64 protein-coding genes (2 of these 64 running past the window's edge) are annotated in these 55134 nt (G+C 61.4%); 22 read left to right on the forward strand and 42 right to left on the reverse strand.

Features of this window, described 5'->3' with window-relative positions:
* Positions 1-84, forward strand: the 3' end of a protein-coding gene (locus tag ACR0EF_RS16260; protein ID WP_170367540.1) for an alpha/beta hydrolase. It extends 744 nt beyond the left edge of the window; the window shows 84 of its 828 coding nt (coding positions 745-828); its start codon lies off the left edge, out of view; it ends in the stop codon at positions 82-84.
* A gap of 51 nt (positions 85-135) precedes the next feature.
* On the opposite strand, the gene infB is transcribed toward ACR0EF_RS16260, so the two are convergent.
* The 6 genes from infB to pip form a co-directional block, all read right to left on the reverse strand.
* Positions 136-2619: a translation initiation factor IF-2 gene (infB, locus tag ACR0EF_RS16265; protein WP_170372434.1), complete on the reverse strand. Its 2484-nt coding sequence runs from the start codon at positions 2617-2619 to the stop codon at positions 136-138.
* Between the two features lie 8 nt (positions 2620-2627).
* Positions 2628-3251: an RNA-binding protein gene (locus ACR0EF_RS16270; protein ID WP_170343128.1), complete on the reverse strand. Its 624-nt coding sequence runs from the start codon at positions 3249-3251 to the stop codon at positions 2628-2630.
* Positions 3252-3273: 22 nt separating this feature from the next.
* Positions 3274-4893: a transcription termination factor NusA gene (nusA, locus tag ACR0EF_RS16275; RefSeq protein WP_093963624.1), complete on the reverse strand. Its 1620-nt coding sequence runs from the start codon at positions 4891-4893 to the stop codon at positions 3274-3276.
* Positions 4893-5483 carry a ribosome maturation factor RimP gene (rimP, locus tag ACR0EF_RS16280; protein ID WP_170343129.1) on the reverse strand — a complete coding sequence of 197 codons (591 nt, stop codon included), beginning with the start codon at positions 5481-5483 and terminating at the stop codon, positions 4893-4895. Before rimP ends, nusA begins: the two co-directional genes overlap by 1 nt.
* Before the next feature lie 182 nt (positions 5484-5665).
* Positions 5666-6487, reverse strand: coding sequence for an ABC transporter substrate-binding protein (locus ACR0EF_RS16285; RefSeq protein ID WP_170373227.1), 822 nt, complete (start codon positions 6485-6487; stop codon positions 5666-5668).
* Complete coding sequence (gene pip / locus ACR0EF_RS16290) at positions 6484-7461, reverse strand: prolyl aminopeptidase (protein ID WP_170373228.1); 978 nt, start codon at positions 7459-7461, stop codon at positions 6484-6486. The genes ACR0EF_RS16285 and pip overlap by 4 nt, the downstream gene beginning before the upstream one ends.
* Positions 7462-7509: 48 nt before the next feature.
* Here pip and ubiG point away from each other — a divergent pair, with 48 nt between their 5' ends.
* Complete coding sequence (gene ubiG / locus ACR0EF_RS16295; RefSeq protein WP_170343132.1) at positions 7510-8256, forward strand: bifunctional 2-polyprenyl-6-hydroxyphenol methylase/3-demethylubiquinol 3-O-methyltransferase UbiG; 747 nt, start codon at positions 7510-7512, stop codon at positions 8254-8256.
* Between the two features lie 3 nt (positions 8257-8259).
* Here the strand turns inward: ubiG and ACR0EF_RS16300 are convergent, their stop codons facing one another.
* Genes ACR0EF_RS16300 through ACR0EF_RS16315 form a run of 4 tightly spaced genes read right to left on the reverse strand, consistent with a single transcriptional unit; the run spans position 8260 to position 10544 of the window.
* Positions 8260-8700 carry a MarR family winged helix-turn-helix transcriptional regulator gene (locus ACR0EF_RS16300; RefSeq protein WP_170343133.1) on the reverse strand — a complete coding sequence of 147 codons (441 nt, stop codon included), beginning with the start codon at positions 8698-8700 and terminating at the stop codon, positions 8260-8262.
* Positions 8701-8714: 14 nt separating this feature from the next.
* Positions 8715-9545, reverse strand: coding sequence for a carbon-nitrogen hydrolase family protein (locus ACR0EF_RS16305; RefSeq protein ID WP_170367537.1), 831 nt, complete (start codon positions 9543-9545; stop codon positions 8715-8717).
* Complete coding sequence (grxC, locus tag ACR0EF_RS16310; RefSeq protein ID WP_170342430.1) at positions 9545-9802, reverse strand: glutaredoxin 3; 258 nt, start codon at positions 9800-9802, stop codon at positions 9545-9547. Before grxC ends, ACR0EF_RS16305 begins: the two co-directional genes overlap by 1 nt.
* A 37-nt stretch (positions 9803-9839) precedes the next feature.
* On the reverse strand, positions 9840-10544 hold the full coding sequence (locus ACR0EF_RS16315; protein WP_367646427.1) for a double zinc ribbon domain-containing protein: 705 nt from the start codon (positions 10542-10544) through the stop codon (positions 9840-9842).
* 40 nt (positions 10545-10584) lie between these two features.
* Between ACR0EF_RS16315 and ACR0EF_RS16320 the strand changes: the two genes are divergently transcribed.
* Together ACR0EF_RS16320 and hemH are read left to right on the forward strand one after the other, a co-directional pair.
* Positions 10585-11415 (forward strand): methyltransferase domain-containing protein, encoded by an 831-nt coding sequence (locus tag ACR0EF_RS16320; protein ID WP_170373230.1) that lies wholly within the window; start codon positions 10585-10587, stop codon positions 11413-11415.
* A 55-nt stretch (positions 11416-11470) separates the two neighbouring features.
* The gene (gene hemH / locus ACR0EF_RS16325) at positions 11471-12520 is read left to right on the forward strand and encodes a ferrochelatase (protein ID WP_170373231.1); all 1050 of its coding nucleotides are present in this window, start codon (positions 11471-11473) and stop codon (positions 12518-12520) included.
* A 74-nt stretch (positions 12521-12594) separates the two neighbouring features.
* On the opposite strand, the gene ACR0EF_RS16330 is transcribed toward hemH, so the two are convergent.
* Both ACR0EF_RS16330 and ACR0EF_RS16335 read right to left on the reverse strand, forming a co-directional pair.
* Entirely contained in the window at positions 12595-12777 is a 183-nt protein-coding gene (locus tag ACR0EF_RS16330; protein ID WP_005979327.1) for a hypothetical protein, read from the reverse strand.
* 138 nt (positions 12778-12915) lie between these two features.
* Positions 12916-13515 (reverse strand): L,D-transpeptidase, encoded by a 600-nt coding sequence (locus tag ACR0EF_RS16335; RefSeq protein ID WP_170373232.1) that lies wholly within the window; start codon positions 13513-13515, stop codon positions 12916-12918.
* Positions 13516-13684: 169 nt separating this feature from the next.
* Here ACR0EF_RS16335 and dalA point away from each other — a divergent pair, with 169 nt between their 5' ends.
* On the forward strand, positions 13685-14203 hold the full coding sequence (gene dalA / locus ACR0EF_RS16340; RefSeq protein ID WP_093963636.1) for a divisome-associated lipoprotein DalA: 519 nt from the start codon (positions 13685-13687) through the stop codon (positions 14201-14203).
* Between the two features lie 60 nt (positions 14204-14263).
* On the opposite strand, the gene ptsN is transcribed toward dalA, so the two are convergent.
* The 7 genes from ptsN to ACR0EF_RS16375 all read right to left on the reverse strand — a co-directional run bounded on the left by ptsN (position 14264) and on the right by ACR0EF_RS16375 (position 19045).
* Entirely contained in the window at positions 14264-14728 is a 465-nt protein-coding gene (ptsN, locus tag ACR0EF_RS16345) for a PTS IIA-like nitrogen regulatory protein PtsN (RefSeq protein WP_170343139.1), read from the reverse strand.
* A 56-nt stretch (positions 14729-14784) separates the two neighbouring features.
* Positions 14785-15348 (reverse strand): ribosome hibernation-promoting factor, HPF/YfiA family, encoded by a 564-nt coding sequence (gene hpf, locus ACR0EF_RS16350; RefSeq protein WP_170342438.1) that lies wholly within the window; start codon positions 15346-15348, stop codon positions 14785-14787.
* A gap of 252 nt (positions 15349-15600) precedes the next feature.
* Positions 15601-16359, reverse strand: coding sequence for an LPS export ABC transporter ATP-binding protein (gene lptB / locus ACR0EF_RS16355; RefSeq protein ID WP_093963638.1), 759 nt, complete (start codon positions 16357-16359; stop codon positions 15601-15603).
* The gene (locus tag ACR0EF_RS16360; protein WP_367646424.1) at positions 16359-16799 is read right to left on the reverse strand and encodes an LptA/OstA family protein; all 441 of its coding nucleotides are present in this window, start codon (positions 16797-16799) and stop codon (positions 16359-16361) included. Before ACR0EF_RS16360 ends, lptB begins: the two co-directional genes overlap by 1 nt.
* A 54-nt stretch (positions 16800-16853) precedes the next feature.
* A complete protein-coding gene (lptC, locus tag ACR0EF_RS16365) occupies positions 16854-17453 on the reverse strand; it encodes an LPS export ABC transporter periplasmic protein LptC (RefSeq protein WP_093963640.1) in 600 nt (199 codons plus the stop codon).
* Between the two features lie 12 nt (positions 17454-17465).
* On the reverse strand, positions 17466-18434 hold the full coding sequence (locus tag ACR0EF_RS16370) for a KpsF/GutQ family sugar-phosphate isomerase (protein ID WP_170373234.1): 969 nt from the start codon (positions 18432-18434) through the stop codon (positions 17466-17468).
* Positions 18431-19045, reverse strand: coding sequence for a ribonuclease D (locus tag ACR0EF_RS16375; protein WP_170343143.1), 615 nt, complete (start codon positions 19043-19045; stop codon positions 18431-18433). Before ACR0EF_RS16375 ends, ACR0EF_RS16370 begins: the two co-directional genes overlap by 4 nt.
* Positions 19046-19176: 131 nt before the next feature.
* Between ACR0EF_RS16375 and ACR0EF_RS16380 the strand changes: the two genes are divergently transcribed.
* The 8 genes from ACR0EF_RS16380 to ACR0EF_RS16415 all read left to right on the forward strand — a co-directional run bounded on the left by ACR0EF_RS16380 (position 19177) and on the right by ACR0EF_RS16415 (position 26341).
* On the forward strand, positions 19177-19431 hold the full coding sequence (locus tag ACR0EF_RS16380) for a metal-sensing transcriptional repressor (protein WP_170373235.1): 255 nt from the start codon (positions 19177-19179) through the stop codon (positions 19429-19431).
* The gene (locus ACR0EF_RS16385) at positions 19431-20750 is read left to right on the forward strand and encodes an MFS transporter (protein WP_170372455.1); all 1320 of its coding nucleotides are present in this window, start codon (positions 19431-19433) and stop codon (positions 20748-20750) included. The genes ACR0EF_RS16380 and ACR0EF_RS16385 overlap by 1 nt, the downstream gene beginning before the upstream one ends.
* Positions 20751-20806: 56 nt before the next feature.
* Entirely contained in the window at positions 20807-21235 is a 429-nt protein-coding gene (locus ACR0EF_RS16390; RefSeq protein ID WP_093963783.1) for an Lrp/AsnC family transcriptional regulator, read from the forward strand.
* Between the two features lie 72 nt (positions 21236-21307).
* Entirely contained in the window at positions 21308-22012 is a 705-nt protein-coding gene (locus ACR0EF_RS16395; RefSeq protein WP_170372457.1) for a lytic transglycosylase domain-containing protein, read from the forward strand.
* Between the two features lie 63 nt (positions 22013-22075).
* On the forward strand, positions 22076-24103 hold the full coding sequence (gene flhA / locus ACR0EF_RS16400; protein ID WP_174825253.1) for a flagellar biosynthesis protein FlhA: 2028 nt from the start codon (positions 22076-22078) through the stop codon (positions 24101-24103).
* Positions 24100-24873 (forward strand): flagellar biosynthetic protein FliR, encoded by a 774-nt coding sequence (locus tag ACR0EF_RS16405; protein WP_170343148.1) that lies wholly within the window; start codon positions 24100-24102, stop codon positions 24871-24873. Before flhA ends, ACR0EF_RS16405 begins: the two co-directional genes overlap by 4 nt.
* Entirely contained in the window at positions 24870-25958 is a 1089-nt protein-coding gene (gene flhB, locus ACR0EF_RS16410; protein WP_170373236.1) for a flagellar type III secretion system protein FlhB, read from the forward strand. The genes ACR0EF_RS16405 and flhB overlap by 4 nt, the downstream gene beginning before the upstream one ends.
* A complete protein-coding gene (locus ACR0EF_RS16415) occupies positions 25955-26341 on the forward strand; it encodes a hypothetical protein (protein WP_174820334.1) in 387 nt (128 codons plus the stop codon). Before flhB ends, ACR0EF_RS16415 begins: the two co-directional genes overlap by 4 nt.
* A 28-nt stretch (positions 26342-26369) precedes the next feature.
* Here the strand turns inward: ACR0EF_RS16415 and ACR0EF_RS16420 are convergent, their stop codons facing one another.
* Genes ACR0EF_RS16420 through ACR0EF_RS16460 form a run of 9 tightly spaced genes read right to left on the reverse strand, consistent with a single transcriptional unit; the run spans position 26370 to position 30933 of the window.
* Complete coding sequence (locus tag ACR0EF_RS16420; RefSeq protein ID WP_170373237.1) at positions 26370-26888, reverse strand: flagellar basal body-associated FliL family protein; 519 nt, start codon at positions 26886-26888, stop codon at positions 26370-26372.
* A gap of 12 nt (positions 26889-26900) precedes the next feature.
* Positions 26901-27629, reverse strand: coding sequence for a flagellar basal body L-ring protein FlgH (flgH, locus tag ACR0EF_RS16425; RefSeq protein ID WP_170372463.1), 729 nt, complete (start codon positions 27627-27629; stop codon positions 26901-26903).
* 2 nt (positions 27630-27631) lie between these two features.
* Complete coding sequence (gene flgA / locus ACR0EF_RS16430) at positions 27632-28048, reverse strand: flagellar basal body P-ring formation chaperone FlgA (RefSeq protein WP_170372465.1); 417 nt, start codon at positions 28046-28048, stop codon at positions 27632-27634.
* Positions 28048-28833, reverse strand: a complete 786-nt coding sequence (gene flgG, locus ACR0EF_RS16435; RefSeq protein ID WP_170343153.1) for a flagellar basal-body rod protein FlgG — start codon at positions 28831-28833, stop codon at positions 28048-28050. The genes flgA and flgG overlap by 1 nt, the downstream gene beginning before the upstream one ends.
* 24 nt (positions 28834-28857) lie before the next feature.
* Positions 28858-29568: a flagellar hook-basal body complex protein gene (locus tag ACR0EF_RS16440; protein WP_170372469.1), complete on the reverse strand. Its 711-nt coding sequence runs from the start codon at positions 29566-29568 to the stop codon at positions 28858-28860.
* Complete coding sequence (locus ACR0EF_RS16445; RefSeq protein WP_170373238.1) at positions 29568-29840, reverse strand: flagellar biosynthetic protein FliQ; 273 nt, start codon at positions 29838-29840, stop codon at positions 29568-29570. Before ACR0EF_RS16445 ends, ACR0EF_RS16440 begins: the two co-directional genes overlap by 1 nt.
* 3 nt (positions 29841-29843) lie before the next feature.
* Entirely contained in the window at positions 29844-30134 is a 291-nt protein-coding gene (gene fliE / locus ACR0EF_RS16450; protein WP_170373239.1) for a flagellar hook-basal body complex protein FliE, read from the reverse strand.
* Positions 30135-30146: 12 nt separating this feature from the next.
* Positions 30147-30533, reverse strand: a complete 387-nt coding sequence (gene flgC, locus ACR0EF_RS16455) for a flagellar basal body rod protein FlgC (RefSeq protein ID WP_170373240.1) — start codon at positions 30531-30533, stop codon at positions 30147-30149.
* Positions 30534-30543: 10 nt separating this feature from the next.
* Positions 30544-30933, reverse strand: coding sequence for a FlgB family protein (locus ACR0EF_RS16460; protein WP_170373273.1), 390 nt, complete (start codon positions 30931-30933; stop codon positions 30544-30546).
* A gap of 87 nt (positions 30934-31020) precedes the next feature.
* Here ACR0EF_RS16460 and ACR0EF_RS16465 point away from each other — a divergent pair, with 87 nt between their 5' ends.
* From ACR0EF_RS16465 to ACR0EF_RS16490, 6 genes are all read left to right on the forward strand, one after another.
* The gene (locus ACR0EF_RS16465) at positions 31021-32358 is read left to right on the forward strand and encodes a FliI/YscN family ATPase (RefSeq protein ID WP_170373241.1); all 1338 of its coding nucleotides are present in this window, start codon (positions 31021-31023) and stop codon (positions 32356-32358) included.
* A gap of 93 nt (positions 32359-32451) precedes the next feature.
* Entirely contained in the window at positions 32452-33291 is an 840-nt protein-coding gene (locus tag ACR0EF_RS16470; protein WP_170359876.1) for a flagellar motor protein MotB, read from the forward strand.
* Positions 33292-33388: 97 nt separating this feature from the next.
* Positions 33389-34684: a flagellar hook protein FlgE gene (locus tag ACR0EF_RS16475; protein WP_170373242.1), complete on the forward strand. Its 1296-nt coding sequence runs from the start codon at positions 33389-33391 to the stop codon at positions 34682-34684.
* Positions 34685-34716: 32 nt separating this feature from the next.
* Complete coding sequence (gene flgK / locus ACR0EF_RS16480) at positions 34717-36162, forward strand: flagellar hook-associated protein FlgK (RefSeq protein ID WP_170373243.1); 1446 nt, start codon at positions 34717-34719, stop codon at positions 36160-36162.
* A gap of 2 nt (positions 36163-36164) precedes the next feature.
* Positions 36165-37172, forward strand: a complete 1008-nt coding sequence (locus ACR0EF_RS16485) for a flagellin (protein WP_170372481.1) — start codon at positions 36165-36167, stop codon at positions 37170-37172.
* Positions 37169-38263 (forward strand): flagellar basal body P-ring protein FlgI, encoded by a 1095-nt coding sequence (locus tag ACR0EF_RS16490; protein ID WP_093963660.1) that lies wholly within the window; start codon positions 37169-37171, stop codon positions 38261-38263. The genes ACR0EF_RS16485 and ACR0EF_RS16490 overlap by 4 nt, the downstream gene beginning before the upstream one ends.
* Before the next feature lie 50 nt (positions 38264-38313).
* On the opposite strand, the gene ACR0EF_RS16495 is transcribed toward ACR0EF_RS16490, so the two are convergent.
* From ACR0EF_RS16495 to ACR0EF_RS16525, 7 genes are all read right to left on the reverse strand, one after another.
* A complete protein-coding gene (locus tag ACR0EF_RS16495) occupies positions 38314-38958 on the reverse strand; it encodes a DUF1523 family protein (RefSeq protein ID WP_170372482.1) in 645 nt (214 codons plus the stop codon).
* Between the two features lie 10 nt (positions 38959-38968).
* Positions 38969-39235 (reverse strand): hypothetical protein, encoded by a 267-nt coding sequence (locus ACR0EF_RS16500; RefSeq protein WP_093963662.1) that lies wholly within the window; start codon positions 39233-39235, stop codon positions 38969-38971.
* A gap of 1 nt (position 39236) precedes the next feature.
* A complete protein-coding gene (locus tag ACR0EF_RS16505; protein WP_170372483.1) occupies positions 39237-40574 on the reverse strand; it encodes a DUF6638 family protein in 1338 nt (445 codons plus the stop codon).
* 55 nt (positions 40575-40629) lie between these two features.
* Positions 40630-40998, reverse strand: coding sequence for a hypothetical protein (locus ACR0EF_RS16510; RefSeq protein WP_170373244.1), 369 nt, complete (start codon positions 40996-40998; stop codon positions 40630-40632).
* A complete protein-coding gene (locus ACR0EF_RS16515; RefSeq protein WP_170373245.1) occupies positions 40995-42926 on the reverse strand; it encodes an AAA family ATPase in 1932 nt (643 codons plus the stop codon). Before ACR0EF_RS16515 ends, ACR0EF_RS16510 begins: the two co-directional genes overlap by 4 nt.
* Before the next feature lie 21 nt (positions 42927-42947).
* Complete coding sequence (locus tag ACR0EF_RS16520) at positions 42948-44066, reverse strand: hypothetical protein (protein ID WP_170343164.1); 1119 nt, start codon at positions 44064-44066, stop codon at positions 42948-42950.
* A 251-nt stretch (positions 44067-44317) separates the two neighbouring features.
* Positions 44318-45397, reverse strand: coding sequence for a coiled-coil domain-containing protein (locus ACR0EF_RS16525; RefSeq protein WP_170372487.1), 1080 nt, complete (start codon positions 45395-45397; stop codon positions 44318-44320).
* A 289-nt stretch (positions 45398-45686) separates the two neighbouring features.
* Here ACR0EF_RS16525 and ACR0EF_RS16530 point away from each other — a divergent pair, with 289 nt between their 5' ends.
* Positions 45687-47162 (forward strand): NAD-dependent succinate-semialdehyde dehydrogenase, encoded by a 1476-nt coding sequence (locus ACR0EF_RS16530; protein ID WP_170369948.1) that lies wholly within the window; start codon positions 45687-45689, stop codon positions 47160-47162.
* Positions 47163-47304: 142 nt separating this feature from the next.
* On the opposite strand, the gene ACR0EF_RS16535 is transcribed toward ACR0EF_RS16530, so the two are convergent.
* The 6 genes from ACR0EF_RS16535 to ACR0EF_RS16560 form a co-directional block, all read right to left on the reverse strand.
* Positions 47305-47772: an Hsp20 family protein gene (locus ACR0EF_RS16535; protein ID WP_170342492.1), complete on the reverse strand. Its 468-nt coding sequence runs from the start codon at positions 47770-47772 to the stop codon at positions 47305-47307.
* 124 nt (positions 47773-47896) lie between these two features.
* Positions 47897-48715: a trypsin-like serine peptidase gene (locus tag ACR0EF_RS16540; RefSeq protein ID WP_170373246.1), complete on the reverse strand. Its 819-nt coding sequence runs from the start codon at positions 48713-48715 to the stop codon at positions 47897-47899.
* On the reverse strand, positions 48712-49518 hold the full coding sequence (locus ACR0EF_RS16545) for a trypsin-like peptidase domain-containing protein (RefSeq protein ID WP_170373247.1): 807 nt from the start codon (positions 49516-49518) through the stop codon (positions 48712-48714). The genes ACR0EF_RS16540 and ACR0EF_RS16545 overlap by 4 nt, the downstream gene beginning before the upstream one ends.
* Before the next feature lie 104 nt (positions 49519-49622).
* Positions 49623-50945, reverse strand: coding sequence for a glycolate oxidase subunit GlcF (gene glcF / locus ACR0EF_RS16550; protein ID WP_170373248.1), 1323 nt, complete (start codon positions 50943-50945; stop codon positions 49623-49625).
* A 4-nt stretch (positions 50946-50949) separates the two neighbouring features.
* On the reverse strand, positions 50950-52050 hold the full coding sequence (gene glcE / locus ACR0EF_RS16555; protein ID WP_170373249.1) for a glycolate oxidase subunit GlcE: 1101 nt from the start codon (positions 52048-52050) through the stop codon (positions 50950-50952).
* 25 nt (positions 52051-52075) lie between these two features.
* Entirely contained in the window at positions 52076-53524 is a 1449-nt protein-coding gene (locus ACR0EF_RS16560) for an FAD-linked oxidase C-terminal domain-containing protein (RefSeq protein ID WP_170373250.1), read from the reverse strand.
* An 81-nt stretch (positions 53525-53605) separates the two neighbouring features.
* On the opposite strand from ACR0EF_RS16560, the gene ACR0EF_RS16565 reads away from it, so the two are divergent.
* On the forward strand, positions 53606-54316 hold the full coding sequence (locus ACR0EF_RS16565; protein ID WP_170372499.1) for a DUF599 domain-containing protein: 711 nt from the start codon (positions 53606-53608) through the stop codon (positions 54314-54316).
* A gap of 35 nt (positions 54317-54351) precedes the next feature.
* Positions 54352-54699 carry a hypothetical protein gene (locus ACR0EF_RS16570; protein WP_170372501.1) on the forward strand — a complete coding sequence of 116 codons (348 nt, stop codon included), beginning with the start codon at positions 54352-54354 and terminating at the stop codon, positions 54697-54699.
* A gap of 3 nt (positions 54700-54702) precedes the next feature.
* Here the strand turns inward: ACR0EF_RS16570 and ACR0EF_RS16575 are convergent, their stop codons facing one another.
* Positions 54703-55134, reverse strand: partial view of an NAD(P)H-dependent oxidoreductase gene (locus ACR0EF_RS16575; protein ID WP_170367509.1) — the 3' portion only. The gene runs 54 nt beyond the window's last position; the window shows 432 of its 486 coding nt (coding positions 55-486); its start codon lies beyond the right edge, outside the window — the gene reads right to left on this strand; it ends in the stop codon at positions 54703-54705.

Consider the following 55134-nt stretch of genomic DNA (forward strand, 5'->3'; position numbering starts at 1 on the left):
GCCGTCAGCTTTGACCTGCAGCCGGGCACGCACCATTTCGACATCATCCTCAAGGACGGGACGTTTCTGAACGACCACCCCTGAAAACGAAAACGGCGGCCCTGGGGACCGCCGTTTCTTTCAATTTCGACCGGATCAATCCAGCGTGCGGGTGACTTCCTCACGCTCGAAGATCTCGATCACGTCGCCCGGGCGGATATCGTCGTAATTCTCGAACGCCATACCGCATTCCTGACCCGACTGAACCTCGGCCACTTCGTCCTTGAAGCGTTTCAGCGTCTTCAGCGTGCCTTCGTGGATCACCACGTTGTCGCGCAGCAGGCGCACGCCGGCCGAACGGCGGGCAACGCCCTCGGTGACCAGACAGCCGGCAACCTTGCCGACGCCGGTGACCTTGAACACTTCCTTGATCTCGGCATAGCCGATGAACTTCTCGCGGATCTCGGCGCTCAGCAGGCCCGAAGCGGCGGCTTTGACGTCATCCACCAGGTCGTAGATCACCGAGTAGTAGCGGATCTCGACGCCCTTCTGGTTGGCGGTGTTGCGCGCCGATGCGTTGGCCCGCACGTTGAAGCCAAAGACCGGAGCCCCCGACGCTTCGGCCAGGCCGATATCGGTTTCGGTGATGGCGCCGACGCCCGAGTGCAGCACGCGCACGCGCACCTCGTCGTTGCCGATCTTCTCCATCGCCTGCACGATGGCCTCGGCCGAACCCTGCACGTCAGCTTTGACCAGAATGGGCAGCTCGGCCACGTTCTCGTCTTCTTTGGCCTTCTGCATCAGCTGTTCCAGCGTGGTCGCGGCACCGGCGGCGGCGCGCTTGTCCTTGGCAACCTGCGCGCGGTACTCGGCGATCTCGCGGGCCTGCGCCTCGGTCTCGGTCACGTTCAGAACGTCACCGGCCTCGGGCGTACCGTTGAGACCCAGCACCTCGACCGGAACCGAAGGCCCGGCTTCCTGGACGCGCTCGCCCTTGTCGTTGATCAGCGCGCGGACCTTGCCGTACTGCTCGCCCACGACGAAGATGTCGCCCTGGCGCAGCGTGCCCTTCTGGACCAGAACGGTCGCGACCGGGCCACGGCCCACGTCCAGCTGCGCCTCGATCACGGCGCCTTGTGCGGCGCGGTTCGGGTTGGCCTTCAGCTCCAGAATCTCGGCCTGCAGCGCGATGGCTTCCAGCAGATCGTCCAGACCCTGACCCGTGATGGCCGACACTTCGACATCCTGAACCTCGCCGGACATCTTTTCGACGATCACCTCGTGCTGCAGCAGGTCGGTGCGCACCTTGTCCGGGTTGGCCTCGGGCTTGTCGACCTTGTTGATCGCAACGATCATCGGAACACCGGCGGCCTTGGCGTGGTTGATTGCCTCGACCGTCTGCGGCATCACCGCGTCATCCGCCGCGACAACCAGCACCACGATGTCCGTTACCTGAGCCCCGCGCGAGCGCATCGAGGTAAAGGCCGCGTGGCCCGGCGTATCCAGGAAGGTCAGCGTAGTGCCGTCGTTGGTCTGCACCTGATAGGCGCCGATATGCTGGGTAATGCCACCGGCCTCGCCCGCAACGACTTTGGCGTCGCGGATCGCATCCAACAGCGAGGTCTTGCCGTGGTCGACGTGACCCATGATGGTAATGACCGGCGGACGGGGCTGCAGGTCTTCATCCTTGTCCTCGACATCCGAGATGACATCCTCAACATCCGCATCCGAAACCCGCACGACCTTGTGGCCGAATTCTTCGATGATCAGTTCGGCAGTGTCGGCGTCGATGGTCTGGTTCTGCGTGACCATCATACCCATGTTCATCAGCGACTTGACGACATCGGCGACGCGTTCGGCCATACGGTTGGCCAGTTCCGAGACGACGATCGCCTCGGGCAGTTGAACCTCGCGGATCACCTTTTCCCGTTCGACCGAACCGCCCATGGCTTTCTGCCGCGCACGCTCCTGCTTGCGCTTCATCGATGCCATCGAACGCTGCCGACCGCCTTCACCGCCCGAAAGCGCCTGATTCAGGGTCAGCTTGCCCGAACGGCGACCATCGTCACGGCCCTTGCCGCGTGTCTGACGCTGTTCGCGGTCCGCCTTGCGCGGCGTTTCCGCTGGCGCAGGCTTGCTGGCCGCGGGGGCCTTGGCCTTGTTGGGCGCCTCTTTCGCGGCCGCGGCTTCTGCTGCGGCGCGCTGAGCGGCTTCTTCAGCCTCTTTCTGCTTGCGCTCTTCTTCCTCGGCTTTCTGCCGGGCTTTCTCCTCGGCCTCGCGCTGTTCGCGCTCTTTGGCCTCCTGTTCGGCGCGGCGGCGTTCACGCTCTTCTGCGCGCGCCTTTTCCTCGGCCTCGCGGCGCTCGGCTTCCTCGGCCTCACGGGCCTTGGCCGCCTGCAACGCCTTCAGGCGCCGATTCATCTCGGCATCGGAAATCCCGGCCGGCCGGCGCGAAGGATCACCCGACGGCGCAGCGCCACCGCTGGGCTTGGACGCTCCCGGCTTGGGAACCACCACGCGCTTGCGTTTGGTTTCCACCACGACATTCTTGGTGCGTCCGTGGCTGAAACTCTGTTTCACATTCCCGGGGCGTGCCCCGCCACGAAGACCCAATGTCTTTTTGCCGTCACTATCGCTCATAAAGCTTCTTACCCTTCCGCGCGGCCCTTGCCGCCGTCATCCATATCGCGCAAGCCACGCAGGCGCTGCGCTTCCTCTACAACACGTTTGGCGAGTCCGCCAGAGGCGAGCGCCGCATGAATCACCGTTTGGCGCCCAAATGCCGCCCCAAGCTCGTCTGCGGTCAGCCAGCCAATGTATTTCCCGAAATGCGGCGTGCTCAGCTTGGACTTGCCGCGCCCGGAACCATCGACCGCCTGAATCAGAACCCAGGCCTCTTCGCGGTCAAGCCAGGACTTGACCTTTTCATACCCGGCGACCGCATCGCCGGACTTTCGCGCCAGGCTGATCAATTCGATCACGCGGCGCGACAATTGACGCTCCACCTCGTCCACAAGGTCCTGCGGTACAGTCACCTGCGCCTTGAACCCGCGTGCAAACAGCTTCTTGCCGACGGCCGTGTCCAGCGCCTTGCGATCCGCCGAGACATAAACGCCCCGACCCGGCAACTTGGACGCGACATCCGGGAAAACCTGCCCATCCGGGCCGGTTACAAAGCGGATCAGCCCGTACCGAGGCTGCACCTCGCCCGTGGCGATGCATTTCCGCTCTGGCCCTTCGGACCGTTCCTTATGGACGCCACCGCGACCCATGTGTGCCACCCGAGGCCTGGAATCAGGCCTCGGCCTCCTCGTCTGCTGCTTCGTCCTCGACGTCTGCCTCGGGCTGCTCCAGATCGGCGGGGTCGACCCAGCCCAGCATGACCCGGGCGGTCATCACCAGATCCTGTGCCTCTTCCAGCGTCACGCCAAAGGGTTCGAGAATACCGTCATCCTTGACCCGCTGGCCATCAACCGTGGTCCAGCCTCCGGCCAGTTCCCAGTCAGCGCAGGTTGCAAAGTCTTCCAGCGTCTTGACGCCGTCCTTGGCAAGCGCCTCAACCATTTGGGGTGTCAGACCCTCAAATTCAATAAGGCTGTCCTCGGCACCCAGGCTGCGGGCGCTGTCCAGCGCCGCCTTGGCCTGTGCCTCAAGGAATTCGCGCGCACGGGCCTGCAGCTCGTTTGCAGTGCCTTCATCGACGCCATCGATCACCAGCAGTTCGTCCAGCTCGACATAGGCCACTTCTTCCAGGTTGGTGAACCCTTCCGAGACCAGCAGCTGGGCAAAGAATTCGTCCAGGTCCAGGCTGTCCATGAACAGCTGCGTGCGGGCTTCGAACTCCTTCTGACGGCGCGCCGATTCTTCGGCCTCGGTCATGATGTCGATGTCCAGACCGGTCAGCTGGCTGGCCAGACGCACGTTCTGACCACGACGACCGATCGCCAGAGACAGCTGTTCCTCGGGCACGACGACTTCGATCTTGCCGGCTTCCTCGTCAAGAACCACCTTGGAAACCTCGGCGGGCTGCAGCGCGTTCACCAGGAAGGTCGGCTGGTCTTCGTTCCACGGGATGATGTCGATCTTTTCGCCCTGCAGCTCGTTCACGACGGCCTGCACGCGGCTGCCGCGCATACCAACGCAGGCGCCGACGGGATCGATCGAGTTGTCATACGAGATGACCGCGATCTTGGCACGCGAACCGGGATCACGGGCCACGGCCTTGACCTCGATGATGCCGTCATAGATTTCCGGCACTTCCATCTTGAACAGCTCGGCCATGAACTCGGGCGCCGTGCGCGACAGGAAGATCTGGTGACCACGCGTTTCGCGGCGCACTTCCTTGATGTAGGCGCGCACCCGGTCATTGGGGCGATAGCTTTCGCGACCGATCTTGTCGTTGCGGCGCAGAACAGCCTCGGCCCCACCCAGATCGACGATCACGTTGCCGAATTCCTCGCGCTTGACGGCGCCGTTGATGATGGTGCCGACACGATCCTTGAAGTCTTCGTACTGGCGGTCACGCTCGGCCTCACGAACCTTCTGCAGGATCACCTGCTTGGCCGACTGAGCCGCGATCCGGCCCATTTCCACCGGCGGGACCTCTTCCACGAATACATCACCGATCTCGGGCGATTCCATGTATTGCTTGGCCTGCTCGACGGTCATCTCGGCCTGATAGTTCTCAAGCTCGTCATCCGCGACCACGGTGCGGACCCGGGTAAAGGTCGCCTTGCCGGTCTTGCGGTCGATGGACACACGGATGTCCATTTCCGCGCCGTAGCGGCTCTTGGCGGCACGGGCGAGCGATTCCTCCATCGCTTCGACGACCAGACCGGGGTCGATCATCTTTTCGCGGGCCACGGCCTCGGCGGTCTGCAACAGCTCAAGCTGGTTTGCTGAGGTGATTGCCATCAGTTCGTCTCCTCTTCGGACCCTTCGGTCTCAATCTCGTCGAAAGCGTTTTCGTTCAGGGCGCCGGCATCCTTGCGCTGGCGCAACATTTCCTTGATCAGGTCATCAGTCAGGACCAGCTTGGCATCGCTCAGCCAGTCGAATTGCAGACCGATTGTCACGGTATCTTCGCCGTTGGGGATGTTGATCAGAACCTCATCCCCTTCGACACCGGCCAGTTCCCCTTTGAAGCGGCGGCGGCCGTCGATCAGTTCGGTGGTTTCCAGCTTGGCCTCGTAGCCCTCGAACATCTCGAAGTCCTTCAGCCGCGTCAGCGGGCGGTCGATGCCAGGGCTGGACACCTCGAGCGTATAGGCGTCGAGGATCGGGTCCTCGACGTCCAGCGTGGCGCTGACCGCGTTCGAGATCTCGGCGCAATCATCCACCTCGATGCCGCCATCGGGCTTGTCGGCCATGATCTGCAGCGTAGTCTGCTTGCCGCTCATCAGGCGGATGCGGACCAGCTCGTACCCCAGATCCTCGATCACCGGAGTGATGATCTCGGCCAGTCGTCGGTCGATCGCCGCCTTGGCTATCAGGTCGTTTGTCATATGGTGCACTACCCTTCAATCGGGCACAAAAAAACGGGCGCGCGGCCCGTCGAATTTTCCGGTGGAGCCTCGGACCAGAAGTCCGACACGCCGCTGTTGCAACTGCATATACGCAGGACGCCCCGAGTCTGCAACCCCTGCCGTCAACCAACGGACAATCCGCGTCAGTTTTCAGGTCGGTCTCAGGCCATCCACCAGCGTTCCGCGATGCGCCCATCGTCCAACGGCGCGCCCCGCCCGATCCGGCGTGGCAGACCCACGGTGCCGGAGATTGCCAGCGACATCTCTGATTCGTTGGGGAAGAACCGCACGCCACCCAGACCGCGCAGCCCTTGAGCCGCCGGCAGCACCGACACGTCCACATAGCGGTCACGCAGCGCCTCGGCCCGCACGGCCGGGTCGGGGATAACGATGATGTCGACCGCCTCCAGCCAGCCGGCCTGGCCATCCTTGTAGTGGCCCGCGACCCGGCGGCCGCGGAAATGGCGACCGTCTTCGGCCCGTTCGACCCGGTAGCACCCGGTGCCGTTCGCCTGCTGCAGCGGAGAAACGCTTTGCCCGTCGCGGGTAATGACGAACCGGGTATCGGCCAGCAGGAACGGCAGGCCGGGATTGGCCTCGGCCAGTTCGATCCGGATGCGGTCCGGCGCCAGCGCTTCGGCGCGCCCGACCTCGGACAGGACCGCCAGAACATCCCCGGCCGTCAGCGCCGCACCGTCGTGAAACACCGCATCGGCACGCAGGTCGAAGGTCCAGACCCGGGCTTCGGAATCGGTCTGCCAGGCGGTCGCCAGCTCGCCGCGCAGAGTGCCGTCCGGCGCGATCTCGGTCAGGGTGTCGAACACCGCACCCCGGGCCAGCCGGTCCAGGCTGTCGTCACGCGGTACGGCGATGCGCAGCACGCCGCCCGATTTCGGCGTATCCGCCAGCGAGGCCCCCGTCGCGGCCAGCAGGGCTGCGGCGGCACCCGAGGTGAACAGGGCACGGCGGTCGATGCGGGTCATGCCACCTCCTGCGCGGTTCGGTCCATGATGCGCACAAGTTCGGCACTGATCCCGGGCTCCGACAGGGCGTGACCGGCCTGCCGCACCATCTTCAGCTCGGCCTCGGGCCACTTCTCGGCCAGGTTCCAGGCCGCCTGCGGGGGGCAGATCATGTCGTACCGGCCTTGCACGATATGGCCAGGGATATGTGCGATCCGGTCCATCTGATCCAGAATCTGGCCGTCATATTCCAGAAACGCCTTGTTGATGAAATAGTGATTCTCGAGCCGCGCGAAGGTGCGCGCGTATTCGCCGGGGCTTTCACCGACGGCCCCGTTCGTGTGGATCGAGGCCAGCGCGTTTTCCCAGTGCGACCAGGCGCGGGCGTACAGGATTTCGGTCGCGCGATCGCCCGAAAACAGCCGCTTGTTGTAGGCGCCGATGGTGTCGGACAGTTCCGAGTCGCGCAGCAGCGAGGTGAAGCGCGCCCATTGTTCGGGCCAGAACTTGCCGGCCCCGCCGCCATAGAACCAGTCGAGTTCCGCCTGCGTTGCCAGAAACACGCCGCGCAGAACCAGGCGGGTCACCCGGTCGGGATGGGTTTGGGCATAGATCAGCGCCAGCGTGGCGCCCCAGCTGCCGCCGAACACGATCCAGTCGTCGATCTCGAACAGTTTCCGCAGGCGCTCGATATCGGCCACCAGATGCCACGTCGTGTTGTTCTCGACCGAGGCCGTGGGCCGCGACCGGCCGCAGCCGCGCTGGTCGAACAGAATCACCCGGTAGACCTCGGGGTCGAAATAGCGCCGCATGGCCGGGCTGCAGCCGCCGCCGGGGCCGCCATGCAGAACCACCACCGCAATCCCGTCGGGATTGCCGCATTGTTCCACATAGATGCGGTGCCCGTCGCCCATATCCACCACGCGCTGGTCGAACGGATCGACCGGCGGGTAAAGATATTGCACTGCGCGCTTTTGGTCCGGGTACTTGTCCATTATGGCCCTATATAGTCCTACAGCGTAAAAGAGCACACGGAGACAGGAATGCAAGCGCATCCGAACACGGTTGACCCGTCCGAGATCGCAAAATTCGAGGCCATGGCCGCCGAATGGTGGGACCCGCACGGGAAATTCAAACCTCTGCACATGCTCAATCCGTGCCGTCTGGACTATATCACACAGCAGATCGCGGGCGAATTTGACCGGGACCTGACGGCAGCGAAACCGTTCGCGGGCCTGCGCCTGCTGGATATCGGCTGCGGCGGCGGGTTGCTGAGCGAGCCGATGGCGCGGCTGGGCGCCGAGGTCGTGGGCGCCGACGCGGCCGAGCGCAACCTGCCCGTGGCCCGCATCCATGCCGAGCAATCCGGCCTGCAGATCGACTATCGCCACACCACCGCCGAGGCGATGGCCGACGCGGGCGAGCAGTTCGACGTGGTTCTGAACATGGAGGTGGTCGAGCATGTGGCCGATCCGCTGGCCTATCTGACAGCCACGCAACAGCTGTTGAAACCCGGCGGGCTGGAAATCTGTTCCACCATCAACCGCAACCCGAAATCCTATGCGATGGCGATTTTCGGGGCCGAGGTCGTGATGCGATGGCTGCCGCGCGGCACGCATGAATGGTCCAAATTCATCACCCCGGACGAGCTGTTCGACCTGCTGCGCCAAGCCGGTCTGGACCCGGTGGACCGCAAGGGATTCGTCTTCAACCCGATCACCTGGAGCTGGTCGATCTCGGACCGGGATCTGAGCGTGAACTATGTCACCGCCAGCGTGAAGCCGGGCTGAGGTCTATTCCTCTTCCAGCTTCATGCGCAGGTCGCGCAGAACCGGCAGGGTCGTGCGCACACGCTCAAGGCCCAGCTCGCCCACGACCCGGTTGATCAGAGGCGCGATGGCCGAGATCGCCTGATCCCGCGCCCGGCGGCCGGCCGGGCTGATCGCCACCATCTTGCGGCGGGCATCGTCCCAATCGGGGCGGATGTGGATGTATCCGGCCCATTCCAGCTTGGCCAAGGTGTTGGTCATCGCCCCACGGGTCACATGGAATGTGCTGGCCAGTTGGGCAGGCGTCCGCTCGCCTCCCACGAACACCAGGTGGTTCAGCACCGAGAAATGCGAGATCTCCATGCCCTTGGGCAGCACCCGGCTCAGCCGGTTCCGCAGCAATTGGTCCGCGGTCAGGATCTCGCTGAACAGCGCGACCGCAAGGGCGTTGGTTTCGTCAGTCATTACCCGGTTCTGGATCAGGGCCCGTCGAACGGGCGAACATGTGTCAAGGACGGCACGCGCCGCCGTGCCTCTGTAACAGACCTATCATCCAGATCAAAAAAGTGAATGCCGGTCTGAGTGCCTGCGTCGATCAGCACCTCGCCCCAGGGCGACACGACCATGCTGTGCCCGTGGGTATGGCGCGTCTTGCCGCGGGTCTTGGGGTGTTCCCCGGTCTGCGCGGGGGCAATGACCCAACAGCCGGTCTCGATGGCGCGGGCGCGCAGAAGCGGCTCCCAATGGGCCGCGCCGGTCACCGGAGAGAACGCAGCCGGAACCGTCAGGATCGTGGCCCCGCCCTGTGCCAGCGCGGCGTGCAGATGCGGGAACCGGATGTCATAGCAGATGGTCATGCCGACCTTGCCGAAGGCGGTCTCGGCAATCACCGCCCGCGACCCGGGCCGATAGCTGGCCGATTCGCGAAAAGTCTCGGTCTCGGTGACCTGCACGTCGAACATGTGGATCTTGTCATAGCGCGCGACGATCCCGCCCTGCGGGTCGATCATGTAAGACCGGTTGGCGAACCGCCCGTCGGCGTCATGAGTCTTCAGCCCCAACGATCCGATCAGCAGCCACACGCCCAATTCCGCCGCCTGTTCGCGCAGGCCCGCCAGTGTGATGTCGTCTTCCTCGTGCTGCAGCACCTCGCGTTGGCGCGTTCCGCTGGTCGAAACGCAGTTGGTGACCTCGGGCGTCAGGATGAACGTCGCGCCCTTGCCCGCGGCCTCGTCCATCATGGCGCGCACCATGTCCAAGTTCGCGGCCGGGTCGTCCGACGAGGTGATCTGCAGCAGGGCGGTTCTCATCAGGCGGCCAACAGCGGGTCCAGCTTGCCGGCCTGTTCGAGTTCGTACAGATCGTCGCAGCCACCGACATGGGTGTCGCCGATGAAGATCTGAGGCACCGTGCGCCGCCCGCCCGCCCGCTGGATCATCTCGGGCTTGCGTTTGGGGTTCATCAAAACGTCGATTTCCTCGAAGGCGACGCCTTTCTGATTCAGCAGCCGTTTGGCCGCGTGGCAAAAGCCGCACAGCGGCGAGGTATATATGACAACCGGTTTCATGGTCCGTTCCCTTGGATTTCGCGCAATCTAGGGAGAATTAGGCATCCTTGGCAACGCGCGCCAGTACCAACACGGAAATATCATCCGCCCCGGCCGCCCGGCAGGCGCGGGCGCAGGCCGCCAGGGTTGCACCCGATGTCATCACGTCATCGACCAGCAGCACGTGGCGCCCCGTCAGGCGGTCCGCCCGGCGCGGATGCATGGTGATCGCATCGCGCAGCGTATGCGCACGCTCGGCCGCCGTTTTGCCTTCCAGCGGTGGGGTACGCCGCTTGCGTATCAACAGATCCGGACAGACCGGCAGGCCCGCCTCCTTTCCCAGTTGGAGCGACAAAAGAGCGGACTGGTTGTATCGGCGCTTCAGCAGCCGCGACCAATGCAGCGGCACCGGGGCGATCACCGTATCCGGTCGAAACAGGGTGCGACCGGCCTGCGCCATCCAACGCGCCGCAGGTTTTGCCAGTTCGGAACGATCCCCGTGCTTCAGGGCCAGAACCAGTGACCGCGCCCGTCCCTGATACAGCAATGCCGCGCGCCCCTCGGCCCACGGTTGTGGGCGGCGCAAACAATCGTCGCAGTCGATTCGGTGACCATCATCGCTGCCAGGCACCGGCGCACCGCAACTGTGGCAGACCGTCCCGCCGATGAACGGCGTCTCGCGCCAGCACGGCCCGCACAGGCCGAAATCCGAGGCCGCCATCTCGCCGCAGCCGATGCAGCGTGGCGGATACACGACCTCGATCGCGGTTTGAATCCGCTGCCATATGCGATAATTGCGGCTTATGGATTTGCCAGCACCCAATGCACCCTCGCTGTTCGATCGCAAAGCGCTTGCGGCACACCGCGCGCGGATCAGCGACGAAGCCCTTTTTCTGCACCACGCCGCCATGGACGAGGTGCAGGATCGCCTTTCCATGGTTAACAAATCCTTTACTGCGCCAGCGATCGTAGCCCCCTACCCCGAGATTTGGGCGCCGGTCCTGCCGGGCGCCCGGGTCGTGGCCGATGCCGACGTGCTGGACCTCAAACCCGCTGCGCATGATCTGGTGGTCCATGCGATGGCCCTGCATTGGGCCAACGATCCGGTGGGACAGCTGATCCAATGTGCCCGCGCGCTGCAGCCCGACGGGTTGTTGTTGGTGGTGTGTCTGGGCGGTGAAACGCTATACGAATTGCGGGCCGCGCTGGGTCAGGCCGAGGTCGAGGTGACCGGCGGTCTCAGCCCCCGTGTCGCGCCGATGGCCGAGTTGCGAGATCTTGGCGCGCTGCTGCAGCGTGCGGGTTTTGCATTGCCTGTTGCGGACAAAGTGCCCCTGACGGCGACGTATCGCGACCTGTGGCACCTGATGCGGGACCTGCGCGCGATGGGTGAAACCAACGCCATGACCCAGCGGTTGAAACACCCGTCGCGCCGCGCGGTCTTTTCCCGGGCCCAAGAGATTTACGCCGTGCATTTCACATCTCCCGAAGGCCGGCTGAGTGCCACGTTCGAGCTGATCTGCCTGACGGGCTGGGCGCCGGATGCCAGCCAGCCCAAGCCGTTGCGCCCTGGCTCGGCCCAGATGAGACTGGCCGACGCCCTTGGCACGAAAGAAGGCAAACTGTCCGATTGACCCGCTGACCGAACCGATTATTTCAGCCTCTAAACCAGAATTCAGGAAGCTCACCATGTTCGATGCCAACCGCCCGGAACACGCTCCGGCAGACCACCCAAAAGTGAAGATGGGCCGCGTCGGCGTTCTTCTGGCCAATCTCGGCACCCCGGACGACTACAGCTATTGGCCGATGCGCCGCTATCTGAACGAGTTCCTGTCCGACCGGCGGGTGATCGACTATCCGGCCTGGAAATGGCAGCCGATCCTGCAGGCCATCATCCTGACCAAACGTCCCTTCAGCTCGGGCGCTGCGTACAAGTCGATCTGGAACCACGACAAGGGCGAAAGCCCGCTGATGACCATCACCAAGGACCAGACCGCCAAGATGCGTGCGGCGATGCAGGACCGGTATGGCGACAAGGTCATGGTGGATTTCTGCATGCGCTACGGAAACCCCTCGACCAAGTCGAAGGTTCGCCAGATGGTGGCCGAAGGCTGCGACCGCATCCTGTTCTTCCCGCTCTATCCGCAATATGCGGGCGCTACGACCGCCACCGCGAACGACCAGTTCTTTCGCGCACTGATGGACGAGGCCTGGCAGCCCGCCAGCCGCACGGTGCCGGCCTATTTCGACGAGCCCGCCTATATCGACGCCCTGGCGCAGTCGGTCGAGACGGCCTATGCCGCGATGGAGACCAAGCCGGAAGTTTTGGTGTGCTCCTATCACGGCATGCCGGAACGCTATCTGATGCAGGGTGATCCGTACCACTGCCAGTGCGCCAAGACGTCACGCCTGCTGAAAGAACGGCTGGGCTGGGCGGATGATCAACTGGTGACCACCTTCCAGTCACGATTCGGGCCCGAGGAATGGCTTAAGCCCTACACCGTCGACCACGTCGCGGAATTGGCCCGACAAGGCAAAAAGAACATCGCCGTCATCGCCCCGGCATTTTCGTCGGACTGCATTGAAACGCTGGAAGAGATCAATGAAGAGATCCGCGAAAGCTTTGAGCACGCCGGCGGCGAAAGCTTTACCTACATTCCCTGCCTCAACGACGAGGACGCGCATATCGCGGCCTTGGGCAAGGTTGTCGAGGACAACCTTAAAGGCTGGCTGGACTGAACCGGCCCGGAAACAAGCACGAAAAAAGGCGGTGGAAATCCACCGCCTTTCTTTTTTGTCGTAGTCCGTTGGACTTAGCCTGCGGCAACAGCTGCGGCAACAACGACCAGCAGGATCAGCGGCAGGATGATGCCCTGCGACGAGCCCTGGGTTTCTTCGACGACAACAGGTGCCTCAACAACCGGCTCTTCCAGGTTGCCAGCATATGCGGTCGAAGCAGCAGCGGTCAGTGCAGCAGCGAGTACAAGTTTCTTCATATTAACCTCCAGAGTTTGCGCGATCCCAATTGCGGAACCACACACCTAAGACTTACCTCGTGGTTTTTTCTAATCAGCAAAGCAGAACGAATGCAATTGCAACTTGCAGTGCAAGCGGGTTGGCGCGCGAAAATGTCGTCAAATTAGCAACACTTGCGTCCCGACCTTCGCCATGGCGTACAGCTCTGCGATGTTCTCGTTGAACAACCCGATGCACCCGTTCGACGACCGGCGGCCAATTTTCCGCGTATCGTGGGTTCCGTGGATCCGGTAATACTTCCAGCTGAGATACAAAGCGTGCGTTCCCAGCGGGTTATCGGGCCCCGGAGGGATGTAATCCGGCCATTCCGGGTTTCTTTTCTTCATCGACGGCGTCGGCGACCAGCTGGGCCCCTCGACCTTGCGGATGACACTCGTGCGACCGCGGCGGGTCAGTTCTTCGGTCAGCGGAACCGAGGACGGGTAAAGCTTGTAGACAGTCTGATCTTCCGACCAATAGTGCAAAGCGCGGGAATTGGTGTCGACCAGAATCGCCCCGTTCCGGGTGTTCGAGAAGTAGGGCTGCCACTGCTGCGCCTTGAACCCCGACACGTTGCGGCGAACGGCCGGTTCAGGCTCGGGTGCAGGGCGCAATGGGTCGCCCGGGATGTATTGGGCGATCGCCGGGCTGGCGAGCAAAGACGATGCGCCTGCGAGGAATCCGCGGCGGGACGAAGAGAAAACGCGTTTCTTGACCATGGTGACAGGTCCTCTGCGAAAGATGTGCAAGAATCCGCTCTATGTTATTGCCAGAATGCTTCAGTCGCAAATCAAACCGGCAGAATCATGCGGGTTCGTGCATTTGAGCCTTTGCTCATGGGCCGCTGGCAGGGTATTGCCAATTGGAAACAAGCAAACCGGACTCATCATGACGCGCATTTTTTCCCTGCTCTTGATTTGCCTTGTCGCGCTGGCGGCATGTACCGACGTGAGCGGCACTTCAACCCTTGGTGCGGATGGGCGCCCGCTGCCCAAAGCCTACAAGATCCGGGGCAATCCCGAAAAACTGCAGTTCCGCATGCTTGATTCCGTAAACGCCCTGCGGCAGGCGTCGGGACTGCAGTCGGTGCAGTTGAACGCGCAGTTGAACGCAGCGGCGGCGACGCACGCCAAGGACATGTCGCGGCAGAACCGGCCCTGGCATTTCGGCTCGGACGGATCTTCGCCGCTCGACCGGGTGGCCCGTGCCGGTTATGCGGGGCGTTTCCTGGGTGAAGCGATTTCCGAGACCTACGAGACCGAAACCGAAACCCTGGCCGCGTGGATGCAGGAACCGGGTCCGCGATCGGTGATCATGGACCCGCAAGCAACCCAGATGGGGTTTGCATGGCACCAGGAAAACGGCGGGAAGATCTGGTGGACGCTCGAGATGGGAACCGGCGGTTAAGCATGGCCCCAGACGAAAAAAGCCCCCGAAAACCGGGGGCTTTTTTCTTTCTAACAGGTCTCAGGCAGCTTGCATGGACTGGGCTGTGGTCAGGATCGCATACAGCTTGACCGGATCCGGGTTGGCCCGAAGCTTCGAGCAGACCGCGCCGTCGCGCAGCGTGCGCGATACCAGCGCCAAGGCCTTGAGGTGCTCGACACCGGCGTCTTCCGGGGCGAACAGCGCAAAGGCCAGATCCACGGGCTGACGGTCGACCGATCCGAAGTCGATGGGCTTTTCCAGCATGACGAACACGCCGGCAACCGAATCGATCTCGGACAAACGGGCGTGTGGCAGGGCAACACCATGGCCAACGCCGGTCGGCCCAAGGCTTTCCCGCTCCAGCAGGCAGTCTACGATGGTCTGCGGATCAAGTCCGAGTGCGCCCGCGGCGACGTCACCGATTTCCTGAAACAACCGTTTTTTGCTGGACGCTGCAGATAGCACGCGCACCGCTTCGGGCTTCAGTATGCTCGACAAATCCATGTTTTGCTCCACGGCGACGCCCCCAAAATCCGGGGGCCCCGCCCAATTCTTGCCTGTTACGGATCGATCCAGCCGATATTGCCGTCATCCCGGCGATACACGACGTTCAATCCGTCCTTGTTTTCATTCCTGAACACCAGCACCGGGGCGCCGGCCAATTCCATTTGCATGACAGCTTCGCCGACACTCAACGATGGGATCTTGGTTTCCATCTCAGCCACGATGATGGGCTGCAATGAGTCGGGTTCGTCGGCCACGTCCGATTCGTTCGAGGCGAGGATATAAGATGACGCTCCGAAGAGTTCAACCGGCTGAGCCCGTTCACGATGGTGGTCCTTGAGGCGACGCTTGTAGCGACGCAGCTGTTTCTCCATCTTTTCGCAGCACGCCTCGAATGCTGCATAGATTTCGGTTGCATGTGCCTTGGCCTGGGCTGTCAGGCCCGTGGACATATGTATGGTGGTTTCGCACACATACTCATGCGCTGAACGGGAAAAGACGACGTTGGCATCCGTCGGTCGCTGAGCATATTTGCTCACGACCTCGCCCAATGCGTCCTGCACGTGTGTCTGCAAGGCTGCACCAATGTCGATCTGTTTGCCGCTGATTTGGTAACGCATGTGATCTCCTTCACAATTCACACCCATTATGACGTCACGTCAGGTGACATGCTTGTTTTTATCGGGTGGGGGGTAGAGACATGTTTCGCGGTTGTCCTCGGTAGGGCCCTTCGGAGAAGGGAGATCGAGATCCAGTCTGGAACCGCGAAAATGCCATGTCCCAATTGAGCCAAGAGGCGGCAGAAGAGTCAATCAAAACAGGAGTGTATATACGCGAATTCTGTCATGCGCCTGGCGCAATGAAAGCTAAGCCTATGAAATCTTGAAGTTTTCACCCAGATACACGCGGCGGACATTTTCGTTTTCCACCACCTCGTCGGGCGATCCGGACATCAGCACCTGCCCGTCGTGCAGGATGTAGGCGCGGTCCACAATTTCCAGCGTTTCCCGCACGTTGTGGTCGGTGATCAGTACGCCGATTCCACGCTTCTTCAGATCCGCCACCAGATGCCGGATATCGCCCACGCTGATCGGGTCGACGCCGGCAAATGGCTCGTCCAGCAGCAGGTACTTGGGGTCGGCGGCCAGACAGCGGGCTATCTCGACGCGACGGCGCTCACCGCCCGACAATGCAAGGGCAGGCGCCCGCCGCAAATGCTCGATCGAAAAGTCCGAGAGCAGCTCTTCCAGACGTTCCTTGCGGCGGTGCACATGCTTCACCGCAATGTCGAGCACGGCCGAGATATTGTCCTCGACACTCAAGCCGCGAAAGATCGACATTTCCTGCGGCAGATACCCGATGCCCATGCGCGCCCGGCGATACATCGGCAGCGTGGTCACATTCTGACCGTCCAACGTGACCGTTCCGGCCTCGGGGAACACCAGCCCGGCAACGGAATAGAACGTCGTCGTCTTGCCCGAGCCGTTCGGCCCTAGCAACGCCACGACCTCGGACCGGTCCAGCGTCATCGACACGTCCCGGATCACGGTCTTTTTGCGATAGGATTTGCGCAGTTTCTGAATCTTCAGACCCTGAGACCCTTCGGCAACGGACAGTTGCGGGCCCGCCATCAATTTCCGCCCTGCTGAAGGATCGTCTTGACCCGCCCCGACATGGTCGCGGTTCCGCTTGTCAGGTTCGCAATCATCTGGTCGCCGCTGATCGTGCTGGGCCCCTGCATCAGCAGAACGTTGCCCTTCATCACGATCACACCCGAGTCGATGGTGTATTCCGCCCAGTCCCCTTCGGCGGCATCCGGCGGGCTGACAAGCACGACGTTTTCCGAGGCCTCCATGCGTTCGATCCCCGACCGATCCTGGTTGTAGATCACCAGCACACGACCGGCGGACAGGCGCATTTCGCCCTGCACGACAATGACGTTGCCAAGAAACTCGGCCGAACCGTCCTCTTGATTGACGTTCAGTGTCTCGGATGTCACTTCGACCGGCAGACTGGGATCGGCCTTCACCGACCCAAAGGCCACCTGCGCTTCCTGCGCGGACGCTGGCACCGAACCCACGGCCAAGGCGAAACAAACGAGGGCGAAACGAAAATCAAACACAGTCTATCTTTCGGCTTTTTTCGGCTCATATAACAGCTTAACGCCATCTGTAAAAAGAATATGGACCGGTCCACCCTCTTTTTCAGCGCCAAATGTCATCCGCCCGGCCGAGAAATTGCCGATTGGCCCCGTTCCCTGCACCTGACCTGGCGTATCGCCCCGGATCTCGTCCAAAGAAGTATTCAACAGGTCTGTTGTCACCCGGATACCGTCCGTGGTGGTGATCACCACGTCCCCCGTGAAGGTGGCCGTCGCCTTGTCCGGTCGGATCGACCCCGAGTTGGAATCCAGCGTGATCACCCCACCGTTCAACAGGCCGAACCGGCCACGGAATTCCGTTGCTCTTGGATCGCTGTCGGCAGTTCCCTGGCTGGCCCGTACCGCCTCGACCTGGACATCTTCGCCCTTGCGGGTGGTCCCGCGATAGTTCGGGCGGGTCACAAGCTGCCCCTCAAGCCGTTCGTCGATATCCTGCTGGGTGAACGGACCCGAGACGTTGGTTTCGATGCTGCGCGACAGCAGGAATACCGTGGACAGCAGCAGAATCGCCGCCAGCGGCAACAGAACCTTCAGGAACTGCACCATTCGGGAATAGCGGTCCACCTGCGCCTCCTGTCAGCCCAGCCCGACGCGCAGGCAATCGTGAATATGCAGAAGGCCCTGCGCCAATCCCGGCTGTTCGAGGTCGACCACGAACAACGAGGTGATCTTGCGCGCGTTCATGATCGCCACGGCTTCTTCGGCCAGAGAATCCGGTGCGATCGTGGTCGGATTGCGTGTCATGACCTGAGCGGCTGTATTGTCCAGCAGCCCCTCCATGTGGCGCCGCAGGTCGCCGTCGGTGATGATGCCGGCAAGCTTGCCATCCGCGTCCGTCACCCCGACCACGCCAAAGCCTTTCTGGCTGATCTCGATCAACGCGTCGCTCATGGGTGTATCGGCAGAGACAAGCGGCACCGCATCGCCACTGTGCATCAAATCGCGTACTGCGCTCAGCTGCGCGCCCAGTTTGCCGCCCGGATGGAAGGCGCGGAAATCTTCTGGCTTGAAGTCACGATATTTCATCAGTGCAATCGCCAGCGCATCACCCATGGCCAGTGTCAGCGTGGTCGAAATCGACGGCACCATCCCATAGCCGCAGGCCTCGCCCAGAGAGGGGATCAGCAAATGAACGTCCGCCTGTTTCATCAACGAGCTTTCGGGCTTGCTGGACAGGCCGATCAACGGAATGCCGAACCGCCGGGTAAAGGCCAGAAGATTGGCCAGTTCCGGCGCCTCGCCCGAATTGGAGATCGCCAGAACCACGTCTCCTTTCGACACCATCCCCAGGTCGCCGTGGCTGGCCTCGGCCGGATGAACGAAATAGGCCGGCGTGCCGGTGCTGGCCAGGGTTGCGGCGATCTTGTGGCCGATGTGTCCCGACTTGCCGATGCCGCTGATGATGATCCGCCCAGTGGCCTGCAGGATCAGCTGAACGGCTTCGGCAAATCGGTCGTCAAGGCTGTCGGCCAAAACATCTAACGCCCGGGCTTCGTCGGTGATTACCTGACGGGCAACCTTCAGAAAGGATTCATTGTCTGTCATGAGTGCGCAAAAATATCCGTTTCAGGCCATCCGGCCAGATCCAGTCTGGCACGCATCGGCAGGAAGTCAAAACAGGCCTGCGCCATCTCGGTGCGCCCTTCACGCGCCAGCCGCGCGTTCAAGGCATCACGCAGACGGTGCAGATACAGGACGTCGGAGGCCGCATAATCCAGTTGGGCCTCGGTCAGGGTCTCGGCACCCCAGTCGCTCATCTGTTGCTGTTTCGAGATATCGACGCCCAGCAACTCCTGACACAGGTTCTTGAGACCATGACGATCGGTATAGGTGCGCACAAGGCGGCTGGCGATCTTGGTGCAATACACCGGAGCGGCCAACGCCCCGAAGGCATGATACATCGCGGCAATGTCGAACCGCCCGAAATGAAACAGCTTCAGCACATCCGGGTTTTCCAGCATGGCACTCAGGTTCGGCGCCGAGGTTTGGCCCTTTTCGACCTGCACGATATGGCAATCGCCGTCACCCCCGGACATCTGAATCACGCACAGGCGATCCCGGTGCGGGTTGAGACCCATGGTCTCACAATCAATGGCCACGATCGGGCCCAGATCCAGCCCATCGGGCAGGTCGTTCTTGTACAGATGGTTCGCCACACGTGTTTCCTTCGTTCGGTATCGTCCCCGAAATAGGGTGTTTGGCCTGCAAACTCAACGCCATCCGGACCGATGCCGCGATTGATCTCCGGCAGGCTTGATGTATCCCCATGGGGGGATAGGGTTAATGCATGAACCCTCACAAGCATTCAACTCACCCGCAGATCATCGCGCGCCTGAAACGCGCACATGGGCATCTGGCCAAGGTCATCGCAATGCTGGACGACCAGGAGCCCTGTCCGGACATCGCTCAGCAGCTTTTCGCCGTGGAAAAGGCGATCACGAATGCCAAGCGGACACTGATCCATGATCATGTCGACCATTGCCTTGCTTCGGGCGACGCCGACTCGGTCTACGCCTTCAAGGCCATCACCAAGTACCTGTGATGCTGAGCGTTCTTCAAAACCGGGTCTATCGTCACCTGCTTGCTGCGCAAATCGTGGCCTTGACGGGCACCGGTCTTGCCACGGTGGCCCTGGGGCTTCTGGCCTACGATCTGGCCGGAAGCTCTGCGGCCCTGGTTCTGGGTACGGCACTGACGATAAAGATGGTTGCCTATGTTACGGTCGCACCGGTGGCGGCGGCCTTTGCGGAACGGCTGAACCGGCGAAAATTGCTTGTGACGCTGGACCTCGTCCGCGCCGCAGTGGCGCTGTGCCTGCCGTTCGTGACCGACATCTGGCAGGTCTACGTTCTGATCTTCGTTCTGCAATCTGCCTCAGCCGGGTTCACCCCGGCGTTCCAAGCCACGATACCAGACGTTCTGACCGACCAACAGGACTATACCAAGGCGCTGTCGCTGTCGCGCCTGGCCTATGATCTGGAAAGTCTGGTGAGCCCGATGCTGGCTGCGTTCCTTCTGATCTTCGTCAGCTTCGATAGCCTGTTTCTGGGAACAAGCCTCGGCTTTGCCGCCTCGGCCTTGTTGGTCATGTCGGTTGCCCTTCCCTCACCCACGCCCGTCCGGCCGCGCGGGATCTTCGACCGCACAACCCGCGGTCTGCGGATCTATCTGGCCACACCACGCCTTCGGGGGTTGCTGGCTTTGAGTTGGAGCGCCGCAGCGCTCAGCGCGATGGTCCTGGTCAATACCGTCGTCATCGTGCGTGCAAGCCTGGGGCTGTCCGATAGTGCCGTGGCCATCGCGCTGGCCGGATTCGGCAGCGGGTCAATGCTGGCGGCATTTGCCTTGCCGGCGGTTTTGCGGCGGTTCGAGGACCGCAAAGTGATGCTGGCGGGTGCCACAATTGCCACCGCTTCCATGGCGGTTGCTGCAATCCTGTCTGCAGCTGTACCCATGAGCCTTGCCGGGCTGTCCGCAATCTGGGCACTGGTCGGCTTCGGATACTCGGCAACCCTGACCCCGTCGGGGCGCCTGCTGACCCGGTCGGCCCACGCCGAAGACCGCCCGGCCGTCTTCGCCGCCCAATTCACCCTGTCGCATGCCTGCTGGTTGGTTCTCTACCCGCTGGCCGGATGGGTCATGACAGCGTTCGGTGCGACAGTGGCCATGGCTTTGTTGACCGTTCTGTCACTGTGCGGTCTGGTCGGAGCTCTGTTGGCATGGCCTCGCGCCGAGCCGGGCGCGGTCATCCACCAGCATCCGGACCTGCCGGTCGACCATCCGCACCTGTCCGGATCGGCAGAGCACGCCCACCCGATCATCATCGACGACCTTCACCCCCGATACCCGCATCAGCCTTGAGCGCAGGCGCCAAACTGGCATACACCCGAACCATCCCTTCGGAACACGGAGCATCGATGGACCAGCTTGATCGCCGCATCATTGCCGCGCTGCAACACAACGCGCGCGCCTCGACCACCCATATCGCGGCAACGCTCGGGGTGGCCCGGACTACGGTGCATGAACGTATCAGCCGGATGGAGAGAAACGGTGTGATCGCCGGATATTCGGTGATCCTGCGCCAGGCCGAGGACACGCCCAAGGTCCAGGTCGTTGTCCTGCTGGAGGTACAGCAGAAAGAAACCGCCCGCATTATCAAGCGGCTGGAAGCCTATCCAGAGGTCAAGCTGTGCCTGTCGATCAATGGAGAATTCGATCTGTTGCTGTCCGCCGAAGCGCCGCGGATCGAGGATCTGGACATTCTGGTTGATGAGCTAGCGGCGATCCCGGGAGTGCTGCGGACCAACACCAGCGTTGTGTTCGGCCGCCGCATCGATCGGGGCTGAGGTCCCGATAACCCTCTGTAAACCCAAAACTGGCTAGCTTGGCCCGGACACAAGAATCCCCGGACCGGCAGAATGCCAGAGCTCAAGTTTTTCATCTCGATCGCCGTTTGGCTAACCGCCGCCGCGCCTGCCGCCCTGGCATGGTCGGATGGCCACGCGACTGATGTCTGCGACCGGGCCGCGCGCCGGGCGGCTATGGCCGAAGGTGTGCCGCAGGATATTCTGTTGGCCGTCACTCGAACCGAGACCGGGCGCAGCATGAGGGGCCGCCTGACACCCTGGCCCTGGACCGTCAATGTCGAGGGCAAAGGGTACTGGTTCGCCACCGAGACCGAGGCCAAGGCCTTTGTCTTCGACGTGTTCAAAGCGGGTGCGCGCAGTTTTGATATTGGCTGTTTCCAGATCAACTACCGCTGGCATGGCAAAGCCTTCCGGTCCATAGACGCTATGTTTGATCCGGATCTGAACGCTGCCTACGCGGCGCAGTTCCTGAAGTCGCTTTTTACTGAACAGGGTTCGTGGGGGCATGCGGTTGGCGCCTATCACTCGCGTACGCCCGGCCTTGCACAGGCGTATACGGACCGATTTGAAACCATCCTCGCCAATCTCGACGGCGTGCGGCTGGCGCAACCGGGACCCCCGGGCCGCGATCCTTTTTCCCGGGCGGCCGCGCCTTTGATCCCGCCCGGTCGTGGCCGAACCGGGACGGGCCGCTTGGGCTCATTGGTTCCCTCCTCCGCCGCTGCTGCTGCGTTCATCGCGTTCGATCAGGAGTGACGCGTGCCAAAGCTTGACGCCCGATCCCTGTTTTCACCCACCGTTCTACTGGCGTTGGCCTTGATGACGGTGATCGTCATGATGATCCTGCCAATGCCATCCTGGGTGCTGGACATTGGCCTTGCGGCCTCGTTCGCGCTGGCCATCCTGATTTTCACCCTGACCCTGTTCATCGAGCGACCGTTGGATTTCTCGTCCTTTCCAACGATCCTGCTGGCTTCGCTGATGCTGCGCCTGTCGCTCAACGTGTCGTCGACAAAGCTGATCATCGGGCAGGGTCATACCGGGCCCAACGCCGCCGGTGACGTCATCGAGGGCTTTGCCCAATTCGTCATGAGCGGCAGCATCTTCCTGGGCCTCGTGGTGTTCGGCGTGCTGCTGATCGTGAATTTCATGGTGATTACCAAAGGTGCGGCGCGCATGGCCGAGGTCGGGGCCCGCTTTGCCCTTGACGGTATGCCGGGCAAACAGCTTGCCATCGACAGCGACATGTCTGCCGGCGCCATCGACCATCAGCAAGCCAAGGAACGGCGCGAGCTTGAGCAACGGGAAACCACCTTTTTCGGGTCGCTGGACGGGGCATCCAAATTCGTCAAGGGCGATGCAATTGCCGGGCTGCTGATTACCCTGCTCAACCTGGTGATGGGGTTGATCATGGGGGTGATCGTGCACAGTATGCCGGTCGCCTCGGCGTTTGAAACCTATGCGATCCTGACCGTTGGTGACGGGTTGGTCACGCAGATACCGGCGGTCATCATCTCTATCGCATCCGCCCTGTTGCTGGCCCGCGGTGGTACGCAGGGTGCAACCGATACTGCCTTGTTCTCGCAACTGGGGCGTCATCCGGCTGCGCTGGCAACCGTTGCGATCCTGATGGTGCTGTTTGCGCTGGTGCCCGGGCTGCCTTTTCTGCCGTTCATTCTCGGCGGCGTGATCCTGGGCTATGCGGCATTTGTTGTTCACAAAAAACAATCAGCTGCCACAGAGTCGGCACGTATGCCGGCTTCGGACGCCGAGCCCAAGGCAACACAAGGCATCGGAGACGTCCTTGACCTCGACGACGTTCACCTCGAATTTGCCCCGGATCTGGTCAGCATGGTGTTGAACCCCGGCACCGGATTGGACGCTCGGATCGCCAACATGCGGACCTACGTCGCGTCGAGCTTTGGATTGATCCTGCCGGAGATCCGGCTGACAGACCGGGCCGACTTGCCGACGGGCACTTACGTCATTCGTGTTCAGGGCGTCGAACAGGCCCGGGGGGTGCTTCACCCCGACCTGATCCTGGCACTGGTGCAGGACGGGCTGGACCTGTTGCCGGAAGGCAATGACGTCACCGAACCGGTCTACGGCGCACCCGCCCGATGGATCCTGCCCAAGGATCAAGAGGCCGCCGCGCTGAGCGGCGCAACCATCGTCACCCCGCCCGAGATTCTGGCGACCCATCTGCTGGAAATCATCAAGCAGAACTTCCCGCGCCTGCTGACCCTGAAATCCCTGCGTCGGCTCCTGTCCGAGATGACCCGCCTCAGCGATCCGGTCCGGGCCGAGGCGAACCGAAAGCTGCTGGATGAGCTGATCCCCGACAAGGTTCCGATCGACACCTTGCACGCGGTTTTGAGGCTGCTGCTCGAAGAACGGGTTTCGATCCGCAACATGGCGCTGATCCTGGAAAGCGTGGCCGAAGCGCGGATGACCACGACGCAGCCTGAGGCGATCTGCGAGATCGTGCGCCAGCGACTGGGCTTCCAGCTGGTGGCGGACCTGAAGCGTGGCGACGGCTCGATTCCCCTGATCCAGTTGGCGCCGGAATGGGAGGAGACGTTCTCCACCTACCAGATCGACACTCCGAATGCTGGATTGGATGTGGCGCTGCCCCCCAATCTGTTCAACAAACTGGCCGATGGCGTCGTCACGACGATAACACGCAGCGCGGATCAGGGTGTGTTCCCGGCGTTGGTAACCTCGACGCGGCGGCGCAGGTTGCTGCGTACCATCATGCACGCGCGGGGAATCTCGAATCCAGTCCTGTCGTTCGAAGAAATTGGGCTCGAAGCGCGGCCGGCGCTGGTCGGAACGGTGCCGGCGTGATTGGGCTGCCGCCGGATTTGCTGGCTCAGCTGGGGGGCATCCTGTGGTCCTCGTTTGCGGTTTTTCTCAGGGTTTCAGCGGTGGTTTCCCTGCTGCCAGCCTTCGGGGAGCGCAGCATTCCAACCCGTGTAAAGCTGGGGGTCGCAATCGCATTCACGCTGGTCGTCGCGCCGTCGGTTTCCGTTGCCGAGCCCGACAGTGGCCTGATGCCGCTGGTTCAATTGATACTGACCGAAATCCTGATCGGCCTGACCCTGGGGATCGGACTTCGGCTACTGGTACTCGCCCTTCAAACCGCCGGGTCGATGGCCGCGCAAGCCACGTCGTTGTCGCAGATCCTGGGTGGCGCCGCTGCGGACCCGGCCCCGGCGATGGGTCATTTCTTGACCCTGTCCGGGTTGGCCCTTGCCACACTGATGGGCATTCACATCCGGGCGACCCAATTCCTGATCGACAGCTATTCACTATTCCCGGTGGGTACGGCCCCAACAGCGACCGATCTTTCCCGTTGGGGGGTGTCGCAGGTATCGGGCAGCTTTGCATTGGCCTTTGGACTGGCCATGCCGTTTGTCATTGCATCATTGATCTACAACCTGGCCCTGGGTGTCATCAACCGGGCCATGCCTCAACTGATGGTCGCCTTTGTAGGCGCGCCGGCAATCACCTTTGCCGGTTTGTTCCTTCTGTTCGCGGGAGCGCCGATCATCCTTGCGGTCTGGTCTGACGTCCTGTTCCAGTACTTGCTTGATCCGACCGGAGCACCGGAATGAGCAGCTCGGACGATGACACTGACAAGTCCTTCGAGGCGACACCGCAGAAACTGCAGAAGGCTCGGGAAAAGGGTGAGGTCGTCAAATCAAATGACCTTTCCGCCGTTGCCGCCTATTCCGGCCTGACAATCGCTCTTTTGGCGGTCGGGCAGTTTTCGACCGAACATTTGGGATCATCCCTGATGGTTCTGATTGATCAGGCCCCGGAACTGTCACGGTTGTTGACGTCTGGCAGCGCGGCTGAACCGGTCGGCGGGCTGATGGAAAAGGTTGCCGTTTCCGCGGGTGTTCTGTTGGCGGTTCCAGCGGCGTTTGTGTTGCTGAACCTCTTGGCACAGCGCGCCCTGGTGTTTGCCCCAAGCAAACTGACGCCGAAGATGTCCCGCATTTCAATCCCATACAATGCCAAGAACAAGTTCGGTCGTGCCGGACTTTTTGAGTTCCTCAAAAGCTTCATCAAGCTGGTGATCTACAGCATCTGCCTTGCCGTGTTTTTGAAATCCAACCTAGCGGACATCCTGACGGCTGCAGCCAGCCCCGCACGAGCCTCCATCCCGCTGATGATGAACCTACTGTTTCGGTTCCTGTTCATCGTCGTCGCCGTCACGCTGACCATCGGGGTCATCGACTACCTGTGGCAGTATTCCGAGCACATGCGCAAAAATCGAATGTCGCGCAAAGAACTGCAGGACGAGACGAAGGACACGGAAGGCGATCCGCATGTCAAACAGCAGAGACGTCAGCGCGCGCAAGAGATTGCGACCAACCAGATGATGGCCGAGGTTCCGAAGGCTGATGTGGTCATCGTCAACCCCACTCATTTTGCGGTGGCATTGAAATGGACCCGCGCCCATGGAACCGCACCCGTCTGCGTCGCAAAGGGTGTTGACGAAGTTGCCGCGACAATCCGCCGAACGGCGATGGAGTCAGGAGTTCCGATTCATTCGGATCCGCCGACGGCGCGAGCCCTGCATGCGACCGTCGAGGTCGGAAAGGAGATAACGGAAGACCTTTATCGCCCGGTCGCTGCCGCCATCCGATTTGCCGAAGCCATGCGAAAACGCGCGAAAGGAGCGGTCGGATGACACGCGCGAAGCTAAGGGATCTAGCGGCGGTCACGGCGGCTTCATACGAAAGAGAGTTTCAGAAACTGAGCCCGATACTTGAGGCCGAAAGCCGCATTCAGGCACAGATCAGCGCGCTAAACGCACAGGTCGCCCAAACGGCGTCGGACGCCGCGCAAACCCCTGGGTACCAGATCGCTGGCGCGGACGTCTTGTGGCACGGGTGGGAGTCCAAAACCCGGCGTGACCTCAACACTGAATTGGCGCGGGTCAGATCCCGGAAACTGGCAATGATGGAGGACCTTCGCCAAGCATTCGGCCGCAAGCAGGCGGTTGAGACGTTGCAGCGCGATCAAGAAACCGCGCTGCGCATTGCACGCGCCAGGAAACTGATGAACCAGTAAACCGAAAGCTGAAGCCGGTCCTTTGGCGTCAGGTGTCCTGGCGGCTCACGCTCATGATCAAAACACGGGACACGTCATCGCCAAGGTTCTTTCGGGCAACCTCCAACAGGGACCTTCGCAGCACCTCAAGATTGTCCGATTGCGTGAATTCGCCGTCGAACCCACCAATATTCGCGTGATCAAACAGCACTTGAAGAAACCCGTCCCGCAGTTTCGGTTCGATTTCGTAGAACTCCTCCGAGATGCCCGGCCGGGTTTCCAGGCTCAGCGACATGGTCACCAGAGCAGAGATTTCGTTTTCTTCAACGATCGGAACGACGAACTGTTTGGTCAACTTGAGATATTCATAGGGACCGGCCTTGCCGGACGTCTCACTATGGCCGGAGGTTTTGTTCGCCTTGTCTGCCTTGGCGGTCTCCTCGGCGTGGGGCTCCGGTGCTTTGGCATCGGCCACGGTATCCGCTGGTCCCGGTGTCAAAAGCAGCCCAGCCGTAGCGCCGGCCCCGAGACCTGCAATCAAAAAGAGAACGGGGAGCAGTTTCTTCATCATTTGAACACCTCAGAACGGCAACAGCGCGTCCAGCACCTGTTGCCCGTATCGTGGCTGCTGAACATCCGTGATCTGGCCGCGGCCGCCATAGGACACCCGTGCAGACGCGATCTTGTCATAGGTAATCTCGTTCTGGCGCGAGATGTCCTGCGGACGCACATAACCAGACACCAGCAGCTCGCGAAGTTCGAAATTCACCCTCAGTTCCTGCGTTCCGGAAATTGACAGGACGCCGTTCGGCAGGACATCGATCACTGTTGCGGCGACGCGCAGTGTCAGCTTTTCCTTGCGTTTCACAGACCCCTTGCCCTTGCTGACTGACGCGGAATCGATCGAGACTGCTTCGTCCAGTGACGCACCATCTGGCAGGTGTTTCGCTGCGCGCTGGGGCAATCCCAAGAGGCCGGGAACCTTGAGATCTTCCGAACTGCCGCGCGATCGGTTTGTATCGTTCGAGATTTCGGCCTTTTCATCCAGCTCGATCACTACAGTCAGAATATCGCCCTTCTTGATGGCGCGCTGATCGCCCAACAGAGACTGCTGACCCCCACTCCACAAAGACGCGCGGTCCACGGCGCGCTGGGATTGAGTGTGCAACGGCAAACCCGGCCACAACATCGCCACGTGTTCCGGAGTTTCCGTAGTTGGCGACAGGCTGGGCGGTTTGCCCAGATGGTCCAAACGCCCGCAGGCGGAAAGGGACAGGAGGGCCAGCAACAGGGATCTGGACAGTTTCATGATCAAAACACCTCGATTTGGCCGTCGGGACGGATTTTTCCTGTTACCGTCGTTCGTGACGACAGGTTCATGACTCGGATGCGATCTCCGGCGGCGCCACGGCCCAGCGCGCGCCCTTCGACCGCGATGGACAGTCCGCCTTTCACGAAGACCAGCGTCACCAGATCGTTCCGATCGACCAGAGCGGGAGGGCCGACACTTGCCTTCAGAATTGGCCGACCGGGATACAGAGCGGTCTTGGCTTCCTTCCCGATCAGGTCTGCAGGATCATTTACCGCGCCGGGTGCCTCACCGGATTTCACCTGAAGATCAGCGGATTCAATGATCTCCTTGGCCCGGATCGTTCTGGTCGGCACGACTATGTCAGCAAAGGCGGCAACCGGAAGAAGCCACAGGGATATGAAGGCCACGACCCGCATCAGCGTACCTGTGTCGTCGCGCCCATCATCTGGTCGACGGCCGAAATCACCTTGGCATTCATTTCGTAGCCGCGCTGCGCCTCGATCAGATCGGTCACCTCACGTACCGCATCGACCGAGCTGTCCTCCAAATAGCCTTGACGCAGCATCCCGAGCCCGTCCTCGCCTGGGGTGCCCACGATCGGAGCGCCCGAAGCCTCGGTTTCCTTGAACAGGTTGCTGCCGATGGCCTCGAGGCCTTTGGCATTGGAAAAGCTGGCCAGCGTGAATTCTCCCAGCAGTTGCCCTTCCGCGGTGTCGTCAAAATAGGCGTAGACCTCGCCGGACGCGTTGATGGAAATCGACCGCGCGTCGTCCGGGATGGTGATTTCGGGGGCGACCGCAAACCCGTCCGAAGTGACGATGAGTCCTTCGGCCGATCGCTTCAGACTGCCGTCACGGGTATAGGCCGACTGGCCGTTTGGCAGAACCACCTCGAGATATCCGCGCCCTTCGATCGCGATGTCCAAGTCACTGCCCGTCGCGGACAACGCGCCTTGGGCCAACTCGACAGTCACGGCCGCGGGACGAACACCCAGACCAAGCTGTATTCCCGTCGGCAGGACAGTACCGTCCGCGGCGTTCACCGTGCCGGCGCGAGCCATCTGCTGATAGTGCAGATCCGCAAATTCAGCCCGCCGGGCGTTGTAGCCCGTGGTCGACATGTTCGCCAAGTTGTTCGAGATCGTCTCGACCCGCATTTGTTGCGCCGCCATTCCAGTCGCGGCAATTTTCAGGGCTCGCATTTCGGTTTCTCCTGCAGTTTCAGATCAGCGCATCAAGGTCTTCAAGGCGCCGCGGACCCTTTCATCTTCGGCGTCAAGAAAACTCTGACCCAGTTCGTAGGCACGCTGGATTTCGATCAGCCGGGCCACCTGGCCGATGGCGTTGACGTTCGAACCCTCCAGAAACCGGTTCAGAACCACTGGCTGCTCGACCGGCTCGACCTCGCCTTCCGGTTTGAACAGGGTGCTGCCTTCCCGCACCAACTCGGTGCCTTCCGCGGGCTGAACCACCCCGATCTGCCCCAAAGCCTGTCCATTCACGCTGAGCGTCCCGTCGCCGCCCACATCAATGGTTGCTGCGTCCGGTGGGATGAAGACCGGGGCCCCGTTGCTGTCCAGCACGCGGTGCCCATCCATCGTCACCAGATCGCCATTGGCGTCCGGTGAAAAGCTGCCCGCCCGGGTCAGACGGTTGCCGGACGGAGTTTCAACCAAGAAAAACCCACTGCCTTCGATTGCAAAATCGAATTGCCCACCGGTTTCCGTCAACACGCCCTGTGCAAAAAACGTGTTGCGCGCCTGAGCACGGCTCATGGACAGTGAGGGGCTGCCGGGAAGGTCCCGCACAAACTCGGAAAACACCAAACCCTGCTGGCGGTAACCCGTCGTGTGCGCATTGGCGATATTATTCGCGACCAGACGCATTTCGTTCATCAGCCCGGTTTGACGGGACAAGGTGACGTAGGCTGTATCCATCAGCGGCCTCCTGCAATCAGCGGAACCAGTGTCGAGGTGAAGAATGTGACCAGCGTCTGAGTCATGAAGCCCATCGAGACCCAGAACACGATGACGATGGCCACCAACTTGGGAACGAAGGTCAGGGTCATCTCCTGGATGGACGTCAGGGCCTGGAACAGGCCCACGGCCAAACCCGTGACCAGCGCGACCGTCAGAATCGGAACTGACGTGACCACGGCAATCCAAAGGGCCTGACGTACGACGTCATAGAACAGACCTTCGCTGAGCATCGTTCAGACCGGCATCCGCAGAATTTCCTGGTAGGCCTCAACGACCTTGTTGCGCACCACAACCGCTGTTTCGACCGCAAGTTCGGTCTGGGCCAGTGCCTGCACTAGGGCATGTGGGTCGGCCTGACCAATCATGGCCGCATTGGCGACCTCTTCGCTGTGTTTCAGGGTTGCCGCAAAGTCCTGAAAGGTTGTGCGCAGCCCTTGTGCCGCGCCACTTGTTCCCGAATCCGCTTGGGTGGCCGGGCGGGCATGCGCATAGCTCTGAGCCGCGGTGATCGATCGGGTATCCATTCTGGCTTTCCTTTATTTTCTCAACAATTCCATGAGGCTGGCCGACATCTGTCGGGTCTGGTCGAACATCTTGAGGTTTGCTTCGTAACTGCGTTGCGCTTCACGCGCGTCGGCGATCTCAACCATCAGATCGACATTGGACCCTGCGTAGTATCCGCTGGCGTCCGCCATCGGGTGACCGGGATCATAGATCCGGGGCAACGCCCGCCGGTCCAGCCTGACCCGACCGGCCTGAACCAGATCAGTGCCGTCCTTTTGCACCGTCTCGAAAGGGACCGATTTGCGCCGGTAACCCGGAGTATCCGCGTTCGAGATGTTTTCCGAAACATGGCGCAGGCGCGCAGCCTCCGCCCGCAGCGCGCCGGCGGTGACGGCCAGGGATTTGGAGAAATCGCTCATGATGGCCTCCTCACGCCTTGCCCAGACCGGTGCGCAGGATCCCGATCGAGGACTTGTAGATGGCCAGCGCGCGGTCATGCTGTCGCTTGACCTCGACCGCATTCAGCATTTCTTCTTCGAGCGAAACACCATTGCCATTGGGATCGACGGCGCCGCCGCGCATATGCTCGGCCCAAGTCATGCCGCCCGGTCCGACACCGTTCAAATGACCGTCGCGGGTCGCGCTCATTGCGCTGGTGGCACTGGATTTTTCAAAGGCTTCCGCGAAAGGCTCAATATCGCGGGCCCGGTAGCCGGGCGTATCCGCATTGGCCATGTTGCGCGAGATGACGGCCTGCCGTTGTCCGGCGTGGGTTGCCAGGGCGTACGCAACTTTAAAGACGTTCAGGTCCGAGAACATCGGGGCTTCTCCCTCGATCAATTTCAATCAAGGCTTAACCCCGATTCCTTTAGAAACCGTTTTCAGAAACCAATTGGAGCCGACGCCATGTCCGACCTCGATCCCTCGATTCTGAAGTGCCAGTTCGAACGGCTTTCTCCGGTGCGGCACATGGGTCTGGTCGCGGGTGTTTCCGGTGGGGTGATCGAGGTCGAAGGGCTGGCGGAACACGCGCGCATCGGCGACCATCTTATTTTGCAGCGACGCGACGACCAACCGTTGGCCGGCGAAGTGCTGCAGGTCGAGGCCGGGGCTGTTCACATGCTGCCTGGCAGAGCCCCTGACGGCGTGCGCTTGGGGGACCGGGTTTATCTTGAGCCGACTCCGGTTTTTGCACCCGGCTTGCATTGGCTTGGTCGCGTGGTCGATCCCTTCGGCAAACCGCTGGACGGCAAACCGCTTCTGCCCGGGAGGCAGGCCCGCAACGTGATGTCCGCGCCCCCCCGGGCCGTCGACCGCAAACCGCTGGGAGACCGTATGGCCACCGGGTTGGCAATTTTGAACACCCTGCTTCCGATCGTCCAGGGGCAGCGCGTCGGCCTTTTTGCGGGGTCGGGTGTGGGAAAATCAAGTTTACTGGCAACGCTGGCCAGATCCATGCAAGCCGATGCAGTGGTCGTCGCGCTGGTGGGCGAACGCGGGCGCGAGGTGAATGAATTCGTCGAGACCGCGTTGGGCGCCGAAGGTATGGGGCGCTCGATCGTGGTTGCGGCCACGTCCGACCAATCAGCTCTGGCCCGCCGGCGCTGCGCCTGGTCTGCGATGACAGCGGCCGAGTTTTTGCGGGATCAGGGTCTGAGCGTTCTGTTCCTCTGCGACTCGGTCACCCGGTTCGCCGAGGCGCATCGCGAGATCGCCGTCGCCATGGGTGAGGCCCCGTCCCTGCGGGGGTTTCCGCCTTCGGTCACACCGATGATCGCCGGTCTTTGTGAACGCGCCGGTCCGGGAACTGCCGATCAGGGCGACATCACCGCCGTGTTCAGCGTTCTGGTCGCGGGTTCGGACATGGATGAACCGGTGGCCGACATCCTGCGCGGCGTTCTTGACGGGCATATCGTGCTTAGTCGCGAGATCGCCGAGCGAGGGCGCTTTCCAGCCATCGCGCTCAGCCGGTCAGTCTCGCGCTCTTTACCGGCTGCGGCGACACCCGAGGAAAACAAGCTGATCGCTGAAGCCCGCCGGCTGGTCGGAAGCTATGAGCAGTCCGAAGTGATGATCAAGGCGGGTCTGTACACGCCGGGCACGGACCCGCTCCTGGATCAGGCGGTTCGCATCCATGACGAGCTTGACGGCTTTTTCGGCAAACTCGATCCGGACGGAATCCAGAACAGTTTCAACCGCCTTTCGGTCATCCTGCGCCGGGCCAGCGCCGGAATGGTCCAATGAGGGGTCGGCAAAGGTCTGAACAGTTTTAGATATTAAGCCGCCCTTAATCCTCGCCCTGCTAATCCAATGAGTGGGTGAAAAAGGGTGGTTTAGATGGGTGCGCAATCAAATGCGGCGCCGATCATCATCAAGAAGAAGCGCGTTTCGGGTGGCGATGGCCATCACGGCGGCGCCTGGAAGGTCGCGTATGCGGACTTCGTGACGGCCATGATGGCGTTCTTCATGTTGATGTGGCTGCTGAACGCAACGACCGAAAAGCAACGCAAGGGTTTGGCGGACTACTTCTCTCCGACAATTCCGATCAATCCCGTTTCCGGCGGGGGCGACGGGGCCTTTGGGGGCGACAACATGTTCTCGGAGAAAACCATGGTGATGGACGGCTCGGGAGCGACGAACAAGAACCCGACCGAGGCCAAACGCGCACGGGGATCTACCGGTGTGGATGCCGATGGCGGCGGGCGCGGCGCGTTCGAAGACTTCTCGTCGCTCGAGGCGCGGCTGCTGGGGCGGTCAGGCGAAAGCATGGTGTCCAAAAAGGCCTTGAAGCATATTGTCACTCGGGTGACGGACGAGGGTCTGATCGTCGAGCTGTTCGATACCGAAGATGAGCCGCTGTTCGAGAGAGGTTCCGATTCTCCAACGCAGATGATGCGTGCACTGGTACTGCTGGTTGCACGTTCATCGGACATGGTGATGAATTCCATCTCGGTCGAGGGTCACGTGCATTCCTCTCCGGTGGTTCTGGCCCGAAATCCGTCGTGGGATCTGTCGACTTCGCGCGCGCAGGTGGTACGGCAGATGCTTCAGGACAAGGGGGTCGGCGCCAAACGGCTTGAACGGGTCACGGGTCATGCCGATCGCAAGCTGGCGGTGAAAAACCCGATGGCGGCCCGCAACAACCGGATCGAGATCGTGTTTCTACGCAATCCCTGAGATCGGAGGATATCTGGCATTTTACTTGTTAGCGCGCTGTTAAGGCCCAGCGCGTTAGCTGTTGCGGGAACGATTGACGCAACAGAAGGGCGTGCCGATGACAATTTCCTCTTCGCTGAATGCCGGTGTGGCCAGCTTGAAGGCCAACGCGAACAGGTTGGCGACCATATCGGACAATATCGCCAACTCTTCGACCTACGGTTACAAGCGGGTTGAGACGGATTTTCATTCGATGGTGACGTCGGGCCAGGGCGGAAGCTATTCGGCGGGCGGCGTCCGGACCACCAGCCAGCGACTGATCGATCAGCGTGGCTCGCTGGTTACCACCAACAACTCAACCGACCTGGCCGTGCGCGGCCGGGGCATGCTGCCGGTTCGCCCAAGTTCCCAGATCGGAACCGACTCTAACGAAATGCTTCTGACCACCACCGGATCCTTCCGAACCAATGCGGAAGGGTATCTGGTTACCGAGTCCGGACTTGTGCTGCTGGGCTGGCCCGCCAACGCCGATGGGTCCATTCCCAACGTTTCGCGCGACACATCCGCAGCGTTGCAGCCGGTTCAACTCAGCGTCAATCAACTGTCCGGCTCGCCGACCACCGCAATGAACCTGCGCATGAACCTGCCCGCCACGGCCACTGATGCCGGCGCACCTGGTGACACGCAGCCCTTGTCCGTCGAATATTTCGACAATTTGGGCAAACCCGAGAATGTCGATATCGAGCTTGTCCCGACGGTGCCGGCCGCCGGGTCCAGCAACGAATGGACGATGATCTTGCGCGACTCCGCTTCGGGCGGTGCCGTGATCGGTGAATATACGCTGACATTTACGGACAGCAGAACCGCAGGCGGTACCCTTGCCAGTGTGACCACCGTGTCCGGTGGCACCTACGACCCGACCACCGGCAGCTTTGTCGTCAGCGTCGCCGGCGGCCCGATGGAGGTCAATATCGGTCTGATCGGTGACAGCAATGGAATCACTCAACTGTCCGACACGTTTGCGCCGGTTTCGATCACCCGGGACGGATCCGCAGTCGGGACCATGTCCAGCGTTCAGGTCGATGAAAACGGATACGTCTACGCGCTGTATGACACGGGCGTCACCCGTCGGATGTACCAGATACCGCTGGCGGACGTCCCCAACCCGAATGGGCTGACCGCACTCGACAGCCAGACATATGCGCCGTCTCGCGACAGTGGAACTTATTTCCTGTGGGATGCCGGCGAAGGTCCGACGGGCGAATTGATTTCCTTCGCGCGCGAAGAGTCGACGACCGACGTTGCGACTGAACTGACGTCGATGATCCAAACCCAGCGCGCCTATTCGTCAAGCGCAAAGGTGATCCAGACAGTCGACGAGATGTTGCAGGAAACAACCAACATCAAGCGCTGATCTGAACCTGCAAAGCGGAAAGGAACGGCCTCATGAGCATGTCAACGGCCCTGAATAACGCGCTGGGTGGGCTGGGCGCGGCAAGCCGCGGCGCAGCCGTCGTCTCGGGCAACATAGCTAATGCGCTGACGCCCGGCTACGCCAAGCGGACGTTGGAGCTGACCACCAACTCTATTTCCGGCAACGGCGTCAGGGTCGTGGGAATCACCCGCCATCAAGATCCTGTTCTGATGGCGAACCTGCGCGCGGCAACGGCGGAAAGCGCGGCGGCCTCCGCAATCTCGGAGTTTTACTCGCAATTCGAAGCATTGGTCGGTACCCCCGATGACGGCAGATCGATCGCGGTATCTTTGAGCGCATTCGAGAACAGCTTGATCACGGCCGCAAGCAATCCCGGCTCGGTCGAGCGTCTGGATCTGGCGGCGCGCGCAGCTGGGGATCTGGTTGCCGATTTGAATAAGGCGTCCGACGGCCTCAGCAAGATGCGTTCTGACGCGGACCGAACAATCGGGACGTATGTCGAAACACTGAATACGACCCTGAAAGATATCGAAGCGTTGAATGCCAAGATCCCGGCTGTTGAGAACGCGGGCGGCGATATCAATGGGTTGCTGGATCAACGCCAAGTTCTTATTGACCAGGTCAACCAGCTGGTTCCGGTCAATGTCGTGACGCGGGACAACAACCGTGTCTCGCTGTATTCCGACGGTGGGCTGGTACTGCTGGAAGGATCCGCCGCAGAGTTCGCGTTCTCGGTTACCGGTGATACCAAACCGCACATGACCGTAGGGAACGGACTGCTCTCCGGGCTCGAGCTCAACGGACGGCCAGTCCGCACATCCGGTGATTCCGCACAGATCCGCGGCGGCGCTCTGGCAGCCCAGTTTGACATTCGCGACGTGTTGGCCATCGACACGCATGAGGACCTGGACGCAGTCGCGCGCGATCTGATCGAACGGTTCGAAACTGCCGGCCTGGACCCGACCGCGATGCCGACTGATCCAGGCTTGTTCACCGATGCCGGCGCCCGTTTCGATGCCACGGCGCCGGCGGGGCTCGCGTCCCGTCTTGAGCTCAACCCGATTGTCGATCCTGATGCCGGCGGCGACAGTTGGAAACTGCGTGCGGGGTTGGGGGCCGTTGCACCCAAGGACCCCGGCGAGGCAACCCAGCTGCAGGATTTTGGCGCCGTTTTGACCACGCCGCGCCCTGCCCCGGCTTTCGGTACAGGGGCTTTGCGGGCCAGTGAAGTGTCGGTGGCGCTTTTGTCCAAAGCTGGCACAGCAACCCATACCGCTCAATCGCGCCAAAGCTACGCATCCAATGCGCAACTTCAAATGGAACAGTTAGTGGCCGAGCAAGGCGTGGACACTGACACCGAGTTGCAGCGCATGATGCAGATTGAACAGGCCTATGCCGCCAATGCGCGGATCATCACCGTTGTCGACGAATTGATGGATTTGCTGCTGAGGATGTAACCATGACCTTGAACTCGATTGGTGATCTGGCCCGCGGTCTGACCTTGCGCGCGCGCAGCACCGAGATCAAAACGCAGATCGAAACCCTGTCCTATGAAATGTCTACGGGTCAAACCGCTGACATTTCTGGGCGTCTCAGTGGCGATTACTCGCATCTGCTGGACCTGGATCGAAAAATTGCACAGCTGGACGCCTTCTCTACGGCGACCGCCGAGGCAAATCTGTTTGCTGATGCCACTCAGATCAGCCTCGAGACATTTGAGACCTCGATCGGCGAGGTTTCGGCTTCTCTGCTCGCGTTTGGGACGTCCAACCAAGCAACTTCGCATGCTCAGGCCTCGGCTCAGGCGCGCAACGAACTGGACACGATGATTTCTTCACTGAACACGCGGGTCGGTGGCCGCAGCTTGTTCGCGGGAACCGCCACGGACACCTCTCCGTTGAAGTCGACGGACACGCTACTGGCTGCTCTGCGAACCGAATTGGCAGGGCTGACAACCCTGACCGATATTCGCCAGACGGCCGAAGATTGGTTCAATGATCCTGCCGGGTTCGAGGCAGTCATGTTCAACGGGTCCAACACGACCCTCGCACCAATGCAGATTTCGGAAACCGAGCGGGTGAACATGCAGTTCACGGCCAATGACCCGAAACTTCGGGATGGATTGCGCGATGTCGCGCTTGCGGCTTTGGCGACGGAGGGCGCGCTGGGATGGCCACCAGACCTGCAGACTGCCTTGTTTACCGATCTGGGCGTGACTCTGGCCAACACCAAAGATGACGTGGTGACGATGCGCGCTCAGATCGGATCGGTGCAAGCCCGCATCGAACAGGCCGAAACACGAAATGCGGCGGCCAGGACCAGTTTTGAATACGCGCGCAACGAACTTGTCGCCGCCGATCCCTACGAAACTGCGGCACACCTGCAGACCGTTCAGTTCCAGCTCGAAAGCCTCTATTCGGTCACTGTCCGCAACTCGACCCTATCATTGGTGAATTTCCTGAGATGAGACTTCTGGCCTTCCTTCTGATCATGCTGCCTTCGGTGGCAGTTTCCGGGGCTGTACGGCTCAAGGATCTGGTGAATTTTGACGGCGTACGCGGCAATGATCTGGTGGGATATGGCCTTGTCGTCGGACTGAACGGAACCGGTGACGGTCTGCGCAATTCCCCGTTCACCGAAGAAATCATGTCGAACATACTGGAACGGTTGGGCGTAAACGTCACTGGCGAGGACTTTCGCCCCAAGAACGTCGCCGCCGTTCTTGTCACCGCCACCCTTCCGCCCTTTGCGAGGGTGGGCGGGCAGATCGATGTGACCGTTTCGGCGATCGGAGATTCCAAAAGCCTGCTGGGCGGCACGCTCGTCATGACACCGTTGAACGCCGCGGATGGGCAGATCTACGCAGTTGCGCAGGGCACCGTTCTGGCAGGTGGTGCAGTCGCCGAGGGCGACGCTGCATCGGTTGTTCAAGGAGTCCCGACATCCGGTGTCATCCCCGCCGGGGCCCGGGTCGAGCAGGAGATCGACTTTGAATTGTCAGGTCTTTCCCAATTGCGGTTGGCCCTGCGCGAGCCGGACTTTACGACCGCCGGTCGGATCGAAGCGGCCATCAACCGCGAGTTCAATCGCGCCGTTGCGGTCATGCGCGACTCGGGCACGGTGGAATTGAGCATCCCGGAAACGCGGGCCCCTTCCACGGCGCATGCGATCGGCCGGATCGAAAACATCCTGATTGAACCTGAAACCAAAGCGCGGGTGGTTGTAGATCAGCGCTCCGGCACGATCGTCATGGGGCAGGAGGTCCGAATCTCACGTGTCGCGGTTTCCCAAGGCAACCTGACACTTCGGGTAGAGGAATCTCCGATCGCCGTTCAGCCCAACCCCTTTGCCAGAGGGGAGACCGTTGTTGTGCCGCGAACCATCGCAGGGATTGAGGAGGACGCCGGTACCGGGTTGGCAGAAATACCCGAAGCGACGACCCTGTCGCAGGTGGTTGCCGGCCTGAACGCGTTGGGCGTGTCTCCGCGGGATATGATCGACATCCTCAAAACCATCAAAGCCGCCGGAGCCCTTCACGCCGAGTTTGTCGTCAGATAGCGGTCCGCATAGGCAGGAAGCCGACTTTCAGACAAATTCCCGGTTCCGTTCTATTTTGACTTCCAACTGTCCAGCCAGCGCCGGAAGCTGGACCTTCGTTCGTCGATCGCATCCCCAGCGGCGTAGAGACCATCCTCGACGCTTTCAAGCATGGGGTCGATGCGGGCTTCGCGGAACCTGCGCCAACGCACCCAAAACGCCCAGACGATGGCAAAAAAAACGGTCAGGAAAATGATGTTGAACCAGGGAATGATGCGGACATCCGGTCCTTCGACATGTTTGATGAAGATGGCATTCGGGAAGATCGACAGAAACTCGTTGCGCCAGCCGTAGTGGGTCACGACAACCCAATCCGGATCATCCTTGTCCGAGATTGCGTCGTTGGCTTCGGTGTAAAGGTTGGCGGTATCGAACTTAAAATAGGGTGGCCAACCCCAGCTGGTATCTTCGTTCCGATAGACGATCGGCTTGCCGTTCGCCCGCACGGCTTGGATGAACTGCACATCGCGGTTCGAAAGGCTGGTCGACTGATCATCGGGCTCAGACCAGAAAACGCGGGTCCAATCCGTCAGATCCTGCCGCTCTTCGTAGGTGTTTACGATGCGGACAATGTCGTGCTGCGGCAGCGAGTATTGCAGGATCGCACCCAGCGTGATCCAGAAAATCAGGATGAACGCCCATTTGATGTAGACCATTCCCAAAACCTCACATGTAGTTCACGACATAGATCAGCGCGGCGATCGCCACCCAAGGCACGATATAAACACCCAGGATCAGTTTGCGACGGAACGAATTGTCATAGACATGCAATCCGCGTTCGACAAAGGCTTCCTTGTTGCCGGTCTTGCCCTTCTCTTCCCACCACGTCTCAAGCTTTTGCCGCCGGACGCGACGCGAGTAAAGTGACAAGGCAAAGTAGGCAATCGTCTGAACGACAAGCAAACCGAGAAACAGGCGCATTGCTCCGAACATATCACTCTTTCCTTACCGCGCCCCAAGGGCCGACCCGTGCGATCACCGCCTCGCTGACCCGGTCCTCGCCACTCATGTCGGGTTCATGCCCGAACAGTGCGGCGCGGGCCCCGGCCTTGTCCACTTGATATTCACGGGCAAGAAACTCGGCCACATAGGCCTTTTTTGGCTCTGCCCAGCCACCATAGGTGCGGTAGAACAGTTCCTTGTGGCAAATGAACATCTGGCGCGGGTCCAGCGGGGCAAGTTCGGCCAGCAGCATATTCACAAGATCGCGGTTCGGGGTATTGGCGGCGCGCAGCGAATAGAAATAGGCCGGATGATCCGAGGTGATACGCGGCCAAGGCCCGCCATCTGTCGCCCAGCGCAACAATTGCGCGAGGCCATGATAGGCTTCGGGCAAGCGATCCGCGTGATTGCGCGCCAAACGCCGCATGTCGCTGCGGTCCAGCCCGGTCAGATCAATGCCCGCATCCGCGGCGGCGTCAACGGTCAGAAAGTCCATCTTCTGTTGCAGGATCGCGGCGGCATCCACGCCGCGGGCCTTGACGATCGGCTCGACCAGATCGTTGTAATTCAGAAATTTGGCAATCTGGTTTCGCTGCGACGGATCAAAGACATATTTGATCGGCAAATCCTCTGGCCTTTCACCCATGCAGATCGCCGCCGGGTGATCCAGATCCGGGAACAGATACATGCCGCCGAAATGCGCCGTCCAGAAGTTGCGCTGTTCAAACGCCGTGTGGCGCAACCGGACAGGGTTGCGGGTGACGTCGCCGGTTTCCTTAGCGGTTTCGATCATCTTCGCGATCAGCACATCATCGAACCAGGCGTCTTCCTCGGTCTTGAACCGTTCGACCATGCCAGCCAACTGATCGGCCTTGCGCAGGGTGCCGCCCACGGTGTCGGCCTCGATCTCGATCTTGCGCAGGTTCAGCAGGTCGCGCGGGGTGGTGAGTTTGAAGACCGAGTTCACCAGCTCTCCGGCCACCGCATCGGTGGCGGTCAGGGCGAACAACTGCGCCTCGTTCATCTCGATGAATTCACGCAGGATATCGCGCGAGGTCGAGAATTTGACGTTCAGCAGCGGCGCGCGTTTCTGCTCGGTCGTCAGCAGGATGAATTGCCGGTTGACCCCGTTGGGGTTGAGGTAGAGCGGGTCGTCCAGTTCAATCCCCACCTCCGGCGAATAGCCCGAGATATCGACATGGAAATCCGTCAGTGCCGTGGTTTTGCCCGCCAGATGCTGCAGCGCGCGGTTATACCGCTCGACCAGAGCCGGGCTGGAGATGTGGACGAGATTGCCAAACATCAGGCCTTTTTCGATGAGGCGGATCATGAAGCGAGCCTTTGTTCAGTTGGCAGCCAATCGATTGATGACAGATAGCTATCCATCATGATGCAGCTCTGTTCTCGACGAAAGCCACTTTGAGCCTTCGTACCAAACCAAAAAAAGTCACTGGAATCCAAATAAGTATCGCCCAAACTGACCAACCGAATTTTTCCAGAATCGGACAAGGTAAGCCGCTTGTGAGGGGGTCGCCACAAGTCGCCGAGACAGCGAAACCCGTTGCATAAAGAAGGGCGATGACCGTCAATACAAACATAAGCGAGATCGTGATCACGTCATCGATTACCAATGCCAAAAGAATATGTAGCCTTTCGAGCGGCTTGAGCCAAAAGAGAGACACACAAATATAGCTCAATAGAGAAAGTACTAATAAAGCAACGAAGTAGGGTAAGAAAAAGCTCCAAAAGCTCACCCCTTCCCCTCCAGATATCGCCGCTTGGCTTCTTCCATCCGCCCCATCTCGCGGACGGCGTTTTCGATGGCGACCTCGTCGCTCTTGTCGGCATATCGGAACTCGCTGTCGGCGTAGCGGTTGATCTCCTGGATCACCGTCTCGACCGTGATCGGCTGGCGCAAGTCCTCGATCATCGCTTTCTTGGTGTCGTAGTCGCGGAACAAGAACAGGTCGGGGTTTTCCATCCACTCGTCGGGCAGTTCGAAATCCATCGCGCGGACCTTGACGGCGTCGGTGATGTTCTTGATCGCGCGGCCGGTGAACCGCTCATCGGCGGCTTGGATCGCCTTGAGGTAGGTGCCCAGCTTGGCGATCGTGTCCATCTGGCCGATCTCGCCGGACACCCGATCATAGACCTGCAGCAAAGCATCCTCATGCGGGCGGGAGTGGCTTTCGAAACTGGCGGCGACGGCCTTCTTGATTTCCTGGGCGGCATAAACGTCGTGTTCGCCCAGCGGGATGTCGTGGTTGCGGCCCATCAGCAGGTGCAGAATGTCGATGTAATCTTCGCGCGTTTGCGGTCCGTCCACCAAGAACCGCGCACCCGCCCGCTGGCGCAGGGCGTCGTCCACATTCTCGGGGTAGTTCGAGAACATGCCAAAGGTGCAGTTGCCGCGCACCACGGTGTTGGCGCCGGCAAAGCTCTCCATCAGCACGGCGGTGATTTCCAGCTGACCGGCTGACGACTGTCGGTCGCCGCGTTTGCCCGCCAGTTGGTCGATATCGTCGATGGTGCCAAAGCCGATGACCGAGGGGTCGATGATCGTGTTGATGAACGCCTTGGCATTCTGGCCGGATTTGCCCTGATAGCTGTCGATATTGTCGGTGCTCAGGTTCTGATAGCGGAACGGATAGCCTGCATTCTGGCAATAATCATTGATCAGCCCGGCCATCATCTGAATCAGGGTCGTCTTGCCGGTGCCCGGTTTGCCGTCGCCCATGAAGGTAAAGATAAACCCGCCAAGCTCCGCGAACGGGTTCAGGCGACGGTCAAAATCATAAGCCATCAGCATTTTGGCCAGCTTCATGGCCTGATACTTGGCAATATGGTTGCCCACCACCTCGTTCGGTTTCTTGAACGTCATGGTGAGCGTGGTGGATTTGGCTTTTGAGGCCGGCTCAAACCCCCGGATCGTCAGATCGTCGGCCTCGATATGCCAGGCGGCGTTCTGGAACGGGGCCAGATGGCCAGCCGTTTGCGCGCGCAGAGCAGCTTTTTCCATCAGTTGCTCTGCGTAGGCACTGGTGGCCGCGATCAGATGGGCATCATCGGGCGCGTGCTTGGCCAGAACCTGATCCAGCTCCCACAGCGCGCCGTGCAGGGCGAGTTGGCCGTTGTCTGTCAGGACCTCTTCGATTTCACCGATTTCGACCGTGGTCTCCCCCAGATGCGAGGACATCAGATAGGCCAACGCATTGCCGAAGGTGTGCAAGGTGATCAACGCTTCGGCGGTCAGCAGATCCGAGAATTCGGTCTTGCGCGCGGCGGCAAGATCTCCGGCCAGATTGGCGCGTTTCAGATCGGCCAGCGGGGTCTGGTCGGCATAGGTTTCGGCCACGGCTAAAGCGATGGCAATCGCCCGGCGGATCGCCTGCTGTGAGGTCGCCTGCTGTGGGGACACCAGCGCGTCGCCGTCATCCGCGGCCTCGATCCGTTCGACCAGATGCACCCCATCGGCCCGCGCAGTGCGGCGGGTTACCAACCCCGGCGTGGTCGACCGGAACCGCCGCCCCGTCGACACACCCGGTGACCGTTCGACGGCGGCCTCGGCGGGTTTGGCTATACGCGGCGCATGCTCAAACCCGTTCAGCAATGCGGTGGCGGCAGGATAGTGCTGGCGAATATCGTCTTCGCGCAATTCCATCTGGTCTGATGTCAAACTCATTTCAAAATCGCCTTTGTATTATCAATATCGCAGAACCTGCCCAGACTTGCTGACCACGAATTTGCGCACATCTGCAAAGCCCGGCGGATTGCGTTCGGCCAGAACCTGGAACGGACGCTGCGGAAGGATGATTGAGCGCTGGGTGCGTGTGGCCCCGGTCTCGGCCCCCTGTCCGCCGAAGGGGTCCAACGCAAAGACCTCGCGCTCGACGGTCGAGAACCATCCGGCGCGTTCTTCGATGACCTCTTCGCTGTGCAGTTCTTCGGTGGTCCAAGCCAGAGCCCAATCCTGCCCCTCGGGGGCTTGCGCGTCCTCCAACACCTGCCGCAGGGGGCCGGATTGCTCGGTATAGGCCGAGGAATACATCGGGCCCACATGAATGCGGCGCAGGTGTTTGGGGTGCAGGTTGTCGAAATCCTGGTCGAAGCCTTTGGCGATGGTCACCAGTTTCAAGCCACCAAGCGACTGCGCCATCAGATGCGCCTGCACTTCGGGCCAGCGACGCTGGTCCTTGGGCAGGGCCGTTTTACCGCTGTCCTCCAACTGCATCAGGTAGATGACCGGCAGGTTGATCTGGCTGTCATAGACCGCCCAATGAATCAGGAATTTCCGCCGCTCGCCCTCGGTCTCGATCCAATGGCACTCCGGATCATTGCGAGCCCAGAACAACTGACCTTTCAGCAATTCCTCGTAATAGAGCCTTTGAGACAGCGCGAATTGCAGCTTGGTGGGGATTTCCCTGTCGCTGATGATCGTCCGCACCATCTCGGTTTTCAGGTCCTCTTCCGAGGGCATATTCGCCAGATGTACCTGCGCCTGCTGCGCGTCATTGGCCATGGTCAGCAGTTCGGCCGCCACCGGAAATCCGCTGTCGCGCTTGTCCATGGCGAGGCTGCCAAAGAACCGCCCCGTATCGCGCCCGACCAGCAGGTATTTCATCGACAGCGCGCGGAAGGTGTAGAGCAGCCCCGAGAGGTAGCGCGACACGATGCGCACCTCTTGCTTACTGATCGCGCCCTCAGCCTCCATAGTCGCGGCCACGCGCAGAAGGTGGACAGTGATTACCTCGAATTTGCGGAAATAGCGGCGCGAGGCGAAGGTGTCGGTCAGGCCAACATGGTCTTGGGTTGGGTTATTCATTTAGCTTATCGACCAATAGAGGGAATACCTCGAATGCCAACCAAAGTGCGCCCCAGACTGCGAACACGGCTGAAACTCCAAAGGATCCAAGCGCGAAGACCAATGGTACGAAGAACATCATCAATCTCAGATCGGGACCAAGGTATGCTGGAATCAATTGGGTCAGGTACCCGAACAGGATGAGAAGCGCCCCTAAGAGCGCAACGCCCACTGCTGAACTTAGCATCTTTAGCGGCGAACGGATCGCGTCCTCACCCCCCATACAAATTCTTATCATGCTTCTCGACAATCGAGGCAAACCGGCGGGCAAAGCGTTCGTCTGCCTTGGCTTTTTTCTCCAGCACGTCGCGGGCGAAGACCATGTGGCCCTCATGCGCCTCAAGCATGTCGGCCATTTTCTGGTTGGTCGCGGTGCCGATAGCGGCCATGGCGGTTTGCGCTTCTTGGTCGGTCTGCACGCCGATCTCGTTGATGCGGTGGGCCACGTCCTGCTGCTGCGCGGTTTTCAGCGATTTGGTCAGGGCGTCATACAGAACCACGCGTTGCTGCGTGTCTGTTTGCAGCTTGTTGATCAGCACCATCTGCGTCGCCGCCTGGTTCTGCAGTGAATCGACCCAGGTCTTGCCCTTTTCGATATAGCGCTCCAGCGTCTGGGACTTGGCCAGCTTGACCTGCTCTTCCTGAACCTTCGCGTTGTATTGCTTGTTCAGTTCGGCCAGTTCGGTTTCGAGCTTGGTGCGCGCGGCGGCGTCCTGCTCGACACTGATCTTGTTTTCAAGCGTGATGATCGCCGGGTCCATGCCCTGAATCTGGGTACGCAACGCTTCCAGTTCGGCCACGGTCGCCTCGCGGTCGTCCAGCGTGACGGTCAGGTTGTTCTCAACCTTCACGCGCTGCTCTTCCAGCACGGCCAGTTGTCCTTCCAGCAGCTTCACGATCACGTCTGATTTCGCGATCAGGTCCTGCAGTTTGTCGTCGATATTGGCTGAGCGCATCCGTTCTTGGCGCATGGACTCGGATTTACCCTTCGAGAAGATGCCCACGAACGATTCCCACCCGGTCTTCGAGCGCATTTGGTCGAAATCCTTGGAAAACGCGCTGGTGACGTCGTCCAGCCCCATGATCAGTTCGGCGATGTTCGCGTTCATCACCTCGGTGTGGGCGTGCACGTCTTCAAGCGTGGCATTTTCGATGTCGATATCCGCTTCGGCCGTTCCGATCTTGGCGCGTGCGGCCTCGATCCGCGAGGTCAGCCCTTCGATCTGCGACTGGCTTTCGCGCACCTTGGCCTGGGTTTCCTCGATCAATGCTTCGAATTGCTGGTTCGACATCTGTCCAATCCTTGTTTTTCTTATCTACCCAACAAGATAGGGAATGTTATAACGATTTACATCCCCTTGGGTCTCTCAAATCTCCGGAACTTTGGCAAAACCCTATCGAAAAAGATAGGCGTCAAAACCAACAGCTGGCTGGCTTTTGATGCTTTCTGGTCCTTGCATCGCACGCCGATCGATTTTTTGATCAAATCTGGATTGATTGACGCCCCCGGGTGGCCCTAGACATGTTCTGCGCCACCTGATTGGGTACGCGCAAATTCTTTCCCTGCCCGGAGGCCGACCCATGCTGGATACCACGACCGACCTGAAATCGCTTTTGAAGAACCCCGACCTTCTGGTCACCAAGGCCTATATCGGCGGGCAGTGGGTCGATGGTGACAACGGCACCTTTGCCGTCACCAACCCGGCCCGCGGCGACGTGATCGCCGAGGTCGCGGATGTCAGCCGCGCCCAGGTGGCCGGTGCCATCGCGCAGGCCGAGGCGGCACAGAAGGAATGGGCCAAGCTGACCGGCAAGGAGCGCGCCGCGATCCTGCGCCGGTGGTTCGACCTGATGATGGAAAACGCCGAGGATCTGGGCAAGATCCTGACCGCCGAACAGGGCAAGCCCCTGGCCGAGGCGGTGGGCGAGATCGCCTATGGCGCGTCCTTCATCGAATTCTTCGGCGAAGAGGCCAAGCGGGTCTACGGCGAGACCATCCCCGGCCATCAGCGCGACAAGCGGATCATGGTGCTGAAACAGCCGATCGGGGTGGCGGCCTCGATCACGCCGTGGAACTTCCCCAACGCGATGATCACGCGCAAGGCAGGCCCGGCACTGGCCGCCGGCTGCGCCTTTGTCGCGCGCCCGGCCACCGAAACGCCCTTGTCGGCGCTGGTGCTGGCGCTGCTGGCCGAACAGGCCGGCGTTCCGGCGGGTGTGTTCAACGTGGTGCCCTCGTCACAGGCCAGCGAGATCGGCAAGGAGTTCTGCGAGAACCCTGGCGTGCGCAAGCTGACCTTTACCGGCTCGACCGAGGTGGGCCGGATCTTGCTGCGTCAGGCCGCGGACCAGGTCATGAAATGCTCGATGGAGCTGGGCGGCAACGCGCCGTTCATCGTGTTCGACGACGCCGATCTGGATGCTGCCGTCGAAGGCGCGATGCTGTGCAAATTCCGCAACAACGGCCAGACCTGCGTCTGTGCCAACCGCATCTATGTGCAGGCCGGTGTCTATGACGCCTTTGCCGCCAAGCTCAAGGCCGCGGTCGAAGCATTGAAAATCGGCGACGGCCTGTCCGATGGCACCACGACCGGCCCGCTGATCAGCGACGAGGCGGTGGCCAAGGTGCAGGAACATATCGCCGATGCCACGGCCAATGGCGGCGCGATCCTGACCGGAGGCCTGCCGCACGATCTGGGCGGCACCTTCTTCCAGCCCACGATCATCACCGACGTGACCCAGGACATGAAGGTCGCGCAGGAAGAGACCTTTGGTCCGCTGGCGCCCCTGTTCAAATTCGAGGACGAGGACGAGGTCATCGCCATGGCCAATGACACGATCTTCGGCCTCGCCTCGTATTTCTACGCCAAGGATCTGAGCCGCGTGTACAAGGTGGCCGAGGCGCTGGAATACGGCATCGTCGGCATCAACACCGGCATCATCAGCTCGGAACTGGGCCCGTTTGGTGGTGTCAAGCAATCCGGCCTTGGCCGGGAAGGCAGCCACCACGGCATGGAAGACTATCTCGAGATGAAATACATCTGCATGGCGATCTGATCGGACGGACCATGAGACCAGGGCGCCTTTGGGCGCCCTTTTTCTTTGCAACCGTCATGAAAAAACCCCGCGTCCGGAGGAACGCGGGGTTGTGCGACAACCGAGGGAGGAGACGATCATCGCCGCTTGGGCGGTCTCAGCCTCAGTTCACGGGCTTGGCGTCAACCACGTCCTTTTCGATCGCCTTGGTCGAGGTGATCTCGATCCGGCGCGGTTTCAGCGCTTCGGGCACCTCGCGCTTCAGGTCGATGTGCAGCATGCCGTTTTCCAGGCTGGCGCCGGTCACGCGGACGTGGTCGGCCAGAGCAAAACGACGCTCGAAGGCGCGGGTGGCGATGCCGCGATGCAGATAGGTGCGCTTGGTGTCTTCGGTGGCTTTCTTACCGGCCACGACCAGCGCGTTTTCCTTGACTTCGATCGTCAGGTCATCTTCGGCAAAGCCGGCGACTGCGATCGAAATGCGATACGCATCGGCATCGGTTTTTTCGATGTTGTACGGGGGATAGCTGGGTTGTGACACTTCGCTGGTCATGACCCGATCCATGATGTCGGCAATCTGGTCAAAGCCGACGGTTGCACGGTGCAGTGGTGCAAAATCAAAGCTACGCATGTTCGTTATCCTCATGTTCAGAGCGATTTACGAGTTTTGCCCTCCGATTGGACGGGCGTTGGTCATCGTCGGACCCCGGTTTGGCTGCCCGACACACATGAAATGGGAAAGGATCTGGCTGAGTTCAAGACCCGCCGGAGCTGATGAATTTCGCGCCTGAGCTGGACTTGCCCGAGCCGACCTGCAGCCGCCGGATCTTGGCCTTTGGCTGCGGCGCATCCCGCCGCATGATGGCCTTGAGGTCCGAGACGATCCCCTCAAGTTCCATGCCGAACCCGACCTTCCGACGGCCGTCGGTACCAACCGCAGATACCACAGAAAGGATCTGCCAACGCGGCCCATTGCGGGCCAGAATTGCCGAACCGGAAGATCCAAACGTGACATCGCAATTGAAGGTAATCAAACCTTGGCGCCGCTCCAGAATCCGGCAGGACCGCTGGCGCGTGATTGCCTCGGATCGGCCGCGCCCGTACGAAGCGATGCTGATCTCATCCCCGGCGACCCGGCCACTGTGCAATGCAAATGGGTTGGCGACGGTATACGGGATCGGTTGATCCAGTCGCATCAGGGCGACATCGACCCGGACCATCTCGGGTGACAGGCCAACCCGGGGGTCATAGTCGGGAAGGACGGAGATCTGCACGACCGTGCCTTCGGCAAGCGCATGTCCATCGCTCAGACCTGCGCGAAAGGTGACTTCGCCGGGTGCGTAGGTCCGACCGGTGGCCTTGTCCGTCGCACAATGGGCTGCGGTCAGAACAAGATCCTGCGCGATCAGCGTGCCGGTGCAGAACGAGCGGTCTCCGATGTCCAACCGCCCGATCGCCTCCCAACCATACAGGTCGTCCCGATCGGTCAGCCGGCGCTTGCCACTGTCCTGGGCCATCGCCGACGCAGCAATCCCGGCCAAAATCAGGGCCGCTGTCACGATACGGCGGATCATGGCCGGACAAACCTTGCGCCGACGTTCTTTCCTGGCTCGAGCGTCTTGCCGGACGCGCCGAATCCATTCCCTGCGGACAGCTCGGTACGCAGCACCTCCAGCGACTCTTCCAGCGCTGTTCCCAACGATACCCGCCGGCCTTCCAATTCGGCCTTTGCGGACACGACCGATACGATCCGGGGGTGATCCCCTGAGAACGAGAAGATCGGCGCGCCGGACGCACCCAAATCCACGTCACAGGACATGACCAGCACCCCCGATTGCTGCGCCATGACCGAGCAGACCTGTTGCAGCGAAGGGGCTTCTGCGCGGTTGTGGGCGTACGAAACCACTCCGACATCCTCGCCACGCGTTGGCCTGTAGCCGGTTTCAAACGGGATCACGGTCGTATTTCGGATCGGCTGCCACAACTCGATCAGCGCGACGTCGTGGCGCACGCGGCTGACAGATGCGGCGCGGTCATACTCGTATTCCGGATGAATGACCGCCTGGCGCGCCGTGCGATAGGCCGATGCGCGGCCATGTCGCCACCCCGCCAGAAACTCGATTTGGCCCGGATCAATTCGTTGGCGGGTTGCTTGGTCGAACAGGCAATGCGCTGCGGTCAGAACAAGGGTGGGTGAGATCAACGCGCCAGTGCAGAAGCCGGTGCCGTTGATGTTCAGCCGTCCGACCGCCATCCATTCGCGTCCGGAATCCGAGGTTTCAAGGCTTTGCAGCCCAGTATCCTGCGCCGTGGCTGCCAATGGCAGAACACATATCGCTATCGCCCTGATCCATGTGCGCACGCGGTTCTCCGGCATGAGGTATCGGCCAATCTACTTACGCGTGGCGTTTGGCGAAAATAGGGCAGAGCCGCACCGCGCCTAATCCGCACCAGACTGATGCGTCGGCGCATCAGGCCCGATCACCGCAGGATCGGCACCGCATCCGCAGGCTGTCCGGCCCGATCCAGCGCAGGGGGCCGAGGCCCGCCCGTGGCCCAATCCAACAGCTCGACCGTATGCACGATGGGCAGTCGGGTTCCCGACCCGATCTGCATCATGCAGCCGATGTTCCCGGCCGCGATAAAATCGGGGTTCTTGGCCTCCAACGTGCGCACCTTGCGCTGTTTCAGCTTGGCCGAGATCTCGGGCTGCATCAGGTTGTAGGTGCCCGCGCTGCCACAGCACAGGTGGCTGTCGGCGGGTTCGACCACGGTGAACCCCGCCTTTTTCAGCAGGTCCTTGGGATAGGTCTTGATCTGCTGCCCGTGTTGCAGCGAGCAGGCCGCGTGATAGGCAACCGTCAACCCCTTGTCGTCACCCTGCGGCAAGTCCAGCTGCATCAGGATCTCGCTGACATCCATGGCAATGCCCGACACCCGCGCCGCGTCCTCGGCCAGCGGATCGTCGCGGAACATGTGCCCGTAATCCTTGACGGTGGTGCCGCAGCCCGAGGTGTTGATGACGATCGCATCCAGCCCCTTGCCGTCCATCTCGCGCGTCCAGGCGCGGATATTGGCGGCGGCGGTGGCATGGCTTTCGCGGGTCTTGCCCATGTGATGGGTCAACGCCCCGCAACAGCCGGCGCCCTCGGCCACAACGACCTCGCAGCCCAGCCGGGTCAGCAGGCGGATCGTCGCATCGTTGATGTCGGTGTTCAGCGCCTTTTGCGCACAGCCTGTCATCAGAGCCACGCGTTTGATCGCCTGCCCCTTGGGCGCAAAGCTTTGGGGGTCGTCATTGCGGCTGACCGGCGGGATGTGCTTCGGCGCCATGTCCAGCATCGCCTTGAGGCGCGCGTCGGGCATCAGAAATCGGAACGGCCGCCCCAGCTTGGCCCCGATCAACGCCCAGCGAAACCGCATCGGATAGGGCAGGATCCGCGCCAGAACCCATCGCAGCGCCCGGTCCGAGAAGGGGCGCTTGTAGCGGTTTTCAATATATTCACGCGCGTGATCGACCAGATGCATGTAATGCACGCCCGACGGGCAGGTCGTCATGCAGGCCAGACAGGACAGGCAGCGGTCGATATGCTTGACGGTCTTTTTATCCGGCACACGCTCGTTTTCCAGCATGTCCTTGATCAGGTAGATGCGCCCGCGAGGGCTGTCCAATTCGTCGCCCAACACCTGGTAGGTCGGGCAGGTGGCGGTGCAGAACCCGCAATGCACGCAGTTGCGCAAAATCTCGTTTGCGCGGCGGGTGCCGGGGTCTTTCAGCTGGTCTTCGGTGAATGTGGTCTGCATCGCCCTATCCCATCAGCCCGGGGTTGAACATGCCGCGCGGGTCGAATTTCTGTCGAATCCCCTGTGTCAGAGCCGCAATGCCCTGCGGTTCCGGCTGGAAGCGACCCAGCCGGGCAAGGGTATCGGCCTCGGCCCGCACCAGCGTGGCGTGGCCGGAAAACGCGCCGAAGCGCGCGCGCAGGTCGGTGCCTGCGGGCACCAGCGCCCAGATCAACCCGCCGCCCCAGTCGAGCAGGGTCCGGTCGGCCTCGGCCCGCGCGGCGATTTCGGGCGCGTCGCCGGGTTTGACCGAAATCCGCCAGACATCGCCGGGCGTGTCGGCGAAATCGGCCGCATCGCGGATCGTCTGCCACAGGGCATCCGACGGCTCGACCGGATCAACCGCGCCGAACTGGCCCAGCAACTCCTGCAGGCGCCCGGTGCGATACGAGACCGATTCCGCAAACCCCTCGATCCGGATAGAGGCGCGCCGCTGCTGCGGGTCATAGGCTGCGCCGGTGACCTCAAAGGGTGATTTCAGCGCCTCGGACAGGATGCGAACCGCAGTCGCGGCGTCCTTGGCGGGTACGGTCAGCGTCGCATTGGCCTCGGGTTTGGGCAGCACCTTCAGCGATACCTCGGTCAGCACGCCCAGCGTGCCCCAGGACCCGGCCATCAGCTTGACCAGGTCATAGCCGGTGACGTTCTTCATCACCCGCCCGCCATTCTTGATGATCTGCCCCTGCCCGTCGACAAAGCGCACGCCCAGCAGGAAATCGCGGCAGGCCCCGGCCTGAATCCGGCGCGGCCCCGAGACGTTGGCGGCCACGACACCGCCGATCGTGGGCGCGCCAAAAGTCCCCAGCAGGACGCGATGGTCCATCGGCTCGAACGCCAGCTGCTGGCCTTCGGCCTCCAAGGCGGTCTCGATCTCGGCCAGCGGCGTTCCGGCCTGCGCCACGAGCGTCAGCGCTCCGGGCTCGTACAGGGTGATCCCGCGCAGCCCGTCAGTGCTCAGCACTTGGTTGGGGCCGTCCACGCCACGGGTTCCCCCGCCTTTGATCCGTACCGGTTCGTTCAGGCCGGCCACGTTTTCGGCCAGTTCAGACTCTGATTCAGGTCTCATTGCGGGGTCCGTTCTGTCTTGGGATTCATTCCGCCGCCATCGGCACGACGCGCCGGGCCGCACTGGCGTCCAGCGGAAACACCTTGGCGGGGTTCAGCAGCCATTTCGGGTCGAACACGTCCTTGACGGCCATCTGCGCCTCAAGGTCCCGAGGCGCGTATTGATGATGCATCAGGTCGCGCTTTTCGATGCCCACCCCATGCTCGCCGGTCAGGCAGCCGCCGGCATCGACGCACAGTTTCAGGATCTCGGCCCCGAAGGCCTCGCATTTTTCCAGATCGCCGGGCTTGTTCGCGTCGAACAGGATCAGCGGGTGCATGTTGCCGTCGCCGGCATGGAACACGTTGCCCACGGGCAGGCCGAAATCCTTGCTAAGTTCGCCAATGCGGCGCAGCACGTCCGGCAGGGCCGACACCGGGATCGTGCCGTCCAGGCACATATAGTCGTTGATCTGCCCCATCGCACCAAAGGCCGATTTCCGGCCCAGCCAGATGCGGGCGCTTTCCTCGGCCGACTGGCTTTCGCGCAGCTCGACCGGGTTGTGGCGTTTGGCGATCTCGACGATCTTGGCCAGCTGGCTGTCGATCTCGGCGTCCGAGCCCTCGACCTCAACGATCAGCAGCGCCTCGCAGTTCGGATAGCCGGCATGGGCAAAATTCTCGCAGGCCTCGATGCACAGCCGGTCCATGAACTCGATCGCCACGGGCAGGATGCCCGACTTGATGATGTCCGAAACGCATTCGCCCGCCACCGCGTTGTCATCAAAGCCCATCAGGACCGGGCGGGCGCCCTCGGGCTTGCGCAGAATGCGCAGCGTCGCCTCGGTGACGACCCCCAGCTGCCCTTCCGAGCCGCAGATCACGCCCAGCAGGTCCAGCCCGCCGGAATCCAGATGCGCGCCGCCGATCTCGACCACGCGGCCATCCATCAGCACCATGGTCACGCCCAACAGGTTGTTGGTGGTCACGCCGTATTTCAGGCAATGCGCGCCGCCCGAATTCATCGCGATATTGCCCGCGATTGCGCAGGCCAGTTGCGACGACGGATCGGGCGCATAGAAAAAATCCTGCTCCTCCACCGCGCCGGTGACGCTCAGATTGGTGCGGCCGGTCTGCACACGGATGAAGCGATTGTCATAGTCAACCTGAAGCACCTCGTTCATGCGGGCCACGCCCAGGATCACGCAATCGGCGGTGGGCAGCGCCCCACCGGCCAGCGAGGTCCCGGCCCCGCGCGGCACGACCGGCACGCCTTCGTCATGGCAGATGCGCAGAATGTCCGAAACCTCCTGCGTCGAGGACGGCAGAACCGCGATCATCGGCGCGCATTTGTAGGCGGTCAGGGCGTCGCATTCATAGGCGCGGGTTTCGGCCGGATCGGCAATGATGGCATCTTCGGGCAGGACCTGCCGCAGATGGGCAAGCACGTTGGCCTTGCGGGCCAGAACGTCGGGGTTGGGCTGTGGCATGTCCATGGCGGGTCCTCCGGTTTGGTAAAATAATATTACCAATTTCTGCATCTGGCAAGTTGCCTTCGTCGGACGTACTGTCGCGCCATGACACTGACCGAACGCGCCCTGCTGTTTTCACCCCTCGACTACGCCGCCGTCCTGCTATTGCTGATCGCCTGGCAATGGATCGGCTGGCGGATCGAGAACCCCGCGCCGGACAAGCGTTCGGTCGCGGTGATGATGGACGAATTCCGCCGCTGCTGGATGCGCGAAATGGTGACCCGTCAGCCCCGCATGTTCGACGCCCAGGTCGTGGGCACGATGCGTCAGGGCAGTACGTTCTTTGCCTCGACCACGATGATCGCCATCGGGGGCGGGCTGGCCCTTCTGGGCAATACCGAGCGGCTGTCGGGCGTCGCCAAGGATCTGGCCATCGGCAGCGCACCGGCCATGGTGTGGGAGGTCAAGATCCTGATCGTGCTGCTGTTTCTGTCGAACGCCTTTCTGAAATACGTCTGGGCGCATCGGCTGTTCGGCTACTGCGCGGTGCTGATGGCGGCGGTTCCCAACGACCCCGAGGATCCGCAGGCCTATCCCCGCGCCGCGCAGGCGGCCGAGATCTGCGTGACCGCCGCGCGCAGCTTCAACCGCGCCCTGCGCGCCACCTATTTCGCGCTGGCCTCGCTGGCCTGGATCCTGGGCCCGATCACTTTGATCATCGGCACGCTTCTGACATTGGGGGTTCTTTATCGGCGCGAGTTTGCCTCGCATTCCCGCGCGATCCTGCTGAGCCTGCCGCCGGACACGCAGACGTGATAGCGCCCCGCCCGATCAGATCATAGACTGGCGCAATGCGACACCTGATCCCCTGCCTGTTTCTGGCCGTCCCGGCCCTCGCCGACCCGCCGACGGTCGAAAATGTCACCGCGACGCGCACGGGCGAGACCTGGCGATTCGACGTGACCATCGGCCATCCCGATACCGGGTGGGACCACTATGCCGATGGCTGGCGCGTTCTGGCGATGGACGGGACCGAGCTGGGGATGCGGGTGCTGCATCACCCGCACGAGACCGAGCAGCCCTTTACCCGGTCGCTGGGCGGGGTCGCGATCCCCGAAGGCGCGCGTCAGGTTCAGGTGCAGGCCCGGTGCAGTGTCAATGGCTGGAACGCGGACACCACGCTTGTGACGCTGGACTAATCGTCAGAACACGCCCAGCGACAGCCCGGCGCCCAGCGCCGCGCCGATCTCTCGGCATTTGTCCAGTTCATCCTCGGGGATGGTCTTTTCCGCCAATATCGCCTCGGGCGTCTGGGCATGGGTGCAGATGATGAGGGGCGGCTGCACCTCTTTCAAGCGCCAACCGGTGGCGATGCGCGCCAGTTGCCGCGCCGCGTTCTGACCGTCGGACCCGGCGCAGATCATCTGCGCATAGGGCCGCCCCTCGATCCGGCCCAGAACCGGATAGTAGCAGCGGTCGAAAAAGTCCTTTATGACGCCTGACAGCGCCGCGAGGTTCTCGGGCGCGCAAAAGATGTATCCGTCGGCCGCCAGCAAATCGTCGGGTCCCGCCTGCTCGGCGGGTTTCAGGCTGACCTCGGCCTCGGCGCTGGCCGCCTGTGCGGCCGCATCGGC

It is taken from the genome of Ruegeria sp. CG8 (assembly GCF_056537165.1).

Coding starts and splice junctions, on each gene's coding strand:
- rimP (WP_170343129.1), bottom strand. CDS start 5,483: ATGACAAACGACCTGATAGCCAAGGCGGCGATCGACCGACGACTGGCC.
- nusA (WP_093963624.1), bottom strand. CDS start 4,893: ATGGCAATCACCTCAGCAAACCAGCTTGAGCTGTTGCAGACCGCCGAG.
- ACR0EF_RS16445 (WP_170373238.1), bottom strand. CDS start 29,840: ATGCTCAGCGAAGGTCTGTTCTATGACGTCGTACGTCAGGCCCTTTGG.
- ACR0EF_RS16415 (WP_174820334.1), top strand. CDS start 25,955: ATGACACGCGCGAAGCTAAGGGATCTAGCGGCGGTCACGGCGGCTTCA.
- ACR0EF_RS16380 (WP_170373235.1), top strand. CDS start 19,177: ATGAACCCTCACAAGCATTCAACTCACCCGCAGATCATCGCGCGCCTG.
- glcE (WP_170373249.1), bottom strand. CDS start 52,050: ATGAGACCTGAATCAGAGTCTGAACTGGCCGAAAACGTGGCCGGCCTG.
- ACR0EF_RS16285 (WP_170373227.1), bottom strand. CDS start 6,487: ATGACCCGCATCGACCGCCGTGCCCTGTTCACCTCGGGTGCCGCCGCA.
- infB (WP_170372434.1), bottom strand. CDS start 2,619: ATGAGCGATAGTGACGGCAAAAAGACATTGGGTCTTCGTGGCGGGGCA.
- ACR0EF_RS16540 (WP_170373246.1), bottom strand. CDS start 48,715: ATGATCCGCCGTATCGTGACAGCGGCCCTGATTTTGGCCGGGATTGCT.
- ubiG (WP_170343132.1), top strand. CDS start 7,510: ATGCAAGCGCATCCGAACACGGTTGACCCGTCCGAGATCGCAAAATTC.
- hpf (WP_170342438.1), bottom strand. CDS start 15,348: ATGCGTTACCAAATCAGCGGCAAACAGATCGACATTGGTGCAGCCTTG.
- ACR0EF_RS16490 (WP_093963660.1), top strand. CDS start 37,169: ATGAGACTTCTGGCCTTCCTTCTGATCATGCTGCCTTCGGTGGCAGTT.
- lptB (WP_093963638.1), bottom strand. CDS start 16,359: ATGGCGGGCCCGCAACTGTCCGTTGCCGAAGGGTCTCAGGGTCTGAAG.
- ACR0EF_RS16460 (WP_170373273.1), bottom strand. CDS start 30,933: ATGTTCTCGGACCTGAACGTCTTTAAAGTTGCGTACGCCCTGGCAACC.
- pip (WP_170373228.1), bottom strand. CDS start 7,461: ATGGACAAGTACCCGGACCAAAAGCGCGCAGTGCAATATCTTTACCCG.
- ACR0EF_RS16270 (WP_170343128.1), bottom strand. CDS start 3,251: ATGGGTCGCGGTGGCGTCCATAAGGAACGGTCCGAAGGGCCAGAGCGG.
- ACR0EF_RS16420 (WP_170373237.1), bottom strand. CDS start 26,888: ATGAAGAAACTGCTCCCCGTTCTCTTTTTGATTGCAGGTCTCGGGGCC.
- flgH (WP_170372463.1), bottom strand. CDS start 27,629: ATGAAACTGTCCAGATCCCTGTTGCTGGCCCTCCTGTCCCTTTCCGCC.
- ACR0EF_RS16570 (WP_170372501.1), top strand. CDS start 54,352: ATGCGACACCTGATCCCCTGCCTGTTTCTGGCCGTCCCGGCCCTCGCC.
- ACR0EF_RS16515 (WP_170373245.1), bottom strand. CDS start 42,926: ATGAGTTTGACATCAGACCAGATGGAATTGCGCGAAGACGATATTCGC.
- ACR0EF_RS16385 (WP_170372455.1), top strand. CDS start 19,431: ATGCTGAGCGTTCTTCAAAACCGGGTCTATCGTCACCTGCTTGCTGCG.
- ACR0EF_RS16505 (WP_170372483.1), bottom strand. CDS start 40,574: ATGATCCGCCTCATCGAAAAAGGCCTGATGTTTGGCAATCTCGTCCAC.
- ACR0EF_RS16395 (WP_170372457.1), top strand. CDS start 21,308: ATGCCAGAGCTCAAGTTTTTCATCTCGATCGCCGTTTGGCTAACCGCC.
- ACR0EF_RS16560 (WP_170373250.1), bottom strand. CDS start 53,524: ATGGACATGCCACAGCCCAACCCCGACGTTCTGGCCCGCAAGGCCAAC.
- ACR0EF_RS16440 (WP_170372469.1), bottom strand. CDS start 29,568: ATGGATACAGCCTACGTCACCTTGTCCCGTCAAACCGGGCTGATGAAC.
- ACR0EF_RS16525 (WP_170372487.1), bottom strand. CDS start 45,397: ATGTCGAACCAGCAATTCGAAGCATTGATCGAGGAAACCCAGGCCAAG.
- flgK (WP_170373243.1), top strand. CDS start 34,717: ATGAGCATGTCAACGGCCCTGAATAACGCGCTGGGTGGGCTGGGCGCG.
- ACR0EF_RS16475 (WP_170373242.1), top strand. CDS start 33,389: ATGACAATTTCCTCTTCGCTGAATGCCGGTGTGGCCAGCTTGAAGGCC.
- grxC (WP_170342430.1), bottom strand. CDS start 9,802: ATGAAACCGGTTGTCATATATACCTCGCCGCTGTGCGGCTTTTGCCAC.
- ACR0EF_RS16495 (WP_170372482.1), bottom strand. CDS start 38,958: ATGGTCTACATCAAATGGGCGTTCATCCTGATTTTCTGGATCACGCTG.
- ACR0EF_RS16305 (WP_170367537.1), bottom strand. CDS start 9,545: ATGAGAACCGCCCTGCTGCAGATCACCTCGTCGGACGACCCGGCCGCG.
- ptsN (WP_170343139.1), bottom strand. CDS start 14,728: ATGGATTTGTCGAGCATACTGAAGCCCGAAGCGGTGCGCGTGCTATCT.
- glcF (WP_170373248.1), bottom strand. CDS start 50,945: ATGCAGACCACATTCACCGAAGACCAGCTGAAAGACCCCGGCACCCGC.
- flgC (WP_170373240.1), bottom strand. CDS start 30,533: ATGAGCGATTTCTCCAAATCCCTGGCCGTCACCGCCGGCGCGCTGCGG.
- ACR0EF_RS16300 (WP_170343133.1), bottom strand. CDS start 8,700: ATGACTGACGAAACCAACGCCCTTGCGGTCGCGCTGTTCAGCGAGATC.
- ACR0EF_RS16485 (WP_170372481.1), top strand. CDS start 36,165: ATGACCTTGAACTCGATTGGTGATCTGGCCCGCGGTCTGACCTTGCGC.
- ACR0EF_RS16390 (WP_093963783.1), top strand. CDS start 20,807: ATGGACCAGCTTGATCGCCGCATCATTGCCGCGCTGCAACACAACGCG.
- dalA (WP_093963636.1), top strand. CDS start 13,685: ATGACGCGCATTTTTTCCCTGCTCTTGATTTGCCTTGTCGCGCTGGCG.
- fliE (WP_170373239.1), bottom strand. CDS start 30,134: ATGGATACCCGATCGATCACCGCGGCTCAGAGCTATGCGCATGCCCGC.
- ACR0EF_RS16335 (WP_170373232.1), bottom strand. CDS start 13,515: ATGGTCAAGAAACGCGTTTTCTCTTCGTCCCGCCGCGGATTCCTCGCA.
- ACR0EF_RS16530 (WP_170369948.1), top strand. CDS start 45,687: ATGCTGGATACCACGACCGACCTGAAATCGCTTTTGAAGAACCCCGAC.
- hemH (WP_170373231.1), top strand. CDS start 11,471: ATGTTCGATGCCAACCGCCCGGAACACGCTCCGGCAGACCACCCAAAA.
- flhA (WP_174825253.1), top strand. CDS start 22,076: ATGACGGTGATCGTCATGATGATCCTGCCAATGCCATCCTGGGTGCTG.
- ACR0EF_RS16320 (WP_170373230.1), top strand. CDS start 10,585: ATGGATTTGCCAGCACCCAATGCACCCTCGCTGTTCGATCGCAAAGCG.
- flgA (WP_170372465.1), bottom strand. CDS start 28,048: ATGCGGGTCGTGGCCTTCATATCCCTGTGGCTTCTTCCGGTTGCCGCC.
- ACR0EF_RS16545 (WP_170373247.1), bottom strand. CDS start 49,518: ATGCCGGAGAACCGCGTGCGCACATGGATCAGGGCGATAGCGATATGT.
- ACR0EF_RS16535 (WP_170342492.1), bottom strand. CDS start 47,772: ATGCGTAGCTTTGATTTTGCACCACTGCACCGTGCAACCGTCGGCTTT.
- ACR0EF_RS16500 (WP_093963662.1), bottom strand. CDS start 39,235: ATGTTCGGAGCAATGCGCCTGTTTCTCGGTTTGCTTGTCGTTCAGACG.
- ACR0EF_RS16520 (WP_170343164.1), bottom strand. CDS start 44,066: ATGAATAACCCAACCCAAGACCATGTTGGCCTGACCGACACCTTCGCC.
- ACR0EF_RS16330 (WP_005979327.1), bottom strand. CDS start 12,777: ATGAAGAAACTTGTACTCGCTGCTGCACTGACCGCTGCTGCTTCGACC.
- flgG (WP_170343153.1), bottom strand. CDS start 28,833: ATGCGAGCCCTGAAAATTGCCGCGACTGGAATGGCGGCGCAACAAATG.
- ACR0EF_RS16565 (WP_170372499.1), top strand. CDS start 53,606: ATGACACTGACCGAACGCGCCCTGCTGTTTTCACCCCTCGACTACGCC.
- ACR0EF_RS16470 (WP_170359876.1), top strand. CDS start 32,452: ATGGGTGCGCAATCAAATGCGGCGCCGATCATCATCAAGAAGAAGCGC.
- flhB (WP_170373236.1), top strand. CDS start 24,870: ATGAGCAGCTCGGACGATGACACTGACAAGTCCTTCGAGGCGACACCG.
- ACR0EF_RS16465 (WP_170373241.1), top strand. CDS start 31,021: ATGTCCGACCTCGATCCCTCGATTCTGAAGTGCCAGTTCGAACGGCTT.
- ACR0EF_RS16370 (WP_170373234.1), bottom strand. CDS start 18,434: ATGACAGACAATGAATCCTTTCTGAAGGTTGCCCGTCAGGTAATCACC.